Here is a 57,671-nt window from a genome sequence, read left to right as displayed (position 1 = left end):
GATAGTTGGAAAAGGGCTCAATATTGCTGGATGGACTATAATGGCTGCTGAAGCTGGCTATCATGGAGTCAGTGCCTATAACGATAAAGGAAGTCGTGCTTATAAGAGTGTTGGTAAATCCGTCATCCATGCGGGTATAGAAACCATGAAGGATGCAGGTCCATTGGAAGCAACCGCTATTGGAGCAAAATTTGGTCCTGTAGGAGCACTTGGTGGATTGGCATATGGGACAATAAATGGTTTAGCTGGAACATTTTTTCCAAAAGAAAGAGATAAATTCTTTAATTCAGTAGAAAATTTAGCATTTGATGCTTATGATGGTGCAGTTAAGACGGTGAAAAATGTTGGCAAAGCACTAACAAGTGGATGGAAGACCGTTACGTCGTGGTTTGGAGGCTAAATAATGAAGAGAGTAAGTCTATTTGGTGCTAATTTTGAAGACAGTAAGAAAATTGTAACCAGTGGGAAGTATTCATTAACAGCAGGGATGCCAAACCCTATCCATATGAGCCTTCTCAATCGTCTCTTTACAGTTGTTTTTTGTGTATTTTTCTTTTTTGGCATCCTGGTCTATTTTTTATTAATCTCTTTGCCTAGTAATTTAGGGAAAGGTACAGACATTCGTTATCTTTCTTATGATGCGGCTGTCTTAATTCGATCTATAGGAGGTTTTTTAAAGCCTGTTAGTATTCTAGTCTATGTTGGTTTTCTTCTTGCTTCTATTCCAGTTTTTTGGCCGAAAAAGCGCTTGAGTAGTCAACTCTGGACCTATTTTCCTTTTTATTTCCCGTGGTTATCTGGGGCGTTTATTTCAGGGCTCTACTTTGCAAGTGCTGTAGCCTATGATGCCTATACTCTGCTGGGCTTCTGGCTTCAGCTGATAGTAGGAATTGCTCTCTTTGTCTGGATAATTGTTAATAAAATCCAGAATTTGAAACGACGATTGAATGATGAAGGAGAAAAGGTGCTTCTGAAGAAAGTCTTATTGATTACGCTAGGTATAATGGTCTTTCTTTTTCCAGTATCTTTAATTTATCATCAGGTAAACAAGTTACCGGTTTTGTGGTATTTTTATCCTTTCGGTTTAGTATTAATTCTTTGGTTTGTTATCTATGCTTATTTAGTGGCCTTTCTCATTGATGTCCATATTGTTCAAGCCTACTATATCTATAAGTATCCGATGGAATACAAAGAATATTTGGGGATTAGTGACCGCGAATGGTATAGCAAACGCTATTATAAAAAGTTGGTTAAGAATAGTCAGCTAGAAGAAAATAAGTAATAAAAAAGGTGTAAAATTATGAGTGAAAAATTATTGCCATTAGGAAGTATTGTTTATTTGGAAGGTGGCACTGTTAAAGTGATGATCGTTGGACGGGGTGCCATTCTGGAACAAGAAGGAACCAATGTCTATTCAGACTACGTAGGAGTTGTATATCCTAGAGGAATTAACCCAGAAGATGCAGCTTTTTTTAACCATGAAAGTATTGAAAAGGTTGTCTTCAGAGGTTTTGAAGATGAAGAAGAAATTCGGTATATGGAAGTCTATGAAGACTGGGAAAAAGGTTTGGATATACCGAAAATGAAAGTTGAGGATTAAGTTAGTAATCTTAATTATGATTCGCTATAAAAGAAAAATCGCTTGAATAAAAGCGATTTTTAATTTACGATTTTAATGTTTCTGAGACTATAATAAAGTAATTGCTAAGGGATGGTAAAAATAAGGCTGTTTATTAACTCGTTTAAGATGGTGAAATTAGTGGTCTTTGGGAGATATACTTGTCAGACGGATAGTTTCAATTTATTAATAATGTTTATCAATTGATTTGTATCCAAACACGTCTAATCATACGTTTGAATATTACGATAATTCGTGATAAACTAAAATAGTTAGATTCTATAAATTTTTGATAGTATTTATTCACGTTTGGTGAGTAGTGATCACCTTTTTAAATCTGGAAATTTACTAGTTTTTTAATATAGAAAGCAGAGATGAAGTGTTGAAAAAAGTTAGTCAATTGTTTTTGCTACTGATGCTGTTATTTTATTCAGGAAGTACGGTTCATGCTAAAGATGGTGAGCTGGAATTAAAAACAGACTCAGTAACGCAAAAGAAGCAGCGTTCTCAAGGTAATGAGATTGAGCACATGTATGCGCCGAACTTGTTCATGGATCGAATAGAGCAAGAAGCGACAAAAAATAAGACAAACGCACAAGAAATCATTAAAATTGCCAATCAATCAAATTTCAGTAAAAAGGAAGTGTCGAGCGGAGATGGGGTAGATACGAAAGCCTATCGTCAGACTTTATTTCAAAATTACCAGGTTGCTGATAATATTAAGATAGATAGACAAGAATCGGGAACAACGATGATCTGGTCAATTCTTGGTATAGTCTTGTTTATTGTGGCAATGATATTAAGTGGCATTTATTTAGGAAGGATTTTTCATGGGGGAAGACTATTTAAACGCAACGATTAGATATAAGGACAAGGAAATCGATATTCGATTTTCTAAGACCTTATCTTTACAAGAAGTCAAGGAGTTAATGTGCTCAAATAATCTAGATAAGCTATTGTCTCTTCGTCAAAGCAATTGGTATTTAGATGTTCAAGGAAAGTTATTGCGGATAGAGCAACATAGAGCGTTGAAGGAGTATCCGTTAGGAAATGGAGACGTGCTGGAGGTAATCATAAATGACTGACAAAATTGATATTAAACATAGTAAGGAAAAGGTTAAGGTCGTTTTGGCACCAAGCCACTTTTCTAGACCAAAACTAGCAACTATTGAAAATTATTTGGATGCGACAGTGACATTAGAAGAGAATGGTTTCTTAACTCTACTGTATGATAAGCCAAACTTTTCCTATAGTCTGAAAGATCTTATCGCTGAAGAAATGACCGAGGTCAAACGTTTGGAATTGGCTCAAAAGATGGAGTCAATCACTTTTTCTGAGCATAGCTTTAAGGTTCCTTACATTCATCCAAAAAATATCTTTTTACAAGGAAGTGTCATCAAAATTCTTCATTATGGTTTAGAAGGAATTATGAATCCAATTCCCTATACTTCAGAGACTTTCTTAATGAACTACAAAGCTCTGGTTGTCTCTATTCTTCGACCAAAGCTTGATTTTGAGCTTTTGGTGAATGGTATCTCAGCTATTAGTGACTCACTAGTACAAGATATTATCGCCTGTAAGACATATGATGAAGTTGTAAAATATATCAATGAAGCGTATGACAAGGCCTATCAAGAAGAAAAGAAGACCAAGATCGTAGTCTCAAAAAGAAATTGGCGCATTTTTTCCATTGGGATGGGAATTTTTTCTGTGGCGACGATTACGTTAGGCGCTTTCGCAGCATATTTTTATTTTTGGTCTATTCCTGTTCAGAAAGCAACTGTCAGTGCACAAAGTCAGTTTATCTCTAAACACTATGATGATGTGGCTGATGAATTACAAGAATTCAAGGTGAATCGATTAGGTAAAGAAGCGAAATATGTTTTAGCATCTTCCTACGTTCACTTAGATGACTTATCTGAAGAGCAGAAATCAAGTGTTTTGAATACAATTACTCCATCTAGCGAAGAGAATTTGTTAGATTATTGGATCTATCTTGGAAGGGGAGACTATAAAAAATCTCTCGATCTAGCTCAGAATATTGGAGATGATCAGTTGACCCTCCATGCCTATACGAATTTGTATGAACAGACCCGTGAAGATAAAAACATGAAGGGTGCGGACAAACAAAAGAAATTGAGTGAATATCGTAAGGAAATTGAAGAGCTCTCTAAAAAACTAGGGGTAAAAGTGGGTAACGAAAAAGATGAGTAGGGAAAATAATAAATTATTTAACAATACAGAAAAGGATCCGACAGAAAGTGGTTTATTGGATCAAATCAAAGTAGTTATATTTGGTGATAGATTTTCTTTGCTCACTTTTACAGAGGGAGATAGTGCTGAAGACCAAGGACTTTCTTTCAAGGTAAGGAATGGTAAGATATACTCTAATGGACAGGAGTTGGCTACGGGAAAAAATATCATTGGAACGAAGACGGTCTATGTACTGGACGAAGGGCAGAATATTTTTGTCAGTTATATGTCGCCTCCGGTTGAAGATTTTGTTATCTCAAAAGAGAAAGAGTCAGATCTCAAAATTCAATCAAATACCTATGTCCTATTTTCCAACGATAAAGTGTACGTCTATCCAAATGGCAATGTTTTCTACCTAAATGACCAATTGGGTACCGCTGATGTGATTGCTGATTTTAAACAAGGCGATAGTCTTTTTGTTGAGAACTACCTTGTAGAGTTTTTAGAGGATCAGTGGAAAATTTCCTCATTTGTGGAAAAACCACATTTTAACAGCCAAACCGTATTATTAAAAGCTAAAAGCTCTATCTATCCTGCTAATTTTCCAGTTTATCGGCGGAGTCCGCGTGTGCTACCTACTATCTACGATAAGAAACAGAGAATTGAAAAGCCCAAGAATCCACCGACAAAACCCAAAAATGCGATTTGGCGAGCAATCGTTCCTCCCATTGGGATGGTAGCTCTTTCTGGATTAGTAGTCGTTTTAATGGGAAGAAATGCTATTATGATGCTGAGCATGGGGGGGATGAGTATCCTTACCGCGGCTTTCTCCATTACAAGCTATTTTTCTGATAAGAAAGAGTACAAACAAAAGAAGATTTCAAGGGTTGAAGATTATGAGTCGTACTTATTGAAGCAAGTATCTACTCTGCAAAAACACTATGCAGAAGAGAAGAAAATCCTTTTTTATCAGCAACCGAATATAGAAACGTTGATTGAAATGATCAAGCATTACGATGAACGTCTTTATGAACGCTTGCCTTTCAATGAAGATTTCATGACGGTTTCACTAGGATTGGGTGAGATGGATAGCCAGCTTCAAATTGATTATCAAACGGACTATTTAACCAAAGATAAATTAACTATCTTTTCTCAAGATTTGTTAAAGACCTATGAGAAACAAAAGGGAGTTCCTGTCACCACTACACTGGCTGAAAATATTGTCGGACTTGTGGCTAAACACGATATGGGGCAGTTGTTCATTCAGCAAATTTTGTTGCAAGTTGCTGCTTTTCACTCTTATCATGATGTGATCTTTGTTAATTTGAGCTCCCAAGAAGATTATGATCAAATTTGGAAGAAATGGAGATTTTTACCTCATTTTCTATTACCAATGATTAATGTTCGTGGATTTGTTCATGATGATCGGACAAAGGACGCTGTGCTGACAAGTCTGTATCAAGTACTGCAGTCTCGTTTTCAAGAAGCTGACCAAAAGAAGAGGACCTTTTTGCCTCAGATCGTAATTGTCATTTCAGATGATCGATTGTTATCTGGACATGCGATTAATGAGAGCCTTTCAAGACCGGACTTGGCTTCCTTTGGGGTGACAGTCATCTGGGTTAAAGAAAGTCGACGTCAATTACCGGAGACGGTTACCACACTGATTGATTTGAAAAATGGGGATACCGCTACATTAATCAATAACAGGGGGCTATATGTCAATCAAGATTTCACTCCCTACCCTATGAATAATGATTACGAGCCAGCTATTCGTCATCTAAGCAACCTTATTCATGAGGAAACGCAGAAGAATGCGCTCCCTGATGCAATTACTTTCTTAGAGCTTTATAATGTAGAACATGTTGATGATTTGAATATTGCCAGTCGATGGGTCAATGGTGATACGTCTAAGAGCTTGGCAGTTCCACTTGGAGTACGTGGTAAGGATGATATTGTCCAATTAAACTTGCATGAACGTGCTCATGGGCCCCATGGTCTTGTGGCGGGTACTACGGGGTCAGGTAAGTCTGAAATTCTGCAGTCTTATATGCTGTCGTTGGCATTGAATTTTAGTCCAGAAGATATTGGCTTCCTTCCAATTGACTTTAAAGGTGGGGGGATGGCAAACTTATTTAAAGACTTACCGCATCTATTGGGTGTCATCACGAACTTAGATGGAGCAGGAATTCAACGTGCCCTAGCTTCAATTAGAGCTGAGTTGCAAAAACGTCAACGTCTATTTGGAAGATATGGAGTTAACCATATTAATGGCTATACCAAATTATACAAAGAGGGACGTTCAGGAGCCGAGGGAGACTTCCCTACAGAGCCATTGCCTCATCTATTCCTGATCTCAGATGAATTTGCTGAGTTAAAGCAAAATGAACCGGAATTTATGACGGAGCTGGTATCAGCGGCACGTATTGGACGTTCTTTGGGAATTCACTTGATTCTTGCTACTCAAAAACCTTCTGGGGTTGTCAATGACCAAATCTGGTCTAACTCTCGGTTTAAATTAGCATTGAAAGTTGCGGAAAAAGCTGATTCAAATGAAATTATCAAAACTCCAGATGCTGCAAGTATTACTCAGCCAGGTCGTGCCTATTTGCAAGTCGGCAATAACGAAATTTATGAGCTCTTCCAATCAGCTTGGAGTGGTGCGCGCTATGCTCCTACAGTAAAATCACGAACAGAGGAAGTTGATAATCGAATTTGGTTGATCAATGAGCTGGGGCAATATGAACTTGCAACGACAGATCTCTCTTATTTAGAAGAAGAGACTGTAAGTATTGATCCTAATGCTGACGAAACGGAACTTGATGCAGTTGTTGAGTATATCGCACAATATGCAAAGAGTATCGACCTTCGTATGCCAACAAAACCGTGGTTACCTCCTCTTAAAGATGAGATTACCTCACCACTTTTAGTTCCAAAATGGACAGAACATAAACTCCGTAAGGCTCCTTTTGCTTTAATGGATGTACCTTCAGAGCAAGCGCAACATGTGTTAGAGTTTGATCTGGAAGAATTCAGTCATAGTATCATTTATGCTTCACCAGGATTTGGTAAATCTCAAGCACTTCAAACGCTAGTCATGAACTTCGCTCGATTGAATAGTCCAGCTCAGATGCATTTCAATTTATTTGATTTTGGAACCAATGGGCTATTCCCGTTGAAAGGATTGCCGCATGTAGCGGATATCGTCAATTTAGATGATTCAGAAAAATTATTGAAGTTCTTGAAGGCTTTACAGAAGGAAATTCAAAAACGTCGAGATCTATTGGCTGAATATGGCGTCACTTCCATTGAACAGTATGAGCAAAAAACTGGTCAGTCTTTACCATTTATTTTAAATATTGTAGATTCATATGACACCGTTCGTGATCATCCTTTGGAAAGCTCTATCGAGTCAGCTTTCCATCAGGTGCTTCGAGAAGGGGCAAGCTTAGGAATTTATTTGATTGTCACAGTCCTTCGGAATACGACTATGAAGTTAAGTATGCGAAGCAACTTTGCTACTCAATTTGTCTTGTACTTGGTAGATAAGGATTCCAAGAAAGATCTGATTGGCTTTGATGCTCTTGCTGATCAAGTAATCCCTGGTCGTGGTCAGATTCGATTTGATGAACCAATTCGATTCCAAGTTTATCTTGCAACTGAGGGTGGTTCAAATCTTGAACGATTGCAAAGTCTTGAGACTGCCATTGAATCAATGGATCGATCATGGGATGGACCTCGACCAGAAGCTGTTCCGATGCTTGCAAATGAAATCACGTTTGAAACATTTGAAGACGATCCTGCCGTTCACAATGAACGTCAATTATTCAATATTCCAATTGGTTATGATAAAGAAACAACATTGCTTCGCTCGATCGAACCAATGAATTATGACTTTATCCTGTTGATGGACGATACACCTTCTCAGACCTATAGTCTGGAACGGACGCTATTATCTGCTTTTTCAGCCTTTTCTGGGAAAGTCAATCGCGTAGTGGTAGACACCGACGGACGATTTACTGGAATGAATGACTACTTTGATACTATCATTGAGGAAGCTACGATGGGTCAATTCCTTAATGAGCTATTAGGAATTATTCAATCAGGTATGCGTAGAGAACAACCGATGTTTGTTTATCTGCCTGATATTAACTTAACCGGCGATAAGATTATGCTGACGGATAAAGATGTCAATACTTTATTTACAAAATCATCAGCGGTAAACATTCATTTGATTTTCCATGGTTACCAAAGCGGTATCGTTACTAAATTTACACCATTCTTCAAGAGATTACGACAAAATGTCCCAATGGGAACTTTTGGTACCACCTTCAATGAGCAAAAAGTGGTTCCTGGTCGTACTAAATACAATGAGCCATTGGTGGAACTCAATGAGACTCAGCTATTTATTGGTAGGGATGTGTACCGTCTGAGAATACCACAAGACAAGTAGATACAGAAAGTTTCCATAAGATTTTCTGAATGTGTTATAATAGAAGAAACTCTACAAGCGATTTTGTTTCTACTGCTTGTGGGGAATAGCATCATTTATATTTTTTGATGAAAAGGTAAAATCATTTTAGGAGAAAAAGCCATAATGAGTATAAATAAAATTAAAAAATACTTACTTGGAAAAGGGTTGATTATTTTATGTTTGGTGATGACGGTTGCTATTCTTGCCTATATGGCACAGTCAGATAAACTTTCATTTGTTCTTGGAAGTAAGGAAAAGACACACCTTCGTATTGGGATTGTAAACCAGGACGAAGGGGACCAACTAAACAATGTTTCCTACAATTTTGGTGAAGATTTTACAAAATTGTTAGCAAAAGATGAAAGTGGAAAAACTAGTTGGAAAGTCATGTCTAGGGACCAGGCGGAGAGTCAATATAAAGATAATTCGCTAGAGGCAATTATTTATATTCCAAAAGACTTTTCACATAATGTCTTACAGCTGTCTAGTTTTAATCCTGAAAAGGCTAAAATCACCTACAAAGTAAAAGAATCTGTCAAAAAAGAACAGTCGCTTGAAATGGCTCAGCAAGTAGGAGAATACGTTAACAGCTTAAACCAGGAAACCATTCGTTTGTACTTTACAAGTGTCGTTAATAATCTTGATGATGCTAAAATTCAGATGAATACCATTGTTGGCGATGAGTCAAATATATATAATTCTTTGACTACTTCAATCTTACAGCCGGCTGATCAAAGTATAAAATCCTTAGATACGATCCCTTCGATTGCGGAGAGTGTTCAATCTTCTAACAGATCTTTCGAACAGTCTGTATTAAATTTCAAAACCTCAACTACGGATCTATTAAAAGCTAATGCAGAATCTCTTTTTGGGCAGACTGATTCGATTTCAAAATATAAAGCAGTGCAATCACAAGTTGCTAATCATAATGCCCAAGTTGCAGGCAATTCTTCCAAGAATCAGTATGACAAAGATAACAATTTGTATCAAAACTTATACAATAGTACAAATGATTCTTTAAATATTTTTGGAAATACTGAGATACCGACGGATCCAAATATCCCACCATCTTATTTAGTACAATTATCTCAGCGTATTGATAACTACAATCAAAGAATTACTGGTTTCCAAACGCAAGTTACTCAAACTCAAACAGAATTAACAGCATTAAAGACGTCTCTAGAGGGTTCTCGTACGCAGGTTGCTCAGAACTACTTTGATGGAACTATTGTAGACACCTCTACTTTGGGAGATAATGAGTCTGATATTACGAAAGCTGTCAGTGCTGGTGTAGATACAAATAGTGTAAGAGAAGCATTAGCTAAACAGGTGGTTTCGACTTTATCAAGCTCAGATCGATTGCCTGGAGACTATGACAATCAAGTCAATAGCACCATTGCCTCCATTAGTGTAAACCCAGCTGACTACGCTAGTCTATTTACTAAACTTAAGGAACTGGGTGCTTTAACAGATGCACAAATTGCTTCATATAATTCTAAATTAAACTTACTGACACAGTACGCTAGCGTGAAAGGTTCGACTACAGGGTCAATGCCAGGTTATACATTTATAACAGTTGCTAATGATGTATTACCATCAACTGACTCAAAAACAGTGACATTGGATAATGTCTATCCAGAAGTAACAACTGAGAAAAGTGGAACAAATAAATACAACGCTACTCCAATTAGTGTTGCAAATGTTCAAGTTCATGGAGCTAAGTCAGCTACGGTAGTTCCAAGTACAGCAACCATTTCAGATCCAACCCCTATTCAACTGCAAATCCAGTATACTCCTGATTATGGTCTAAACACGATCTCGTTCGATCTTCAGGTTGGTAGTGAGAAGATACCTATGCAGTATAGTTTCTTCTATGACAAGAATAAGGGTAGTGAAGCTTTGATTCATAGTGATTTGTCTACTGTTTTTGAGCAACTTTCCCGAATCGATACGGCAGCAACGACCGTTAAAAATATCTATGGTAGTCCATCCTCGTCCTATGCTGTTGATGTTGCTAATCCAGCAGGTGACTCTATTGCTAAGATGTATGGGAATATTTCGGCAACTTCTGTGGCCGATAAATTACAACAAAAAGATGTTGATCAATATCGGAAATCAGGAATTGACCTATATGTTAAGTTGAGTATGCAGATAAACCAGCTTCAAGCACAGATAGATTCCCTTCCGCAACTTCAAGGTGCTGAACTTCCAAATAATTACTTTACAACCAGTATCGAAGATCTAACTAAATGGTATCAAGCAGCAAGTGCTAAGCTAAAACAAGAATATGAAGAATGGCAGAAAAATGGTCCAGAACTCATAGAAGTTTCTGCAACAAATTCAGGAGATGGCTTAGCAACTAATAAGATCTATACAACTGATGAAAGTAGTGACGGTTTGCTTGATATTGTTACCAGACTTGCATCAAGTACCAAAAACACTTCTGAAACGATTAACTCAAATGGAAGTGTAATCGGTTCTATGGAAACACAATTTAACTCTTTATCAGAACAGTCCAAAAAAGTTCAAGAAGAAGTGAAGCAAGTTCATCAACAAACCGAAACGCTCATTAAGAATCAGAGCAAGAATATTGAAGAGAGCACGGAATTTAATAATAACTTCCAAGGTGTACTTTCAAATGCTCGATCAAATGGAACAGATAACCAAGCAGTTCTTAACTTCTTGGCAAAACCAATTGTAACTGAAAAGACTAATCAATCGAGTGTCTTGTCAACTACGCCAATATGGGCCTATCTACTTGTTATTTTGCTTCTAACAAATATCGCTACTGGATTGATGATCAGAGAGTATTCTCGTCAAAAGAGAGAAGAAGCTGCTGAAAAAGAAGAAGAGGAACACTTTGAATAGGTGTCATTCTGCTGTCTAAGATTGCTTCTAGATCAATGGTAGTAGACGATAGAAACTAGATTTTGAGAGGCTGGGACAAAAGTCCTAGCCTCTCAATTATTTTTGGATTGTTGAGAAAGACGCAGTGGTTGAGTGGGCTCTACTACACTGATTTCATCAGCTTTTACAGCCCTACTCAACTGTGCGGAGGTGGGACGACGAAATTGAATTCTAACGAATTACCGATTTCTGTCCCACTCTCTCTTTATAATAGAAGGAGTATGGTATGGTTTTTGTTACCTTATTTATTATTTTAATGCTTGTCATTCTTGTTTTCGTTGTAGGGATTGTTTATTGGGCTATTAATCATGCTCAGAAAAGCAATAAGGAGTATCAGGCTTTTGCTTCCCTGCATGGTTACCAGTTCGATCGAGCACAGGGGAATGACTATTACAGAGATTATTCGAAGAAGAAGATGGATCAGGATCGGACCATCACTCCTTTCCAAAGTCCCTATGTTGAAAAATATGCCAACTTTACGCACTATCCCTTTGGCCGTGGTCATGAGCGAAAGGTAGCCTATGTGATCTCAGGTGCCTACAAGGACTGGCAATTCAGAGCCTTTACCTATCACTTTGTGGGCAATACCATGGAGCAAACTGGGCCTGGTGGAGTCTTCAGTGTAGTCATGATTGAGTGTCCTCAGCCACCGCAGGTCCAGCTACCCGAGCAAGTCTTTTATGAGAATGGTGTGTTGTGCGCCTACCAGCTTGAAAATCTCAATGTAGAAACCCTTCATGATCGAATCGAAAAATTAGGAGAGCTGGCAAAAGCCTTGTAGGATGAGCTGTCAGTAAGAAAAGTCACATCTTCAGTTCCTTTCCTTAGGTGAGTACGGAGGTTAGGTGAAATTATCCAGTGGATGATTTCAGCAATCCAGGAAGTTCCATGACTTAGTTTTGAACCCCTTCGCTTTTCAATTCTTAGGCTCAGGCTAAAACAGTTCCCCGAACTGTTTTACTCTCAAAACTCCCGAGTGGCTGAAACTTTAGCATTTCAGCCACTTTTCTCACAGCGGAAAGAATCAGTAGATGTTTGAATAAAGTTAACAAATAACTATATTTATTTTTCTGAGCTTTACATCCGCTTCATAAAAAAATGATCTATGTTTCATAGCCACCTTTTTGGTGGTTTTATTGTGTCCAGATGCATTCTGCCACCTAGCATTTATGGTATACTAGTTCTATGTAAATTTCCCCGATTCTATGAGTTTAGGGCTGTTTTTACCAGTGAGTGAAAGGGGGCCGAGTTTTTTGTAGGAGAGGGAAATAATAAAACTTTAGGAGTGTAAAATCATAATGGGTAAAATGAAAAAAATAATGGCTGCGGTTCTTCTGTCTCTTTCTTTGGTTCTGTTAGCGGCTTGTGGTACGTCTTCGGCTAAGCTTGAAGGGGAATGGAAAGTCCAAACAGGCGATAAGAAAAATGGTGTGCTCGTCTTTACTAAGGACACTGTGACAGTAGACGGAGAAGAATATCCCTATAAACAAAAGTCTATTGAGAAAAAAGGGAACCTTGTATACTACAAAATCGAGCAAAATGGTGAGTCTTATTCAGTGATTTTCCCAGATCAGGATAGAAATATTGCCATCATGATTCAACCGAGTTCAGAAAAGGATGATTTGAGCGGACTCTTGCTGTATGCGATGAATAAAAAAGAGCAACCAAGCTACGAAGACTATGCCAAGAAATACTTGAGATAGACTGGGGTGAGAAAGGGACAGATATGTTTTTTAGAAGACGTCGTATGTATTTGAATCAATATTACGACAAAGCTATTTATTATGATTGTAAGACCCATGAAGTTTTAGAAGCTCCAAAGAGTAAACTATTAGATACAGAGAAATCAAGTAAAATGAACAGGCATATTCCTTTATTAGTTGTTTTCTTTATGTTTAGCGGAGGTGGCCTTACATCCTTCTTTAGTATATTTGTGCAAGGAACATATAGCATGACAACTTTTTGGAGTGTTATTCTTATCTGGATAGCAGAATTTGCTTTTATCACGATCCTCGTAGAACGAGCCTTGTATAGAAATGTCAACAGGGCTCAAGTGACTACCCAAACGGTTTGTCTGGTGACTATGGAAAAGTCAGACGAAGCCAAGGACGAGGAGGCAGAGATGGAGATGAGTGAAAAAGATAGCCGCAATGCTACACGCTTGATAAAAGGATTAATTTTTCTAGTCCCCTTGGTTGGATTCTTCTATGCCTATGATTTTATTTTTAATTATAAAGACTTGTTAGGTAATCCTATTGGAGGAGAAATATTTAAAATTATTGCAACTGGACTTTTATTAGGTGTTTCTTTTGTATTATATAATCAAAATAATCTTACCAAGATTTTTGATATATTGGATTTATTCCGTGCTGGAAAACTTAATGTGATATGTAGAGACGATGACAATCCAGATGTTTATCTAAAAGTGAGGATGGGAGCAGATCAAGAACTTGTCATCACCGAGCTAGAGAAGGATAAAAACCAAGTTTTTAAGTAGAAGGTAGAAAGTGGACATGATGGAAAAAGAAATGAATGAGAAGATTATTGAAATCGTGCATCAAGCCAATGATATGATTCCAGTTGAGTGGGATGATTTGTATATTGTAATAGAGATGGACAAGACCTATAGTGGAAGTGCATATTTCTTCTTTAAATATAAAAATCACTATCATTACCATCTTGAAATGTCAGATGATTTTGGCCTATCAATGATGGAAGTTCTAAACGAGAATAAGATTTTATTTAAAAAATCTGAAGAACTGAAAAAAGTGTTCGTTGAGAATGATTTGGCAGATTGGTATATTTGTATCATTCACTTAGATGAAAATAACAAGTTATCAGTCGATTTCGATTACGCTCCATGGTTGGAAAGTCATTTTGGACCAGTAGCTCGTAAGAACTTTTTCAGATATCAGTTTCTTGGTTTTGAACCTCGAAATGAAAAAGAACTAGAACAGTTCAAGGCCATGGAAGCCTTCCAAAGAGAGCATAATGAGAACTAGTTTGCTTGGAATAGATTTATCAGTCCAGATAAGGAAAGGGAGTTCATGTCAAAAGCTTCAAAGAAAAAGAAAGTAGTGATGGAAGAACGCTACCACGGTCCTTTGATTACAAATGGGGTTAGTCTAGGTTATATCAAGCTTCTATCTTGGATTAGCTTAGCATTCTCTTTTATGGCATATTTTGGGACGACCTATGTCGATCATATTGGCATTTATAAAATCTTGTTCATTATTTTCATGTTCATTAGTGGTGTAGCAATCCCAATCTCTTTCTTCGATCGTTTTATTGTGAGATTTAAGAGTTTTATCTATCTTTTTATTTCCATACTTGTTTTGATTTTAAATGTTGGCATTACTTTTGCAGGCTTGGTTATGCTAGTTGGTAAAGATGAAATCTATTCAGGCTTGGCGCTGGTTTATAATCTGGTAGCTCTCTGTATCCTGCTTTTTTCTACTGGTCTCTATTCCTGGTATTATCTTCCTCAAAATCAGAGGAAAATCTGGGCTTTCAACCGGTGGGAGACTTATGCTGGTAAAGAAAAAGGCAAGAAGCAAGAGCGATTGTTTAATGTTGGAGTTGCTTTTGTAGCTGTATTGTTAGCGCCAGCTATTCTCACTGGCTACATTGAGAATATTGCTGGTGTTTTCTTGGGCATCTTGATGAACCTCTTTTTACCAGCTCTCATAGTGGATGGAGTTCAGGCGGCGCGCTATGTACGCAAATACCCAGAATATGAAGAGTAGATTTTTCATTTTGAAGCTTGTTCCTAATGGTTAGGAGATTTTAAGAACTTATTTTCATGATTAGAAAGAGGTATGTATGTTTTTTCTGAGACGACGTCGCGTCTTTATCGGCGAATGTGATGGACAAGCGGTCTACTATGACCAAAAGACGAGGGAGGCTTTGGCTGCTCCCAAGAGTGGCCTGCTCAATACGGAAGGGGCTCGAAAGACCAACGCCTAAATTCCTGAATTGGTGATTTTCTTCATGGCTGGTGGAACAGGTGGCTTTGGCTTCCTTGCGGCTATGAGTATAGGAGTCTACAACTGGACCAGTCTGACTTTTATCCTATTATTGTGGTTGGCAGAGTTTTTGTTCATGTTTGCGATTCTTGAACGAGGACTATATAAAAATGTTCGCAAGGCCCGGCCGACGACAGAGAAGGTCTTTTACTATGCGGCTTCTCATAACTTGATGGTGGGGGAAGATAACTTTGATCCAGCTAAGTTGTCAACGAAAATCTTCCGATTCGTTCGTTTTCTAATCATTGCCACTAATATCTACTTGTTATATGTTTTTTATAGCTGTACTCAAAAATTTGGTCAGGAGATTGAACTAGGTAATGAATTCTGGCTAGGTGGATTATTATTCTATGTACTCGTGTTAATGTATAATCAAAACAATCCAGTTCGTTTTGTGAAAATTATGAAATTATACAGCCAAGGAAAAGTACGATTTAAAGAAGATGCAGAGAGTTGAGCACCATTCAGGATTAGCTAAATGACTTGGAGGATAAGGATGATCGAAGAACGCTACCACGGCCCTTTAATCACGAATGAGGTTAGTCTAGGCTATATTAAATTTTTTCCTTGGATCATGCTACCGATTACGGCATTTTTATATTTTGCGGGTGGCTATGAAGATAGGATTGGTATTATCAAGATTTTATTTCTTTCCTGTATTCTGATTAATGGATTTAGTATTATCTTTGGCCTTTTTAACTCTTTAGTGAATCGCTTTAAATCTCTGACCTACATCTTAATCGGCTTGGTAGCTTGGACAATAGTTGTCAGCTTCACCTTTATTGGCCTATTGATGTTTACCTCGGGCGAGGATTCTATTAGTGCTCGAACAGTCAATGATTCCAGCTTCACCATGTTTTATCTCATTCCCATCTTGCTCTTATTCCTTGGGATGACCTTGATTTATGCCTGGTATTATCTCCCTCAAAATCAAGGAAAAATTTGGAAGATTAACCAATGGGAAACCTATAAGGTGAATAGTAAGAAAAAAGAATGGCTTTTCAACATTTTGGGAGTTATTGGGATCTTGTTGCTGTTCATAGCCGTGATGACAGGCTTTATAGAGAGAATCTTCGGTCTCTTCTTAGGGATGTTAATCACATTAACGTTTCCGGCGGTTATCGTGGATGCCGTTTACGCAGCCATCTATATCCGAAAGCATCCAGAATATGAAGAGTTGTGATTTTACAAAAAAGTGGCCGTTAAATGGCCGATCATTATAGAGCGATTGATCAAGAGTGTAATAAAATTGGATGGAGTCAATGAAGAAACAATCTATTTTTAAGGCAAGTTTTGAAGAGAGTCTAAATTTACAGGATGATCCCATTTCAGGAGAATTTTCTAATAAAAATTTAGCATCTGCTCAAGAAAAAGAGAAATACAGAGGTACTTTAAAATCCTATGTATGGTTGACTGTTTTAACAATTGTTTTCATAATCGGTCCTAATTGGCTTATAACAGCTTTAACTAATTATCTTTATCATCATTCTGAGGATTCTCCTCTATTGCCACCGGTTCATAATTTCTTGCCCAACTGGCTATTTATTATTTTCTTACTTATATGGCTTTTACTGATTCTTTTTGGGAAACGATTTTCTCAGCAGTTTATCCTTATATATAGAGGACAATTTCACTTATTTGTCACATTCCTAATTTGGTTGATTGTCGAAATGAATCTATTTTTATTGACATTTTTGTATAGTACGATGAAAGCGACAGGAACAATCCTTTTCTTTGTTTTGTTTGGGCTTATGTGTTACATTATCGTCCGAAGCAGGCGAACTTCGTTACTGTCATTACTATATGGCAAACAAGAAGATGCACAAGGTGCACAAGACTGGCTGGGGACACTGTTTCATAAAGTGGGTGCATTTATCTTCAAATATGGTTTTGGAGTTATTGTAGTTTTGCTTATTTTTAGGTTGATTTTCCTCAGATGATAGGTCTCAGTTTGGATATCCTAGGAGTTTTGCTTATTTGGTTTGTAGGTGATTTGTTATTTGTTATGTTAGAAATTTATCTAATATTTCCATTTATGCTTCAAGGATATTATAAATGGAAATACCCAGAGGACTACCGTGAGTGGGAGGGTAAGACTGTAGAGGAATGGTATGGGAAGGCCTACTTGAAGAAGCGTCCAGAGCTCCTAGAAAAAGATTCTGGAGAAAATTAAAAATCAAGCTAGTTTTAGATGAGGCTATTATTTCAGGAAGATCAGTTGGTTAGAGGAGAAAGGAAAGCATGTTTTTTAGGGAAGTGATTTATATAGGAGAGAGCCAAGGTCAGGCCATATATGTCCATGTCAATGAGCCACGAAATCCCCTAGCAGCTCCTAAGAGCAAACTCTTAAATACAGATGTGGCGCGTGGGAATCGAAAACACATCATCTTGTCAATTTGTACTCTTTTAGCGGTTAGTAGCATCCTGCAGTTTTTTCCAGCAACGCGCTTTTTTACAGGTGTCTATAACTATGGAACCCTGATTTATTTTCTGCTAACTTGGTTGTTGGAAGTCATTTTATTATTGGTGATTGTGGAGCGAGCACTCTACAAAAATGTTTCCCTAGCGGAGCCTACCAGCAAGGAAAACTTCAGAAGAGCCGTCAATAGCAATCTCTTTTGTAATAATTTTTCAGATAAGAATGTTACTCTTGGTAAGAAGCTATTTGCCTGGATTTTCACAGCCTTTATAGCTGTCATGGGCTTGGTGGGTCCGATTTCTGTCCTTTTCATGCTCGTTTTGAAGATGATGGGAACACCAATCGGCAGTGAGATATTTCCTTTAAGCCTGATGGGGATTTTGCCAGCTGTCGCAGCGTTATTACTGTGGCAAAATAATATGATCCGATGGTTGAAGGCAGTTGAGCGATATAGAAATCATCGCGTCAAAAAGGAAATAGAATAAAGAAAATAGAAAGAGGTCAATATGTTTTTTCTCGGAAGACGTCTGGAATACAAAGAATACCTAGAAATTAGTGACCGCGAATGGTACAGTAAACGCTATTACAAAAAGCTGGTCAAAAGTGGTCAGCTAGAAGAGGAGTAGTGGGATATGAACCGTCAGTCAGAAGCATTAAATAAGGAATATTTTCAAGCGCTGGGTTCCACGCGAGCTTCTGTTAGAATGTTGAGTTTGGCCTGGGCTAGTTTGTTTGTATTGAGCATCGACCTGACTCATGTATACTTTTTTATCAAGGAGCAATTCACAGTAGATCCTTTTTCGAATGTCCCTTTTCTCTTTTTATGTCTCCTTCTATTGCTCATGCTAGTCTGTCAAATCATGTCATTCAGCAAAGCATTCATCTATAAGCATCAACTTTTTAGTACTGTGATGCTCTTTGTACTGATCAATGGGCTCCATCTCTCATTAGTTTTAATGGATTATATTCTCACTATTTTAACAAATGAAGTTCTAAAAGATTCGCTGATCTACTCGCAGATTTATTGGTTGAGTTTCACTGTTTTATTTATCTGTTTGACGCTTTATAATGTCAGCTGGTTAAAAAAGCAATTAGGACGAGGCTTTTCAGAAAAACGAGCTGCTGGGAATTCTATCACCACCTCCAGTGTCTATAGCAAATCCTCCCTCTGGATTATTTTCGGAATCACTTTGTTAGGCGGAGGGCTGGCTAGTTTATCCGGTTATTATGTGCAAACATTTGGGATTGTCAGTAACATAGTATTTACTTCAGCTTTTTCGAGATTGATCGTCGAAGTTGGCTATCTCCTTTATCTAAGAAGTAAGGATAAGACCTATTGGGAAGAAGGACCGAAGGAAGACCAGAGTCAGTTCTTCTTGAAAACCATAGATCTCAAAAAGGCCAAACACCGCTTGACTACAGAAGTTGTCTTATTTTTGACTCTAGCAGTGTCTTTAAAACTATTGAATATAGATGCCGAAAATAGCCCGATTTGGCTAATATGGACAATAAGAATTTTTGGCTATTCAATTCTATTGGATGCTACGATCAGTTTTGTTTTTTATCAGATTAAAAAGAAGAGATAGAGAGAAAGAAGAATCAGAAAGCCTTCTTTGACTATTTAGAAAGAGGTGGTAAGAGTAATGTTAGATAAAATGAAACAGTTTAAGTGGTTGATAATAGTATCTTTTATCTTATTAGTCATTCCTTTGTATCTCACTTTTAAAAATTCTCAAGAATCCAGTACTCTAAAAATAGCTTTTGAAAAACAGGATAGAATCGCAGTTTTTCATTGTTTAATGACGTCGGAAAAGTACGCATCTCAAATACGTAAAGCGGGATACATCATTCCATCTGATGGTGCCATTCGTCTAGATGGAGTCATTTATCCGCTTGAAATAGAAGGAGACCTACATTTGAAAATCAGCCCTCCTCAGAAAGATGCAAAAGATTTTCAGTTATTTTTCACTACACAAGTTAATGATAAACAAACATACGTAGCTTTCGTGTTAGATAAAGACCTTAATTTAGTTTATTCTAACTATTCTCAGGATAACGACAGTGGAAAAAGAGAAGGAGTCTCTATCTCGCAATCCGACGAAGAGCGTCTGTTGAAAATTGTTCGAGGCGAGATTGACGGTTTCATGGAAAATATGTATCGGATCTTATATGTCTAAATATAGATATAGGTGCTGCTACATACATTCGTGATTGTTCGAGCCCGTTCTTTGCTTTTTGTTTTATTTAAAAATGAATCTTAAAGTGTGAGTACCCATTCAAGTTGCAAGAAAGGAAGATAAATGATAACACCCCTGATTTTTATTATTTCTCTTGTCCTACTTTTACGTCGTTTTACAAGCAAACGTTCACGAAAGATCATTGGCTTCTTATATGCTTCATTTGCGGTCTGGTTTATTTATTCGATTTTTACGTATGGAAGCTATACCCTCCAGCCTGGTCAAAGTGTTCAATTGAGAGTTCATCCCAATACGGACCAGTTGGAGTATAGTTCGGAACTCCATTTTAAAAAATTAGACGATGCTAAGTTAAAATTGTCCGGTCGAAAAGGTTGGGGGATGAAAGATAGTAATATAGTTTATAATGTTGAAAAGCAAACAATAACGGAGCTCATTTTTTTAAAAGACAAAACAGAGCGTAAAGATTTACCGAATGATAAAAGTAAGGGCATCTATTTAGAAAACGATGGGATAGTGGTTCAAGGAGAAGTAGAGGAAGTATTTGGGGTGACGGAACGAAAGCCCTACAAGATCACCATCACAAATGTAGACGACAAACCGGCCCATTTTAAAGCGCGAGTGGTGGATAGGTAAACTGGACCTTCATCTACTCTAGTCGCTTTAGCCCCAAAAATTGAGGTGATGTGACCGACAAGGATATTTGGAGAGAGGATCTTGGAGCAGACTAGTGATATGTCTCAATCTGAGTTGCTGAGGAGGAATGAGGTAGCAGTGCGTGTGAAAAATAAAAGAGAACAACTTAATAAATGGAATCTAGGATGTTCTGGAGTGGTTGCTATTGTAGCGATTGTGTTTTCCTATTATATTTATTTGTATTTCAAAAATGCGAGTTACACCTTGAAACCAGGAGATTCCATAGTTTTAAAAGTTCCAACCTCAAAACAAAAAGAATTTTCCCCAAAATTATATCTATCTAAGATTTCTGGTGGGAAATTAGAATTATCTGGGAAAACCTCATGGTGGCAGCGTGGAGAAGGGAACCTTGTAGGGACGAATTATGATGTTTTGAAGCAAGAAATTAGCGAAACCTACTCATCATCAAGTAATATCCCAACAAAAATAATAAAAAATGATCCAAATAATAGTATCAATTTATCAAAAGAAGGTGTCGTTCTTCAATCTAAAGAATCTTGGGAATTTGAGATTCCAAACTCAAAACAAATAAAAATAACGAATATTTCAGACAGGGATATTAGGTTTGAAGCACAGGTGACAGGTGAATAGAAGAACCGCCAAAATATAACTTGAATTTTTAGGGTTAAATTGATGAATGTGTCAGTTCTCCTAGAAAAGATTAGGTTTGTAGATAAGAAGTTGTAAATAATGGAATTGAATCATCAAATTTTTGGAAAAATAAACTATAACTATGGTTGGACTCAAGATATTACGGTAACTATTTTTGGTAAGAAGTCTGTCTTAGAAATGAATATTGACGCAGATGCTGATGGAGAATTTGAAGTCAATCAAGAAAGAGCATATATCTTTTTTAAAGAGCACTTAGATGAAATTATCAAAGAATCGAATACTGCCATCGTGTCATACTATAATAATGAAATAGCAGGCATTGTTTTGGGTTACACCAATATCGGCGAAAAACAATATTTTTTGGATAAAATTGGAGATGAGGAACAAATTTATTCTCTGTTGAAACCCAAACAAATTATGTTCCCTTTGACTTTTGATGAACATGTTGAAGAATTTGGTTTTATATGTGATTGTGATTGGGACAAGGAAAACGGAGTAGGGATAAAGTTTACCAATGGTATTCTGTCTGAGATTGGATCTCAAGACATCCTTCTATAGATATTTCTTTCTCCTATAACTGACTAGTTCAAGAAGAAAACGGATTACTCTAACCACCTTTGAGGTGGTTTTCTTTATGACTTGATCAAAGCTGGTACATATAGTTTATGGTATACTAGAGGCAGAGTGAAACGTGAATAGAAAATAAATTGGAGGAAAATATGCTAGAAAACTATGTAAAAGTGGCAGATATGCCCCAAGAAGTAATTGAAAAATACAAGGATCAAGTTCCAGCTGAGTTAGTTCAAATTTGGCAGGAGGATGGTCTAGGAACATTCTTAGATGGTTATCTAAAAGTCATTAATCCAGATGACTATCTTGAACTTCTCCGAGATAGCTATTTCAGAGGAGATGCCGCTTTTCCTATGTTCGTAACAGCATTTGGAGATATTATTACTTGGGAAGTGAATGCCTATGTGGGAATTGTCCAATATAATATTCAAGATTTGGATATTATTTGTAAGGGTATGGATTTATTTATTCGATTTTTAGATAACGAATATATTACAAAAAAATTTGAACTGGATTTATATAGACAGGCTGTGTCAAAACATGGTCCTTTGTCTTATAACCAGTGTTTCGGTTTTGTCCCGCTCCTAGCATTAGGAGGCTTTAAAGATGTGGATTACATGGATAAAGTCAAAGTTCTGGAGCACATTTATCTCATGTACCAACTCACAGGCGGAGTGTTTGACGATTGATAAAAAAGAACCATCCTCGAGGTGGTTTTTTCGATTCTTTGGATGAGACTCGCTAATTTGGTGAATATAAATTATTTGGTACAAATTTTGGCAAAAAAACGAAATGACAAGCAAAAAAGCCTTGTAAATTAAGGCTTTTTCCTGTTGATTTAGATGCCCCCTGCATGAATTTGTAAGAACTTTTCATATTGAAAATAAACAAAAGTGTTGAAATATAGCTGATTTTAGGGAAATACTTTTAGGTGTTTTCACTGTCAGGCTTTAAAAACGTGGCAAAAGTGGGGCAAAAACGAATGACTCACATTTGGTTTGAAAATCTATAATACCTAATGATTATGCCATACTAGATATATAGTGTTGTTATAAATAAATGTCAGTGCGAGTTCAAATCGGAGGATAAAATGGAAAAACAAATTAATGAAAAAAAAGCCTTGGTTCCCAAAGCTTTTTTATGTTATAAACTCATTAAAAGAACCCCCAGTTAGATTTGGAATATTTTTTATTCTGTGTCATATAAAAATAAATAAAATGAGTGGCTATAGCTAGAGCTAAAATGGTTGTTATACTCACTACTATTATAGGATTAGAAGCAAAGATTAAAGAGAGAATCAAGGCAGCCAGATAGAGTGTCGCTTGGACACAGTAGTAACTTTTCGAATAGCGAAGATAGTGTTTGTTATGGGGCCCATTTACTAGGACAGCAGCTTGAAAGAGGCCAAATCCGATATAAGAGAAGCTGGTTGCAAAGAGACGATTAGCTTCAGGATTCAGAAGAAAACTCATCGATACAGTCATCATCATAAGCCCAATGAAAATAGGATAGTGACTGTAAATTAGAAATAGTCCCTTTTGATTAGATTTTTGATCAATAGCATGGTCGAATTGACCAAAATAAAACAAGAACAGAGAAATCATAATTATGAAATAAAGAACCGAATAAATCGAGAAATTCTCGATTGTAAAGAAGTTAGCTAGCCCCATAATCATCTCTCCAAACGTAATAATGACAAGAAGGGAGATGCGCTCGATTAAATGGGGGAGATTTACCTGGTAATGCTTATCTTTACTAAGCAAGATAATTGGCATAATAAATGTTAGCAGAATACTAGCAAATAAGATAGAGACCCCAACGTAAATAGGAAGAAGAGCTGCTAGATAGACTCCTAAACTTCCTAGACCTGTTATCCATAGAAAACCTTTGATACTTTCCCGATTAGCATTATCGGTTGATTTTCTAAAAAATTCAACCAAATATTGTAAAAATAAGGTAAAGGTTAATGTACCAATAGCCCAACAGAGATAATGAAAATATTGTTGCCAATCAGGTCCCATCATATTGGCTATAAAGAGTAAAATTCCCATTTTGATAAACATGATTACCATGTTAAATAAAGAGTTCTTTCCATAGCGATTGGTATAAAGGGTTTGAATCATCCAGGAATCGGTGAGAACCAAGACAGCCATGAAAAAATCAAGGAAAGAATTCCAAGTCAAAATACCGTTATGAAGATGCTCAATTAAAGTAGTTACTTTTGAAATTGCAAAAACAAAAACTAGGTCATAAAAAAGTTCTGAAAATTCTACACGCTTATGTTTAATAATATTTGTCATCTTAATACCTTTCTACTTTAGAAATACAATTCATTATAACAGAAAATGGTAATGAGAGAAAAAGGATATGCTTAAATAATTTCATGTGGCGCGAATTGTAAAAACCTTGGACACATTTACCTCATGTACCAACTTACAGGCGGAGTGTTTGATGATTGGTAATAAAGAATGGGTGTTGAAACATTCAAGTTATTATCATACTGAGAAAGATGGAACAACAAAACGAGTTGAGTTCAATGCAACTAAGCAACCGGAAGAACTGAAGAATAAGATTATACAATAGAAAAAGCGAGCCTAAAACTCGCTTTTTTTATTTAATCTAATAGCTCCTTATTTTCAATTAAGAGTTCTAGTGGGGATTTATCTCTTGCTACAATAAAACCAGGTTCATATTGGTTATGAAATGTTCTTTTCGGAGAAGTTGGATCAATATACAACTCATCTCCATCTTCTGTGTATAGTTGGTTGCCTCTTGTTAGGTAAAGTAAATCCTCTAAGTACTCTCCATCAGTTTGTAGAAAATGTTCGATGTATTTGACAGCCTTTAAGATCTCACTTACTTTATCAGAGTATTCATTCGATTCAAGAACACTCTTTTCTAATTCAATCTCCTTACTCGTTCCAAAAAGTTGAGTTGGAGTTGCATTAAAATATTCTGCTATCTTATCCAAATTTGCAAAGGTAGGATAGCTTTTTTGTTTTTCATAATCAGAGATGTCTGGAAAGATTGATCATAAAAAAATGTGAGGCAAATGATGGGGTAAATCAGTTATAGATAAGCAAAAAAAGCCTTTTAAATCAAGGCTTTTTCCTGTTGATTTAGATGCCCCCTACATGGATTTGGAAAGGATTTTCATATTGAGAGTAATTAAAAATATTGAAATATAAGTGATTTTAGGGAAGTACTTTTAGGTATTTCCAATGTCATGATTTAAAAATGGGGCAAAAACGAATGACTCTCATTTGGTTTGAAAACCTATAATATCTGACGATTATGCTATACTAGATATATAGTGTTGTTATCAATAAATATCAGTGCGAGACTAATCGGAGGATAAAATGGAAAAACAAATTAATGAAAAAATTATCGAAATGGATAGGGAATATCCCTTTTTATTTTGATTTAAATCAGATTTTTGGATGGAATAGTATATGATAAGACAAAATATCTTTGAACATACAAAAAGACAAACGCCAAAAATGACGTTTGTCTACGTTCTGAGGTAGCCTTTAGGCTCCCTTTTTTCTTAGTAAATACCGATGAGTAATTGCATGCCAAGACTAGTCAGGATGATGGCAATCCAGCAAATGGCTCCGAGAAGAATGGCCTGTCCACTGGATTTGATTAATCCAATGAGATTGGTTTTGAGGCCGATAGCACTCATGGCCATGACAATAAGGAATTTAGAGAGTTCTTTGAGAGGTGAAAAGAAGCTATTGCTGACACCGAAAGATGTGAGAAGAGTAGTTAGCAGAGAAGCTAGGATAAAGTAGAGGATGAAAACGGGGAAGACTTTTTTAAGCTTTACCCCTTGGTTGTTGCCTTGTTGACGGCTTTGCCAATAGGAGAGGAAGAGAGTGATAGGGATAATAGCCAGGGTGCGTGTCAGTTTGACAATAGTGGCAGATTCAAGAGTGTTGCTATTGTAAAGACTATCCCAAGCGCTAGCTGTGGCTGTTACAGAGGAAGTATCGTTGACCGCAGTACCCGCAAAGAGAGCAAAACCTTCGTTGGAAAGATGGAGCCAAGAACCTAGAGTTGGAAAGATAAGAGCTGCCAAGACATTGAAGAAAAAGATAACAGAAATGGCTTGGGCTACTTCTTTTTCCTTGGCGTGAATAACAGGAGCAGTCGCTGCAATGGCAGAACCGCCACAGATAGAAGATCCAACTCCAATCAAGGTAGCTAGCTTTGTATCAAGGTTAAAAAAGCGTTGGAAAAAGAAAGCAATAATTAAAGCGATAGAAATGGTCGAAAGTATGACAGGAAGGGAAGATTTTCCAACTGCGAAAACTTGAGAGATATTGAGTCCAAATCCAAGCAAGATAACAGCATACTGAAGCAGTTTTTTTGAGCTATAAGTCAAGCCAGCATCCAGTTGTGTATAGGAAGTGAGAAAGGGATGGAGAATCATTCCGATAAAAATGGCGAAAACAGGTGCTCCCACAACAGGAAGAAATCCTCCTAAAACCCAAGAGATGATAGAAATGATCAGACAGACTAACAGTCCTGCCCAATTTTTTGATAGAAATGACATAAAAACCTCCGAAAAAAATACTCCTTATTATAATCTTATCTGTCAGAAAAGTAAAATAGAAAGTAGGAAGAAGGTTACAAATAAATGGAATTTTGCGGTCAGAAAGCTTTTGTAGCATAATAGATATATGTTCTTTGTTCAATAAGGATGCAAATGTGGCATATGTTATTGAAAAAAATGAATTTGATGAGCCTGGACATGTGAAGTAATTATGTGAGATAAGAAAATAAATAAGAGAGTTGAAAATGTACTGCACCCCAAAAGTTAGACAGAAAAAATCTAACTTTTGGGATCAGTACAAACAGTGCTTTTTTTGTTGAAATCGCAAAGAATCTAAGCTTTCTTTTTGCAGATAACATTCGCTCTTTTATTTTCGGTATGATTGAGTCGATGCCCCGTTCTCGACCGGTTATTATTGCAACTTATCGAATGCTAGAGCACTATGCCATCACTTTTTGGAAGAATACTTGGAGCAATTCTACGCAGAATGGAATGCGAAAAAGTGATAATTAAAGAGACGAAAAAGCTGAGAATATGATTTCCCAGCTTTTTTGAATGCGATAGAAATAGCAACTAGACTATTTACGAAAGGCCTCAATAATGTAGGTGAAGCCAGTAACTAAAACTGAAAAGGCAATGACATAAACGACAAAGACACCTGTAGCCACTGGATTGAACAGAATCACTAGACCTAGTAAAAATTCAAGCAAGGCTACCCACGTGATATTGCTACCAATAATAGGGAAAGTCAATCTTAGACGATTGCCTTTAAAGAAAGCAATAATGGCTTCTACAATTAACCAAATTCCTACAATGGTCGGAATGACGACCGGCAGGGTCACAAAGCCATAAGCAACGAGGTAAAGAGCTAAGAGAAGACTAACAAATCCTTGGAAAAGATAAACAGGTGAGCGAAGCTCTTTTGGTGCAGAGAAATAGCCTAAAATAGCTGCTATAGAAGAAACCAGTAAACCAAATGAAATCCACCAGCTGTAAGCAACAAGATTAGCTACTGGGTTTGTAAATAGGAAAAGTCCTAAAAGGACAAAAACAACTCCTGCAAGGAATAGCAGTAAACGATTAGAAAATTTCATTTCAATACCCCCTATATAGTATAGTTTTCTAATAAAACTATTATACTTATTTTTATAGAAAATGTCAATAAAATAAATAAACAATTTGGAAGTTTCAGTCTGACTTACAAAAAGAAAAGGAGTTTTCACTCCTTTTCACAGATTGAAGACAAAGTCCTTATAAAAGTGTCTTCTAAAGATTTTAACTTCAATCTGAAGCGAGGTTATCCTCGCTTTTTCTATTTATCAAACAATTCCTTATTTTCAATTAAGAGTTCTAGTGGAGATTTATCCCTTGCTACAATAAAACCAGGTTCATATTGGTTATGAAGTGTTCTTTTCTGAGAAGTTGGATCAATATACAACTCATCTCCATCTTCTGTGTATAGTTGGTTGCCTCTTGTTAGGTAAAGTAAATCCTCTAAGTACTGTCCATCAGTTTCTAGAAAATCTTCGATGTATTTGACAGCTTTTAAAATCTCACTTACTTTATCAGAGTATTCATTAGATTCAAGAACACTCTTTTCTAACTCAATCTCTTTACTAGTTCCAAAGAGTTGGGTTGGAGTTGCATTAAAATATTCTGCTATCTTATCCAAATTTGCAAAGGTAGGATAGCTTTTTTGTTTTTCGTAATCAGAGATGTCTGGAAAGATTGCTCATAAAAAAAATGTGGGGCAAATGATGGGGCAAATCAGTTATAGACAAGCAAAAAAGCCTTATAAATAAAGGCTTTTTCCTGTTGATTTAGATGCCCCCTACAGGGCTCGAACCTGTGACCCATAGATTAAGAGTCTACTGCTCTACCAACTGAGCTAAGGAGGCAAATAAAAAGCTGTATTGGTGCCGAAACTTCACGGTTTGTATTGAACCCGCGCAATTAAGCAGGTGGGCAACTCGCTCTAACTGAAGCTGTTTCCGTGTGAGACGGCCTACATGCTGTTAGAAGACTTTTGTTTCCCTAATAATACACAAAATAGTCGGTCAACACTTAAATGTAAAGTCGTACACCACAGCGTTTCTATGATTATATGATACCACTTTTTCAAAAAAAATCAAGGGAAAATTAAAAATTTTGAAAAGGATTTCATAAATTTCGTAATTTATCAATGGTTTCCTTGCGTTGAGCCAGGGCCCGTTCGTATTTTCCACTATCTTCTGGTGAGAAGTAGCTATGGTTGCGGATTTTTTCAGGCAAGTACTCTTGCTTGACCCAGTGGCCAGGATAATTATGTGGATAGAGATAATTTTGGGCGTTCCCTAGTTCCTTGCTACCGCTATAGTGACCATCTCGCAAGTGACGTGGAATTGGTAGGTGACCGGATGTTTTAAGGTCAGCCAGGGCCTTATCCATAGCCACGTAGGCTGAGTTAGACTTAGGTGAAAGTGCCAGATCAATGACGACATTGGCGATGAGGATGCGGGCTTCTGGGAAACCGATTCTTTGCGCAGCATCCAAAGCAGTTACGGTATGAATCTGAGCTTCGGGATTGGCTAAGCCAATATCTTCATAAGCAATCACAGTCAAACGACGAGCTAGGCTAGGAAGGTCACCAGCCTCTATCAAGCGAGCAGCATAGTGGAGACTAGCATCGACATCGGATCCACGGATGGATTTTTGCAGGGCAGATAGAACATCATAGTGTCCGTCTCCATCCTTGTCCATAGTGATGTAGCTTCTCTGAAGACTATTTTCCATGATGTCGAGCGTGATGTGACGGACACCGTCATCATTTTCTGGGGTGGAGAGAACTGCTAAATCAAGCGAATTAAAGGCAGAACGGAGATCTCCATTGGTAGATGTTGCGATAAAATCAAGGGCATCATCATCTAACTCAACTGGGAAATCAAAACCTCTTTCAGGGTCAATCAGGGCTATTTGAACGGCCTCTTTAACATCTTGGTTAGACAAGGGTTCCAACTCAAAAATCTGAGCACGGCTACGAATGGCTGGCGTGACAGAAAAGAAAGGATTTTCAGTCGTAGCGCCAATCATGATGACCAGACCACTTTCCAAGAGAGGTAAGAGGAAGTCTTGCTTGGTTTTATCTAGTCTATGAATCTCGTCTAGTAATAGGACGAGACCACCAGAGAATTTAGCCTCTTCCGCGATTTCTTGCAGTCGCTTTTTACTATCAACTGTCGCATTGAAAGTTCGAAAGGCATACTTAGTAGTCCCAGCGATGGCTGAAGCAATACTGGTCTTGCCGATTCCAGGAGGTCCATAAAGAATCATGGAGGACAGGCGGTTGGCTTCCACCATGCGACGGATGATTTTTCCTTGTCCGACCAGATGTTCCTGACCGATGACCTGATCGATGGTTTTAGGGCGCATGCGAAGTGCGAGATTGTCTGGCATAGCAGTCCTTTCTAACGTGGATTTTCTGATGTATATGTGGTAAGATGGTAGTATCTATTTTAGCATATTTCCGAGCAATCGGGGCGATTAAAGAGTCGCATAGAAAGAGGACAAAATGGCAACATACGGATTTTTAGATGTTTTAGAGGAAGAGTTGGAGAAGAATTTTCCTTTTGACTTTGAGATTAGTTGGGATAAGCGCAACCACGCGGTTGAAGTGAGTTTTTTGTTAGAAGCGCAAAATGCTGCAGGCGTGGAGATGGTGGATGAAGACGGAGAGGTTTCATCAGAAGATATCCTCTTTGAAGAAGCAGTGCTTTTTTACAATCCTGCTAAATCAACAGTCAATGAGGAAGACTATTTGACTGTCATCCCTTACTTGCCTAAAAAAGGATTTTCCCGCGAATTCTTAGCTTATTTTGCGCTATTCCTCAAAGATACTGCCGAGGTTGGACTAGATGCCCTCATGGACTTTTTGGAAGACCCAGAAGCAGAAGAATTCGTCATGGAATGGAACCAAGAAGTCTTTGAAGAAGGAAAAGTCGGCTTGGAAGAGGGAGAGTTTTATCCTTATCCGAGATACTAGGAGTTGGTTGGAGATTTTATGAAGAAAATTGGTATTTATTTGGTTTATGTGCTAGCTGTTGTCTTTATTATGCTGGCTTTTGCTTGTGGAACCATCGCATTTGCAGAGCTGGGGTATTCCGCAGTTTTAGTCTTTACTTTTGGTTATGCCTTCGCTCTTCTAAGCATGTATTTAATCTTTATTCTTCATGAGCTGGGACATGCTTTTTGTGGCTACTTGACAGGCTATCGGCTGGTGGCTTTTGGATTAGGACATTTTATTTTGACCAAAAAGTCAGGCAAGTTTCGTCTTAGTAGAACAGCCATTATGAAAAATGTTGGTGCTCAATACATTGGTTTAAAAGAGGATGAAAGCGATCAAAGCATCATCCTGATGCTTTCAGGAGGCTTGATGGTTCATCTCAGCTTGATATTATTGGCGATAGTGTTTGGGTTTTTGACAAGAAGCTGGTATTTTGCAGGGACTTGGATTTTTCTTAATTTGTCTTTCTTCCTAAATAACATTTTGCCAGTCGGCATCACCGATGGAGCAAAAATTTGGGAATTGCTACAACACCCTGAAAATACGAAATACGCCTACCTGATGTTGAGGCATTCTGCCCAGACCTTGCTAGCTCCTCAAGAATATGATTTAAAAGACTTTATCATGCCTGTTGATGAGGAGGTGAGAGGGAGTTTTGCAGAAAGTGTTCAGACTCTTCAGGGGTTGGTATTCATATTGGATGATAATATAGAACTTGCAAAGCAACAGTTTCAGTCTGTGTTAGATAAAACAGACAATCCAATGTCTAAAACTAGTTCTCAATTATACCTTCTTCAAGTTGCTCTGATGGAAGGAGATAATAAGAAGGCGGAAGAATATGCAAGTATTCGAGGAGTCAAATCCTTTTTATCTCTAAAAACAGCAGATATGCAGGTCATTCAAGCTTGGTATCAATTTAAGGTAAAGAAAGATGTAGTTCAAACTCACAAGGCTATGAAGATTGCTAGACAGAAAATGAATAGCAGTCGGATGTTACGGGATGAGAAAAGCTATTATCAAAACTGGTTAGCTGAGCTGGAAAAGGAATTAACCGAAGGAGTCTAATATGGAAATAGAACTTACTGATTTCCAAGGTTGCAAGATTGCCTTATTTTGTGGTGATAAGCTACTGGTCATCTTGCGTGATGATAAGGAAAATATCCCTTGGCCCAATATGTGGGAGTTGCCGGGTGGTGGACGCGAAGGTAATGAAAGTCCTTTTGAGTGCGCGGCGCGTGAAGTTTATGAAGAACTGGGAATTCATCTGACAGAGGATTGTCTGCTTTGGGCGAAGGTTTATCCAAGTATGCTTTTTGCAGAGAAGCAATCCGTATTTCTAGTTGGCAAGTTGACACAGGAGCAGTTTGATAGTATCATCTTTGGCAACGAAGGACAGGGCTATCAGCTGATGAATGTGGAGGAGTTTCTTGGCTCAGATAAGGTTGTACCTCAGTTACAAGAGAGATTAAAAGATTATTTAAAAGTAAGTGATTAGAAAGGATGGTTCAGTTAAATTTATAAACTGAACCTGCCCTAAACACAGTGCCAAAAAGATAAACTTCTCTTAGACACAAGCGTCTTCAGAGAATTTCCTATTTTGGCTTTGTGTTTTACGGGCTTGGTATCTTAATGATGGAAACATGGCAAGAGTTAAAAGTTACAGTGAAGCGTGAGGGCGAGGAGCTGGTCTCCAATCTCTTGATTGAGTTAGGTGCCCAAGGTGTTGCGATTGAAGATAGCATGGACTATGTGGGAAATGTGGATCGTTTTGGTGAAATTTTCCCAGAGGTGGAGCAGCAAGAAGAAATCGTAGTGACCGCCTATTACCCTGATACGGTTGATGTAGCAGTTGTTGAGGCGGATTTGCAGTCTCGCCTGGCAGAATTGACAGACTTTATGGATTTGGGTGAGGTCAAGATGGGGACGACTGCCTTGGCTGAGGAAGACTGGGCTGACAACTGGAAGAAATACTATGAACCAGCTCGCATCACTCATGATTTGACCATAGTTCCCTCTTGGACAGACTATGAGGCGACTGCTGGGGAAAAGATTATTAAGCTGGATCCTGGTATGGCTTTTGGGACTGGAACCCATCCAACCACTAAGATGAGCCTTTTTGCTTTGGAGCAGGTCCTTCGTGGTGGGGAAAGAGTGCTGGATGTGGGGACTGGATCAGGCGTCCTCTCTATTGCTAGCTCGCTTCTAGGTGCCAAGGAAATTTTCGCCTACGACCTGGATGATGTGGCAGTTCGTGTTGCTCAGGAAAATATTGAGCTCAACCCTGGTATGGAAAACATTCATGTAGCAGCAGGAGACTTGCTTAAGGGAGTTGAGATTGAGGCAGATGTGATTGTGGCTAATATCTTGGCGGATATCCTTATTCATTTGACGGATGATGCTTACCGCTTGGTCAAGGATGAAGGCTACCTCATCATGAGTGGCATTATCAAGGACAAGTGGGACATGGTGCGCGAGTCGGCTGAGTCAGCTGGATTTTTCCTCGAAACTCACATGGTTCAAGGGGAATGGAATGCCTGTGTCTTTAAGAAAACCAAGGATATTTCCGGTGTGATTGGAGGCTAGCATGCAGCAGTATTTTGTCAAGGGGAGTGCAGTCTCTCCTGTCACCATCGAGGACAAGGAAACCAGCAAGCATATGTTTCAGGTTATGCGCTTGAAAGAAGATGATGAGGTGACCTTAGTCTTTGATGATGGTATCAAGCGTTTGGCGCGCGTCTTGGATGTTGAAAATCGTCAGTTTGAGTTGGTTGAAAAGTTAGCTGACAACGTGGAATTACCAATCCAGGTGACCATCGCATCTGGCTTTCCCAAGGGCGACAAGCTCGAGTTTATCACTCAAAAAGTAACTGAACTGGGCGCCAGCCAGATTTGGTCCTTCCCTGCCGATTGGTCGGTCGCCAAATGGGATGGCAAGAAATTGGGTAAAAAGATTGAAAAACTAGAAAAAATTGCCCTTGGAGCAGCAGAACAAAGCAAGCGTAATCTAGTACCAAGTGTCACACTTTTCGAGAAAAAATCAGACTTTCTAGCTCAACTGGACCAATTTGACTCTATCGTAGTGGCTTATGAAGAGTCGGCCAAAGAAGGAGAAGCCGCTGCGCTTTTACAAGCAGTTAATGGACTCGAGAAGGGAGCCAAATTGCTCTTTATCTTTGGTCCAGAAGGTGGTCTGTCACCTGCAGAAATCGAAAGTTTTGAAGCTAAGGGAGCAGTCTTGGCAGGTCTTGGTCCTCGTATTTTGCGAGCAGAAACAGCCCCACTCTACGCTCTTAGCGCAGTGAGTGTTATCACAGAATTAATGAAAAACGCGTGAAGTTTATCTTCACGCGTTATTTTTTAGAGTAGGAAAGAATTAGTTTTCTTCTTTCTTACGAGATGGGAGAAGGAAACCAAGTCCTGTCATCACCAATCCGACAAGGGCCATGATAGAAGCTCGTTGGCCAGTTTCTGGCAGGCTTTCTGCTTTGACTACAGATTTAGTAGGTGCAGGCAGTGTGATGGTTTGTTGGTTATGGGCAAGGGTGATGATTTCATCTTGTGCTTGGTTTGTTTGGTTAGATACCAAGTTAGCTGGATTGTTTTGATCTGCTGGAGTCGTTTTAGGTTCCACATAAACAAAGCGGAATTCTCCGAATCCTTCTTGATTGGATGGTTCAAGATAGACGATATCTCCGTCTTTACCAACCAGATCCTTAGCTTTGTCAGCAGTTAAGAAGCGGACGTCTGCATCCTTGATACTGCTTGTAAAGCGCCAGTTACCGTCTGCACTTGGGTTGATGTTCTTTTCTTCCAAGATGTAGTTGATGATAGCTTGGCGGTTTTCCAATCCAAGAAGTTGATTCAAGCTAGCATCGCGAACGCCTGGGAATTTTCCGTTTGCCCGGTAGTTATTGGTCACAACGATAAATTCTTGATCTGCAGTGACTTCCTTACCTTGGTATTTCAAGTTGCGCACACGGCTAGCGTCTGGGTTAACCGTTTTTCCTTCGCGGTCGTATTTATTTGGTTGGGTTACGTCGAACTCATAGGTCACCCCGTCGATAACGTCAAAGTTGTAGGTCCGGTAGCTAGGGTTGACAAGCTGTTGAGGCTCTTTGCTGGTTGGGTCGATCGTGTTGAATTGTCCAGCAGACATTTCCAACCATTCCTTAAGTTGCGCACCAGTCACCTTGAGGATGGCAGTGACATTATCGTAGAGATAAAGGTCAGCAACGTTCTTGATGGCGATTGGGCCAGCTGGGATATCTGTGTAGGCAGTAGCATCTCCACGGGTACCTGCCTTAAATGGCGCTGCAGCAGAGAGGATCGGAAGGTTGGCTTCCGGAGTTCCTGCCAACTCTTTCTTAGCGTACCATGTTTGTGCGTTGTTCACGATTTGGACAGATGGATCGTCTTTCACAAGGGCAAAGTAGCTGGTGATTGGAGCAGAAGTAGTTCCGACTTGTTGGCGGACATATTTGACTGTACCTTCGTGGGCTTCTTTCGCGATAGCGGTGATGCGCTCGTCGGCTGTTTGTGATTTGGTGTCGATCTTGCGGATGGCAGCCTTGCTTCCGACTACTGACCATTTGCCATCTGTGTAGCGAAGGTTCAGGTCGATGACTCCGAGGTGGTCGCCGTATTTTCCAGCCATGGTAACCGGTGTTCCGTTGATTTTACCGTTTACGCCGTCAACGCCAGCATATTTTTCGTAGAAGCCAGTTCCATTTCCGCTTGGGAATTCTGCGTGTGAGTGACCTGTTACGACAGCGTCAACACCTGGGAGGCTAGCGATTTGGTAGCCTTCGTTTTCTTCACCTTTTTCGTACTTGTCATCTCCGATACCAGAGTGAGAAAGAACGAGGACGACGTCAGCTCCAGCTTTGCGCATTTCTGGGATGATAGCTTGGACGGCTTCGACGGAGTCATTGACTTTGACCTTGCCTTCGAGATTGGCCTTGTCCCAGCTCAGAATCTGTGGAGGAACGATTCCTGTTACCCCGATATTGACATCGACTGAACGACCGTTTTTGTCGGTATAGGTCTTTTTGATGATCTTGTAGGGATCATAGACAAAAGCGCCAGTTTTTGCATCTACGACGTTGGCATTGACGATTGGCATACCAGCGGTTGCGATGACCTTTTTGAGGTAGTCTAGTCCATAGTTGAATTCATGGTTTCCAAGGGTTCCTGCATCAAAGCCCAATTTTTGAAGAGCTGTATACATCGGGTGTTGTTCACCATCTTTAATAGGATTAACGATGGCCTTGTAGGTACCAAGAGGAGTTCCTTGGATAGTATCTCCGTTATCAACGAGGAGGACGTTGCTGTTTTCTTTTTTCGCATCTTCGATCAAGACAGCTGTTTTTGCCAGACCAACGTTTTGCGCTGGTTTGTCCTGGTAGTAGTCGTAGTTGACCAAGTTGGTATGAAGGTCCGTTGTCGCAAGGATGCGGACGTCGACTTCTTGCCCCTCAACTGGAGTGTTCGCTTTTGCGTCACTGGCACTATTTTGAGGTGCAGCTGGAGTCGCTTCGGTTACTGTAGTAGTGGCTTCTCCGCTAGCAGTCGGAGTGTTATTGCTAGTGGATGCTTCAGTGCTAGTCGCAGGAGATGCAGGAGTTGCGGCCTCTGTGACAGCAGCTGCTGACGAATCAGTTGCGCTTGAGCTTGTCGCTTCATCTGCTTGGGCAGTCGTCGTCGCCAAGAAAGCAGCAGCAAGGCTGAATAGGGCAGCCTGTTTACGGAATGGTGACATGGTTGTCCTCCTAAATAAAATGATGTCTTTCTATTATATCTTATTTTGTTCAGAATGTATTCGTTTTCGTAGGATTTCTATATGGTAAATGGATAAAATTTCCTCTAAATGCCGAAAGAAAGCCTAAAAACCGAAGAAAAATTTTTTTAAGTTCGGGAATTGTACTTCTTATTTTTGGGAATCGAGCCCTTTCTCGGAAAGTCAATCGGACTAGTTTTCATATAGGGCTAAAAGTGATAGAATAGAAGGCAAGAAAGTGGAGAAAACTAGATGCCGAAAGAAGAACCTTTAACAGGGGGCCAGGTTATTGCCCTTACAAAAAAATACTTGTCGGGAGAGGATGTTGCATTTGTAGAAAAAGCTCTCCTTTATGCGGTCGACTGTCATAGTGGGCAATTCCGTAAATCAGGTGAACCTTATATCATCCACCCTATTCAAGTTGCCGGCATTTTGGCAAAATTGAAGTTGGATGCTGTGACGGTTGCCTGTGGTTTTTTGCACGACGTTGTCGAGGATACAGATGCGACCTTAGATGATTTAGAACGCGAATTTGGACATGATGTTCGAGTGATTGTTGACGGAGTGACCAAGCTCGGGAAGGTCAAATACAAGTCCCATGAAGAGCAGTTGGCAGAGAACCATCGCAAGATGCTCATGGCCATGTCTCAAGACATCCGTGTCATCTTGGTCAAGTTAGCAGACCGTTTGCACAACATGCGGACTTTGAAACATTTACGCAAGGATAAGCAAGAGCGGATTTCTCAGGAAACCATGGAAATTTATGCACCACTGGCTCACCGTCTCGGGATTTCCAGTGTCAAGTGGGAGTTGGAAGATCTATCCTTCCGTTATCTGAACGAAGTCGAGTTTTACAAGATTTCCCATATGATGAAGGAGAAGCGTCGCGAGCGGGAAGCCTTGGTAGAAGAAGTTGTCCAAAAGATCGAGTCCTATGCGGCAGAACGCCACCTCTATGGGAAAATCTATGGTCGTCCTAAGCATATCTACTCCATCTACCGCAAGATGCAGGATAAGAAGAAGCGCTTTGATGAAATCTATGATTTGATTGCCATTCGCTGTATCCTAGAATCACCAAGTGACGTCTATGCCATGCTGGGCTATATCCACGAGTTGTGGAAGCCTATGCCAGGCCGTTTCAAGGACTACATCGCCAATCGCAAGGCCAATGGTTACCAGTCCATCCATACCACTGTTTACGGACCAAAAGGTCCCATCGAGTTCCAGATCCGTACCAAGGAAATGCACGAGGTTGCTGAGTACGGGGTTGCGGCACACTGGGCTTATAAGAAAGGAATCAAGGGCCAAGTCAATAGCAAAGAATCGGCTATTGGGATGAACTGGATCAAGGAGATGATGGAACTCCAAGATCAGGCGGATGATGCCAAAGAATTTGTAGATACGGTCAAAGAAAACTATCTAGCCGAAGAGATTTATGTCTTTACCCCAGATGGAGCGGTTCGTTCTCTTCCAAAGGATTCTGGACCGATTGACTTTGCCTATGAGATTCATACCAAGATCGGGGAAAAAGCGACTGGTGCCAAGGTTAATGGCCGTATGGTTCCTTTGACTACCAAGCTGAAAACGGGTGACCAGGTTGAAATCACCACCAATCCAAATTCATTTGGACCAAGTCGTGACTGGCTCAATATCGTCAAGACCAGCAAGGCCCGCAATAAGATCCGCCAATTCTTTAAGAACCAAGACAAGGAACTCTCGATCAACCGTGGACGAGAGTTGCTCATGGCCCAATTCCATGAGCATGATATGATTGCCAACAAGTTCATGGATAAGAAGCACATGGACAAGGTCTTGCAAAAGACCAGCTACAAGACCGAAGAGGCCTTGTTTGCGGCCATCGGTTTTGGAGAAATCGGAGCCATCTCTGTCTTTAATCGTTTGACGGAGGAAGAGCGTCGAGAAGAGGAAAAGGCCAAGGCGCGTGCAGAAGCTGAAGAACTGGTCAAAGGTGGCGAAGTCAAGGTTGAAAACAAAAAAGACACCCTCAAGGTCCGCCATGAAGGTGGCGTGGTCATCCAAGGGGCTTCTGGTCTCTTGATCCGGATTGCTAAGTGTTGCAATCCCGTCCCAGGAGATACAATTGTCGGTTACATTACCAAAGGACGTGGGGTTGCCATTCACCGTCAAGACTGTATGAACCTGCGGGCCCAAGACAACTACGAGCAACGCTTGATCGACGTCGAGTGGGAAGACAATAACACGACCAAGGATTACATCGCCCATATCGATATCTACGGCCTCAACCGTGCAGGCTTTCTCAATGATGTCCTTCAAGTCCTCTCCAACACGGCTAAGATGATCTCAACTGTCAATGCCCAACCAACCAAAGATATGAAATTTGCCAATATCCACATTTCCTTCGGGATTCCAAACCTGTCTATGTTGACAACGGTTGTGGATAAGATTAAGAGTGTGCCGGAGGTGTACTCTGTTAAGCGTACCAACGGCTAGTCGGCTGCTCAGTTATCTTTTATTGCTTCGTTAGCTCGCCTCGCCGTACTCCAGTACTGTCTTCGTCTCGCTGCCTTGCCCTAAAAGCAACTGAACAGCCTTTGGTTTTCGGATAGTCTGCCTGCTTTTCATCGCCTTGTTTGAAGTCGATGTTCTTTGAAGCTTAGTGGTGAGCCCAATAGATTGTATAATAGGATAATAAGATGAAATTAGTAATTCAACGGGTCAAAAGGGCCTCGGTTTCTATTGATGGTCAAGTTTATAGTCAGATTCAAGAAGGACTTCTTCTCTTGGTGGGAGTGGGTCCGGATGATGACCAAAAGGACCTGGAATACGCAGTACGAAAGGTCACGCAAATGCGAATTTTCTCGGATGAAGAAGGGAAGATGAACTTATCTGTTAAGGATATTCAAGGAGAAATCCTCTCGATTTCTCAATTTACCCTCTTTGCCCAGACAAAAAAAGGCAATCGTCCAGCCTTTATTGGGGCAGCCAATCCAGAGATGGCTAGCCAGCTCTATGATGATTTTAATGATTTGTTAGAAAAGGAAGTCCCTGTCAAACGAGGGGTCTTCGCTGCAGATATGGCAATTGAACTCATCAATGATGGCCCAGTGACCATCATCCTCGATACGAAAAATCCATAAAAAAACAAGCCCTTGATTAAAAGGCATGTTTGAATGTAGACAAATTACTTTTTACTTAGGATAGCTGGATAATTTTTCAAAAAAATTCTTATATTACTCTGGATTGTCAAAGTAAATCCGAAACTTTCCGCTGTGAGAAAAATGCTTGAAACATTGTTGTTTCAAGCATTCGGGAGTTTTGAAACCTTAGGTTCAAAACTAAGTCATGGAACTTCGTAGAAGTTCGCTGACGTCCGTACTCACCTAAGGAAAGTTTCTAGGAATACTATTTCTTCAATCTGACATGCCCTTTATCAAAGGGCATGTTTTTCTATGTAAAGTTGTTGGGCAATCAGATGATTGATTTGGATGTCTTGGTCTTTGATCTGGAGATGATAGAGGCCGGTGTAATCATCATAGCCTTTGAAGAGAATGACATCTCCAATGGTCAGCTGGATCTGGTCTAAAAAATTCAGCAATTCAAAGCTATCCTGGACTCTTCGCAAACGATAGGTTCCCGGTTCGCTGACATCACTCAAACGGTCCTGGTAAGCCTCGATGAGAAGTTTTCCTTTGGGTGGAATGGTTCCTCCATGGGGGCAGGTTTTAGGAGTGTCTAACATCTGGTCAAGTTTATCGATAAAGCGGTCGGAGACAGTATGTTCGAGCACTTCAGCCTCTTCATGGACTTCTTCAGTCGTATAGCCCAGTTTTTTGAGCAAGAACACTTCAATCAAGCGGTGCTTGCGAAAGAGATCGGAAACCGTTTGGAGGCCGAGCTTGGTTAGCAGATAGCCGTGGGTCTTGTCCTTGATGAGGAGATTCTCCGAGATCATTCGCTTGACCATCTCAGTCACGGCTGGAGGCGAAACCTGCATCCGGGCCGCAATCTCTTTGTTACTAATTTTTTCATGTTGCGTGCCGATTTCATAGATGCACTTGAGGTAATCTTCTTTATTTGGTGTCATAGGGTCCTCTTTTCTTCGCTCCTTCTAGTATATCAAAAAAAGCGCAAAATGGCTTGGCCAGTGGATAGGAATTGTCTGGGAGGGCGAAAGATGATAGTATAGAAGCATAAACCGAAAACAATATGGAAAGGAGGGGGCAGATGAAGCGACGGGAATTAGAAAAACTGGGCTGGACGACCAGAGGTCTCAGCTACTTAGAAAAACGACTGCAGTCTTGCGAAGATGAAGCAAGAAGGCAAGACTGTTACCGCTCTGTCTTTGTCTTTGCCAGCCCTCTTTTCCAAGAGATGTGGCAGAGAGAACTGCAAGGATTGACGGCAGGTCGTGCCCAGGCCCTCTTAAAAGGGGTTATGCATCTCTGTCTCATGCCACGGGATTTATCGGGAACCTGTGAGGAGACCGCCTTCTTACTGAAGCGGTTCTGGCCAGATTGTCCCCCTCATTCACCTTTTTGGTCTTCTTTTTCAAGAGTGGTCCAAGTAGCTTTTGCTCTGGATTCATTAGCCAGCAAAGCAGGAGATCAGCTCTTAAAACGCCAGATCCACCAGTTCCGCTATCTGCTCTCTGCCTACCAGACCCAGTGGATTCGGGAGCATTATGCCAAAACTGGACAGACTGATGAAGAGGCGCTACAAGCTTACTTACAGGAGACAAAAGGAATTAAGATTGATGCCTATGAGGCGGCTCGTCTTCACAATAAGGTCTATGTGGATCAAAACGGCCAGCTCGCCTTCCCATCGCGTGCTCAGGCCCAGTTGAATTTTAAGGTCTTGCTCAACTTTCATACTGAGTATATCCTGGATCAGGGTGGCCAGTTTCTCAACGAAGTGGACCCGAATCAGATTTCTGAAAATGGCATTGTCAATGGAGCCAGTTTCAACTATGGTTTAGCCAGAGGCCGGACTCATAAGGACTTGGATATCGATCCCGTCAAATCGTGGGATCCACCTTTTCGTAAGAAGGTCCTCTATCAGCAAGGTGTTCGCTATCTAGCTCCGAAGAATGATCGTGGAGAGCAGGGCTATTGGAGCCGGAAGGGAACCTTTGCACAAGGAGGCAAGAGCTACAAGCAACAGGTAGCAAAGCGTGTGCGGAGTTTCCTCAGAGGCATCCCACGCTTACGCTGGCGAGTCCTCCTTCAGAATGGACTCCATCGGTTTTTATAGTAGTCCTCTTTCGGATTGAAGAAAAAGGACTCTTAGAAATTCTCTTAAGGAAAGTCTCTGAACGAATTTTGTAGATATAAAAAAGAGGTCGTAGACCTCTTTTTTATTTAATCAAGTGCTTTGACGGCTTCGATTGCCGCGTCGTAATTGGGTTCGCTGTTGATGTTGTCTAGGTATTCGACGTAAGTGACCTTGTTGTCCGCATCTAGGACCAAGACAGCGCGTGCGAGCAAATGCCATTCATTGATCAAGAGGCCATAGGCTTTTCCGAAGGAATGGTCGAAGTAGTCTGAGAGCATGATGGCATTTTCGATCCCTTCAGCAGCACACCATTTACCTTGAGCGAAAGGAAGGTCGACGGAAACCGTCAAGACCACAGTGTCCTCCATGTCAGAGAGGGCCTGGTTGAAGTGACGTGTTTGGGTGGAACAGATACCTGTGTCAATAGATGGGATCACGCTGAGGACTTTTTTCTTCCCAGCAAAATCAGCCAAAGATTTTTTCTCTAAGTTTGGTGTAGTCAGTGAAAAGTCATGAGCAGTATCGCCAACTTGAAGTTGAGATCCGGTAAAGGTAACAGGGTTTCCTAAAAATGTTGTCATAGCAAAGACTCCTTTTTTCTTTTCATTGTACATTAATGAAGGGGGAAGAGCCACTGATTTGTTTGAGAATCTAATCAGTTTGGAATCTTATTTGTTCAAACCTTCTGCGATTTTCTCCAAATTCCATTTCATCATGCTGTAGTAGCTGTCGCCTTCTTCGCCTTCTTTGGCGATCGAGTCAGTAAAGATCTTTGCAAAGATAGGGATATTGCTATCCTTAGACACAGTTTTCATAGGACGCTCATCGACACTGGATTCGACAAAGAGGGACGGTACTTTGGTTTGACGCAATTTCTCTAGCAGCGTTTTGATTTGTTCAGGTGTCCCTTCTTCTTCAGTGTTGATTTCCCAGATATAGGCAGATGGGACGCCGTAGGCTTTGGAGAAGTACTTGAAGCAACCCTCACTGGTTACGATCATCTTCTTCTCTGCTGGGATGTTATTGAATGCTTGCTTGGCTTCTTGATCCAGCTTGCTCAGTTTTTCAGTATAGGCTGCTAGATTTTTTTCGTAGAAGTCCTTATTTTTTGGATCTTTGGCGATCAATTGTTTAGCAATGTTTTTAGCATAGATGATCCCGTTTTCGAGATTGAGCCAAGCGTGAGGGTCTTCTTTTCCAGCTTGGTTTTGGCCTTCTAGGTAGATGACCTCTACGCCATCGCTGGCAGCGAAATAGTCCTTGTTTTCTACTTTATTAGCATTTTTGACCAACTTGGTAAACCAAGCATTGCCACCCGTTTCGAGGTTGATGCCGTTGTAGAAGATGAGGTCTGCTTGTGAAGTTTTTTTGACATCTTCTGGGAGTGGTTCGTATTCATGGGGATCTTGGCCGACAGGGACAATACTGTGTAGCTCGATTTTATCTCCAGCGATATTTTTTGTCATATCTGCGAGGATGGAGTTGGTGGTGACCACTTTCAATTTATCGGATGAGGACTTGGAAGAAGAGTCTTTGCTACAAGCCAGTAAACCAAATAAGAGAGCCACAAAGAGGGCTAAGACGGAAGTTAGTTTTTTCATTTTTTTCTCCTTTATGAGATTAATCTTAGTACGAAGGGGAATGTCTGTTCTTTCTCTGCTTGGGAGCGATAAAGAAGCTAATGAGAAAGAAGACGGCAGAAGTGATGACAATACAAGATCCGACAGCGATGTTGAAGCTATAACCAATAAAAAGTCCTAGGATGGATGCAAGAGCACCTAATCCGGATGAAAGGAGCATCATGGACCAGAGGCTATTGGCATAGAGATAGGCCGTCGCAGCAGGTGTGATGAGCATGGCGACGATGAGAATGGTCCCGACACTCTGCATAGCAGTGACAGAAACCAAGGTCAAGAGCACCATGAGAAGGTAGTGATAGACCTTGACCCGAACGCCCATGGATTGAGCGAGGACAGGGTCGAAGGAAGTAAGTAGCAAGGGTCGAAAGAGCAGGCAAATCGCCAGTAAGACAGCCACACCAATACCAATGGTCATCCACATATCCTGGTCTTGCACGGCCAAGATATTCCCAAAGAGGATGTGGAAGAGGTCAGTGGAACTTTTAGCGACTCCAATCAAGATGACCCCTAAGGCGAGGAAAGAAGAAAAGGTAATCCCAATCGCAGTGTCGCTCTTGATGATGGAGTTGCTCTTGATATAGGTGATCAGGATGGAAGCTAAGAGGCCAAAGATGATGGCGCCAATAAAAAAGTTGATACCTAAGATAAAGGACAAAGCCACCCCTGGAAGGACTGCGTGCGAAATAGCGTCCCCCATGAGAGACAAGCCTCGCAGAATGATGAAACATCCGACCGCACCGGCGACGATCCCGATGGCAATAGCTGTAATGAGAGCGTTTTGGAGGAAATGAAATTGTTGTAATCCATCGATAAATTCTGCAATCATCTGATTTCACCTCCTATAAAGAGTTCATGCCCGTAGGCTGCATGCAGATTCTCTTTGGTAAAGGTTTCCTCTGTTTTCCCAAAAGCAATCAGTTTGCGATGAAGGAGGAGGACTTGGTCAAAGTAAGCTGGAACCTTGCTGAGATCGTGATGGACGATCAGGATGGTCTTGCCTTCCTTTTTCAGGGTTTGGAGTGTCTGCATGATGATGTCCTCGCTAACAGAGTCAATTCCAGCGAAGGGCTCATCCAAAAAGATGACATCTGCTTCTTGGACCAAGCAGCGGGCGATTAGGACCCGTTGGAATTGCCCTCCCGAGAGTTGGCCAATCTGGCGATCCGCGAGATCAAGGAGATTGACAAGTTTTAAGGCATCTTCCACCTTTTGGAGATCCTCTTTGCTTTTTCGCTTGAAGATAGAAAGATGGGGGTAGAGGCCCAGTGAGACACACTCTCGCACTGTGATGGGGAAGTGGAAATCAATAGCTGTCTTTTGTTCGACGTAGGCCACTCGTTGAAGAACTTGGTCGAGATCTTTTTGATCGAGTAGGACTTTTCCCGAATGAGGGAGAAGTCCTAGCATAGCCTTGATCAAGGTTGATTTTCCAGCTCCGTTGGGTCCAAGAATTCCTAGGATGGTTGGACCCTGGATGGTGAGAGAAAGATTCTCCAAGGCCAGTGTTTGCTGGTAAGCAACACTTAGATGTTCAATTTGAATCATGATTTTTCTCCTTTACCATTAATATACATAAATTAAAAAATTAAGTCAAGTTAATTTTTTTAAATAATTTAGATTAACTCACTTGTAATCATTGAAAAATAGACCTATTTTTGATAAGGTTATTACAAAAGATTGAAAGTGAGAAGATCATGGTACGTTTACAAGATGATTTTTATGATTACGTCAACGGGAAATGGGCTGAGACAGCTGTGATTCCAGATGACAAACCGTCAACCGGTGGTTTTATGGACTTGATCCAAGAGATCGAAAACTTGATGTTGGATATTACCGGAAAATGGCAACGAGGAGAAGAGCTGCCAGAAGACAGTATTCTCCAAAACTTTGTCAAATACCACAAGATGGTGGCAGATTTTGATGCGCGAGAAGCAGCTGGTGTGGCTCCAGCTATGCCCTTGATCAATGAAATCAAGGCCTTGTCTTCTTTTGAAGACTATACCAGTAAGTTGGGGACCTATGAGCTAGCTGGCAAACCAAATCTCATGCCATTTAGCGTGTCACCAGACTTTATGAATGCCCAAATGAATGTCTTGTGGGGAGAAGCACTCGGTTTGATCTTGCCTGATACGACCTACTATGAAGAAGGCAATGAAAAAGGCCCAGAGTTATTGGCTGTTTGGCGTCAAATGGTTGAAAAGCTCTTGGCAAAATTTGATTTCTCAGAGGAAGAAATCAAAGATATCCTGGATAAGGTGATTGCGGCCGATGCAGAATTGGCCAAATATGTCTTGTCAAACGAAGAAAAATCCGAGTACAACAAACTCTACCATCCTTATGAGTGGGCAGATTTCAAGGCCTTGGTTCCAGAATTGCCACTCGATACCTTCTTTACAGAAGTGATCGGGCAAACGCCAGATACTATCATTGTTCCAGAAGAGCGCTTCTGGAAGGAATTTGCGCCAAAATTCTACTCAGCAGCCAACTGGGAAACCCTTCATGCCAAGTTGAAACTCAGTGCAGCTCTTTCTTGGACGTCTTTCTTGACTGAAGAAATCCGTGTCTTATCTGGTGAGTATAGCCGTACGATTACAGGGACACCAGAAGCACGTCCGAAAGAAAAAGCCGCTCTGGCCTTGGCGGAAGGGCCTTATAGCCAAGCGCTTGGACTCTGGTATGCGGGCGAAAAATTCTCACCAGAAGCGAAAGCAGACGTAGAGCATAAAGTAGCGACCATGATTGAGGTTTACAAGGATCGCTTAGAAAAAGCGGATTGGCTCGCTCCTGAAACTCGTGAAAAAGCCATTGTCAAGCTCAATGTCATCACACCACATATCGGCTACCCTGAAAAATTACCAGAAACGTATGCCAAAAAGATCATCGACGAGAGCAAGACCTTGGTGGAAAATGCTCAAAAATTGGCTCAAATTTCCATTGCCCATACTTGGAGCAAGTGGAACCAACCAGTCGATCGGAGTGAGTGGCACATGCCAGCTAATATGGTCAATGCTTACTATGATCCGCAACAAAACCAAATCGTTTTCCCAGCAGCGATCTTACAGGCGCCTTTCTATGACCTTCACCAATCGTCATCAGCTAACTACGGCGGAATCGGTGCGGTCATTGCCCATGAAATCTCCCACGCCTTTGACACCAATGGAGCATCCTTTGACGAGCACGGTAGTTTGAAAGATTGGTGGAAGCCAGAAGATTACGAAGCCTTTACTGCTCGCACGCAAAAGGTCATCGATCAGTTCGAAGGCCAAGACTCTTACGGTGCTAAGATCAACGGGAAATTGACCGTTTCTGAAAATGTGGCAGACCTCGGAGGAATTGCCGCAGCCCTTGAAGCCGCTAAGAAAGAAGCAGACTTCTCCGCAGAAGAATTCTTTACCAACTTTGCTCGCATCTGGCGCATGAAAGCTCGACCAGAGTACATGCAACTCCTCGCAAGTGTTGACGTGCACGCACCAGGAAAACTCCGTACCAATGTCCAATTGCCAAACTTTGATGAATTCTTTGAAACCTTTGATGTCAAAGAAGGCGATGGCATGTGGCGAAAACCAGAAGACCGCGTGATCATTTGGTAATGTAAGATAGGAGAGACGATTCGGTTTACCGAAACTTCCTGCAGAAAAATAGGAAATCAATGCCGCATTCCATGAATGCCAATTGATTTATCTTTTTTCCAAAGGAAGTAGTCTTGACTTCAGTTAAGCAATTTATTGATTTTTCTTGACGATGTGGGCCATGCCCACAAGTCAATCTCTCTTTTTCTCGACGCTCGTGAAAGAATAAAAAATCCCCAAAGTCAAGTTTCAAGCGACTGAAACTAGCTTTGGGGATTTTTGAATAGATTAGAAATAGCAGTGGATGTCATGATCTAAAAAAATTTGCTGGTAGTCATATAAATCTTCTGGATGCAGAGCTTTTATTCCTTCCAGTTCATAGCGACGTCCTAAAAGTTTGTATTTGTTTTCTCCAAACTGGTGAAATGGGAGAAGTTGTACTTCATCGATGTTAAGCGAATTAAAAAGAGAAGCAAATTCTTCAGCATCGTTTAGCGAGTCATTGAAATTAGGAATGACTGGAATACGTAAAACGATTGTTTTGTTTTGAGCAAAGGCGTAATGGATATTTTTAATAATCAGATGATTGTTAACACCAACGACTTTCTTATGTTTAAGTGTATTATAATGTTTAAGATCTGTATAAATAAAATCAACATACTGAATGAGATCGACAAATTTCTCATGTTCAACAAAAGCTGTCGTTTCGATTGCAGTATGAAGTCCAACTTCTTTCGCAGCTTTTAAGATAGCTTTGGCAAATTCAAATTGAGCGAAGATTTCTCCACCGGATAGGGTGAGGCCACCGCCAGATTCTTCATAGAAGTCAATGTCTTTTAATACATCATCTATGATTTCTGTAACTGTTTTTTCTTCTCCTGTGATGGTTTCCTTTTTAGTAACAGCATCCAACATTTTTTCAGGATTTGCACGTTGGGATTCGGGATTGGAGCACCATGGACAACGCAAGGGACATCCTTTTAGAAATACAGTAGTTCGGATGCCAGGGCCATCATGGATACTAAAGTGTTGGATATTAAAGATAATGCCGCTTTTTTGTTCCATATTCTGCTCTCCTATCAATCTAGTAAGTCTATTATATATTATTTAAGAAACTATTTCAATTACGAACGAAAGTTTATTTTGTTTTGTTTTCCCTAGAAAATTTGCTAAAATAGAGAAGAGGTAAAAACAATGCAACGTTTAGATGAAATATTGAAATTAGTATCGGAGTTTGAAAAGATTGATGTTAATAGCTTGTCGGAGAAATTACAAGTCTCTAAAGTGACCATTCGAAAGGATTTGGACAAGCTAGAGTCAAAAGGATTATTGCATAGAGAGCATGGTTATGCTGTATTAAATAGTGGAGATGATATCAATGTTCGATTGTCCTTTCAATATGATACGAAGAAAAGAATAGCTAGGGAGGCTGCTAAATTAATTAAGGATAACGACACGGTTTTGATTGAATCGGGTTCTACTTGTGCCTTGCTAGCGGAAGAAATTTGCCAAACAAAAAAGAATGTTAAGATTGTGACAAATTCTTATTTTATTGCGGATTATATTCAGGGATATGATTCCTGTAAAATCATCCTACTTGGTGGTGAATTTCAAAAAGAATCTAGAGTGACTGTAGGTCCTCTTCTGAAAGAGTTGATTCGCTCGTTTAGAGTTCCCTTTGCTTTTGTGGGGGTTGACGGATATGATGATGAACTTGGCTTTACTGGGAAAGATATGATGCGGAGTGAAGTTGTTCAAGCTATGTCTGATGTTTCTAAAGAAGTGGTTGTCTTGACAGATTCAAGTAAATTTGAGAAATGTGGGACTGTCAGACGATTTGCACTTTCGCAAGTTTCTAGAGTGATAACAGATAAGAGTATATCTCAAGAAGCAAAGGAAAAACTTGAGGATTCACAAACGATTTTAACCTTAGTATAAGAAGGAGAAGCCAATTGAAAGATGAACGGAAAAAGTTACTTGCGAAATTAGCCTATCTATACTATGTTGAAGACAAAAGTCAATCACAAATCGCAGCAGAAACTGGAATCTACCGTACAACTGTTAGCAGAATGCTAGCGGAGGCTAAAAAAGAGGGAGTTGTAAAAATTGAAATTGAAAATTTTGATACTCGCCTCTTCAATTTAGAAAATTATATCAAACAAAAATATAGCCTAAAAGCTATTGAGATTATACCAAATTTAGTAGATGAGCCTCGAGAAAGTCTTGAAAAACGACTGGCACAGGCAAGTGCAGTTATGCTTCGTAATTTGATTGAAGATGGAATGACAGTTGGATTTTCATGGGGGAAGTCTCTCAGATTAATGGTAGAACAAGTTGGAACTAAACGCTTGGATGGTGTTCAATTTTATCCTTTAGCTGGAGGTCCCAGTCATATTCATGCTCGCTACCATGTCAATACACTAATCTACAGTATGGCAAGTAAATTTCATGGAGAATGTCATTTTATTAACGCAAGTGTGATTCAAGAAAATTGTGACTTAACGGAAGGAATCCTGTCCTCAAAGTATTTCGAGGACTTAAAAGATAGTTGGCGTTGCTTAGATGTTGCAGCTGTAGGGATTGGAGGGTATGCAGATAGTAAGAATCCTCAGTGGTTTGATATGCTAACAACAAATGATTTTAAGAAATTGGAGTCAGAACATGCTGTAGGAGAAGTATGCTGTCGTTTCTTTGATCAAGAAGGAACTCCAGTTTATCCTGAATTACAGGAAAGAACAATCTCTATCACATTGGAGGAATTGAGAAAGGTTCCAAACACTGTATCTTTGGCGTATGGAGATCAAAAAGCAAAAGCAATTTTATCTGTTTTGAAAGCCAACTACATCAATCATTTAGTCACAGATGAAGCGACTATCCTAAAGGTTTTAGAATTAGATGGTGATCAGCAATTTACAAAAAAATAGGACGGCAAGGATGCAGTCCTTATTTTTTTGAGGCAAATAGCACAAATGTGCAAAACTTAAAAACAATAAACAAATGTTGCGATTTTTATTGACCGGCAAAAATATAAATGGTATATTGACTGTAGAAAAAGCGCTTTCATTAGATTGACAAAGGAGTGTAGTGCACATGGAAATAATTGTTGCAGACCAAATTATTATGGGATTGATTTTAAATGCAGGTGATGCCAAACAGCATATTTACCAAGCTTTATCATATGCTAAAGAGGGAGATTTCACCTCTTCTGAAGATGAAATTGCAAAAGCAGATGTAGCATTGCTAGAAGCGCATAACTTGCAAACAAAATTTTTAGCCCAGGAAGCAGGTGGGACAAAGACAGAGATTACAGCTTTGTTTGTGCACTCACAAGATCACTTAATGACTTCAATCACAGAGATTAACTTGATCAAAGAAATGATTGACTTACGTAAAGAACTTTCAGCGAAACAATAAGGAGGAAAAAGAAGATGAAAATTGGATTGTTTTGTGCGGCAGGATTTTCAACAGGAATGTTGGTAAATAATATGAAGGTGGCGGCTCAGGAATTAGGTATTGATGCTGAAATTGATGCCTATTCTCAAGCGAAATTGGCAGATTTTGCCCCTGAAATCGATGTCGCTTTGTTGGGCCCTCAAGTAGCTTATACTTTGGATAAATCAAAAGCGATTTGTGAGGCAAACCACATCCCTATTGCTGTCATTCCTATGGCAGATTATGGAATGCTAGATGGTAAGAAAGTATTAAACCTAGCCCTAGAATTGCTAGGAGAAAAGTAAGGAGGCTTCCCATGTCTAATTTTAATTCTCAGAAAATTATCGCTCCAATCATGCGTTTTGTAAACATGAAAGGTATTATTGCTCTTAAAGATGGGATGTTAGCGATCCTTCCATTAACGGTAGTTGGTAGTTTGTTTCTGATTATTGGGCAATTACCATTTGAAGGCCTTAACCAGGCTATTGCTAGTGTATTTGGCGATACATGGACAGAGCCATTTATGCAAGTTTATTCAGGAACATTCGCCATTATGGGCTTAATTTCTTGCTTCTCCATTGGGTATTCTTATGCTAAAAACAGTGGAGTAGAACCCTTGCCAGCGGGAGTTTTGTCCCTGTCTTCATTCTTTATCTTGTTAAAATCTTCTTATGTACCAGCTAAGGGAGAACCGATTGGCGATGCCATTGCAAAAGTATGGTTTGGTGGTCAAGGGATTATCGGTGCCATTATTATTGGTCTGGTAGTTGGTGCAATTTATACAGTGTTTATCCAAAAACATATTGTTATAAAAATGCCAGAACAAGTACCTCAAGCTATTGCCAAACAATTTGAAGCGATGATTCCTGCTTTCGTGATTTTCTTACTATCAATGATTGTGTACATCGTATCAAAAGTAGTGACAAACGGCGGTACCTTCATTGAAATGATTTATGATGTCATTCAGGTTCCTTTACAAGGTTTAACAGGATCACTTTACGGAGCGATTGGGATTGCCTTCTTTATTTCATTCCTATGGTGGTTTGGTGTGCATGGACAATCAGTTGTCAACGGTGTAGTAACAGCTTTATTACTTTCCAACCTAGATGCCAATAAATCCATGTTGGCAGCTGGAAAGCTATCTGTTGAAAATGGTGCACACATTGTCACCCAACAATTTTTAGATAGTTTCCTTATTTTGTCTGGATCAGGTATAACCTTTGGGTTGGTTGTTGCCATGTTATTTGCTGCTAAATCAAAACAGTATAAGGCACTCGGAAAAGTTGCAGCTTTTCCTGCAATCTTCAATGTTAATGAGCCGGTCGTATTCGGTTTCCCAATAGTAATGAACCCAGTGATGTTCCTTCCATTCATTATCGTTCCAATTTTAGCAGCGATAATTGTTTATACTTCAATTGTTATTGGATTTATGCACCCATTCTCAGGTGTGACCCTTCCTTGGAGTACACCAGCCATTATTTCTGGATTTATGGTTGGAGGTTGGCAAGGTGCTTTCGTTCAAGTGCTTGTTCTTGTGACCTCGACCGTCGTATATTTCCCATTCTTCAAATTCCAAGATAATCTTGCCTATAACAATGAATTACAAGCTGAAAAATAGTGCCTTTATCAGGAATGCACAGATGTGCGACTAGAATAGAATTTATATGTATAATTCATAATTCATTGAAATTCGTAAAATTTAATGCTACTATAGTTACGAAAGAAAATAAAATAATTTCAAAAGAAAGGTTTTGAAAAAAATGAAACAAGTAGAAGTAGCAAGTACAAGCATTAAAACAGAATATTTTGGAAGCCTCACTGAACGCATGAATAAGTATCGTGAAGATGTCTTAAACAAGAAGCCTTACATCGATGCTGAACGTGCTGTTCTTGCAACTAAAGCATATGATCGTTATAAGGAACAACCAAATGTTCTTAAACGTGCCTATATGTTGAAAGAGATTCTTGAAAATATGACAATCTATATTGAGGATGAATCCATGATCGCTGGGAACCAAGCGTCCTCTAATAAAGATGCTCCAATTTTCCCAGAATATACTTTAGAGTTCGTTCTTAAGGAATTGGATCTTTTTGAAAAGCGGGATGGTGATGTCTTCTATATTACGGAAGAAACGAAAGAACAACTCCGTAGTATCGCACCATTCTGGGAAAATAATAACTTACGTGCAAGAGCTGGAGCTCTTCTACCTGAAGAAGTTTCTGTCTATATGGAAACAGGATTCTTCGGTATGGAAGGGAAGATGAATTCAGGAGATGCCCACTTAGCAGTAAATTATCAAAAATTATTGCAATATGGTTTGAAAGGTTTTGAAGAAAGAGCCCGTCAAGCTAAGGCAGCTCTTGATCTAACGGATCCAGCTAGTATTGACAAATACCATTTTTATGATTCTATCTTTATCGTAATTGATGCTGTTAAGGCTTATGCTCAACGATTTGTGGAACTTGCTAAACAACTTGCTGAGACAGCAACTCCTGAACGAAAGAAGGAATTGCTTGAAATTGCAGAGATTTGCTCAAAAGTTCCATATGAGCCTGCAAGTACATTTGCAGAGGCTGTTCAGTCTGTTTGGTTTATTCAATGTATTCTTCAGATTGAATCAAATGGACACTCCCTTTCATATGGCCGTTTTGATCAATATATGTATCCATATGTTAAAGCTGATTTGGAAAGTGGACGGGAAACTGAAGAGAGTATTGTTGAACGCTTGACCAATCTTTGGATTAAAACTATTACAATTAACAAAGTGCGTAGTCAAGCACATACCTTCTCATCTGCGGGTAGTCCGCTTTACCAAAACGTTACAATTGGTGGACAAACGCGAGATAAGAAAGATGCCGTCAACCCACTGTCTTATTTAGTGTTGAAGTCTGTTGCTCAAACTCACCTTCCGCAACCAAACTTAACTGTTCGTTACCATGCTGGTTTGGATGCCCGCTTCATGAACGAATGTATTGAGGTTATGAAGCTCGGATTCGGTATGCCTGCTTTCAATAATGATGAGATCATTATTCCATCCTTTATTTCAAAAGGTGTTCTTGAAGAAGATGCTTATGATTACAGTGCAATTGGTTGTGTAGAAACAGCTGTTCCAGGTAAATGGGGATATCGCTGTACAGGTATGAGTTATATGAACTTCCCTAAAGTTTTGCTCATTACGATGAATGATGGAATCGATCCTGCTTCTGGCAAGCGCTTTGCACCAAGCTTTGGTCATTTTAAAGACATGAAGAGCTTCGATGAATTGCAAACGGCTTGGGACAAGACCTTACGCCACTTAACACGTATGAGTGTGATCGTAGAAAACTCTATCGACCTATCTCTTGAAAGAGAAGTACCAGATATCCTCTGTTCAGCTTTGACAGATGACTGTATTGGACGTGGAAAACACCTAAAAGAAGGTGGAGCTGTCTACGATTATATTTCTGGTTTACAAGTGGGTATTGCAAACTTATCCGATTCACTTGCAGCAATCAAGAAACTCGTATTCGAAGAAGGGCGCTTAACGCCACAAGAGCTATGGCATGCTCTGGAAACAGATTATGCTGGCGAACGTGGAAAAGAAATCCAAGAGATGCTTATCCATGATGCACCGAAGTATGGAAACGATGATGATTATGCGGACAGTTTAGTTCGAGAAGCATACGATATTTATGTGGATGAAATTGCTAAATATCCAAATACTCGATATGGACGAGGACCTATTGGAGGAATTCGTTACTCCGGTACATCCTCTATTTCAGCCAATGTAGGACAAGGTCGTGGAACATTAGCTACTCCGGATGGTCGTAATGCCGGAACTCCGCTAGCAGAAGGATGTTCTCCATCCCACAATATGGACCAACATGGCCCAACATCTGTTCTAAAATCTGTTTCTAAATTACCAACAGATGAAATTGTTGGTGGTGTTCTACTGAACCAAAAAGTAAACCCACAAACTTTAGCCAAAGAAGAAGATAAATTAAAACTTATTGCTTTACTCCGTACGTTCTTTAATCGTCTACATGGATACCATATTCAATACAATGTGGTTTCTAGAGAAACATTATTAGATGCTCAAAAACATCCGGAAAAACACCGTGACTTAATTGTACGTGTTGCAGGCTACTCAGCTTTCTTCAATGTACTATCAAGAGCTACACAAGATGATATTATTGGACGGACAGAGCATACTCTATAGTAAAGAGGTATGTATATGGAATTTATGCTTGATACTTTAAATTTAGATGAGATAAAAAAATGGGCGCGAGTGTTACCCCTTGCAGGGGTAACTTCGAACCCAACAATTGCCAAAAAAGAAGGGGACATTGATTTTTTTGATCGTATCCATAAGGTGCGGGAAATCATCGGAGGGTCTCCTTCCATCCATGTTCAAGTTGTCGCAAAAGATTATGAAGGAATTTTAAAAGATGCGGCTAAAATTCGCGAACAATGCGATGAAAATACCTATATTAAAGTCCCGGTTACACCTGAAGGACTTGTTGCAATTAAAGTGTTAAAAGCAGAGGGTTACAAAATTACTGCAACAGCAATCTATACTGTTTTTCAAGGACTGTTAGCGATTGAAGCAGGAGCCGACTATTTAGCACCGTATTACAATCGTATGGAAAACTTAAACATTGATTCAGCTCAGGTTATTTCTCAGTTAGCGAGTGCCATAGAGCGTAATCATTCATCAAGCAAAATTCTAGCAGCTTCCTTTAAAAATGTGGCTCAAGTTAATAGAGCATTTAAAGAAGGAACACAAGCAATTACGGCAGGGGCAGATGTCTTTGAAGCAGCTTTTGGAATGCCTTCTATTGCAAAAGCAGTAGATGACTTCGAGGCAGATTGGTCAGCCGTTCATCAAAAGACTACAATTTGATAAAGGAGAAGTGTATGAGAAATTTTGCAAGTCCATCTCGTTACATACAAGGTGAGAATGCTTTATTTGAAAATGCAAAACCTATTTTAGAGCTGGGAAGTCATCCCGTTTTACTCTGTGATTCAGTGGTCTATGATATTGTAGGAGAACGTTTTGAAAAGTATCTCCTCCGGTATGGCTTTACAGTCTTGCCAGTGTTCTTCAATGGTGAAGCTTCTGATAATGAAATCAATCGTGTGGTCAGTCTGGCAGAAGAAAATGGCTGTGACTTAGTCATCGGACTTGGTGGCGGAAAGACCATCGACAGTGCAAAAGCCATTGCCGATCTTTTACAATCACCAGTTGTCATTGCTCCTACCATTGCCTCAACAGATGCTCCAGTCTCAGCCTTGTCAGTGATCTACACGGATGAGGGAGCCTTTGCTCGCTATATCTTCTATTCTAAAAATCCAGAATTGGTCTTGGTAGATAGTAAAGTGATCTCTCAAGCACCAAAACGTTTGCTTGCTTCTGGTATCGCAGATGGGTTAGCGACTTGGGTCGAAGCGCGTGCGGTGATGCAAGCCAACGGAAAAAACATGCTAGGCAAACACCAAACTCTAGCGGGTGTCGCGATTGCGCAACGTTGTGAAGAAATCTTATTTGCTGATGGTCTCCAAGCCATGGCGGCTTGTGAAGCCAAAGTTGTAACACCTGCTCTTGAAAACATCATTGAAGCCAATACCCTTCTCAGTGGGATTGGGTTTGAAAGTGGTGGATTAGCTGCTGCTCACGCCATCCATAATGGCTTTACGGCCCTCACTGGGGACATCCACCATTTGACTCACGGTGAAAAAGTAGCCTATGGTACCTTGGTTCAATTGTTCTTGGAAAACCGTACAAAAGAAGAATTGAACAAATACATTCGTTTCTATCAACAAATTGGCATGCCAACGACTCTGAAAGAAATGCATCTTGAAAATGCAAGCTACGAAGATCTTCTCAAGGTTGGCCAACAAGCAACCATTGAAGGAGAAACCATCCATCAAATGCCATTCAAGGTACAAGCTTCTGATATTGCACAAGCCATTGTAGCAGTTGATGCTTATGTCAAGTCCTTAGGCTAATCAAAGAAATATAGAAACCATCGTCTGATGACGATGGTTTTTTATGTTGTTCGTTTTCCTTTGATTTGGAGATGTATCCTTCGGAATTAGGAGATTCTCCACCCACATAGCTGAAAAATGCAACCGTATAGAAGAATCAAAGGCAAACCCTCCAATCTTTGATAGACTCAGGAGGTAGCGTTACAAATACAAATTGGAGGAAATGAAATGACAGAATGTAGTCAAAAAGAATTGGAACGGATTGTAGGAGGTGGGGTTTCTCACCCAAATGTGGTTCAAGGTCAGTCAGATAAGATTGAGATCGGTCGTCCTGGCTTTGTGAAGAGACCACCGCTCGCTCGTATGTAAGACATGATAGAGTTCTAGGATGAAGTGTTCTGAGAATGAGATCTAAAGGAAGATTGGAACTCAGTGGAAAGAATTAAATCAAAAGGTGAATGCAATGAGAAAGACAGACAGACCGTTTCAACTGGCGACAATTGGGATTCTCTGTATCAATTTTGCGCTTTTTAACGTGGGGCTTCCAACGGATTTAGTGAGCCACCTATCGGATGACTCTTATTATGGCTTGCTCCTCTTGTTGATTGGATTGATTGGGGGGTTAGCCGTTACACTCTTGGTAAAGAGTCGTCGTTGGGACTTGTACGGGAAATTTACTTTTAAAGCTTCTTATTTTGCGGTTTTTGTACTTGTTTTTCTTGCTCACTTTTTATGGGATCTGTTTTCTGCAGCGGTATTTCCGCCCACTAAGAATTCCATAGCCCTTGAAGAAATATCTAGGGACTTGTCGGGTTGGGCTTTGATATTGATACGCTATGTCTATGCCTGCTTGCTGGCTCCCATTGTAGAGGAACTCGTCTTCCGTGACTTAGTCATGACGGCTTTGGCATCTTATCAGAAGTATAAGCTAGATATATTGGTTTCGGCCTCCTTGTTCAGCCTCTCGCATGTCTGGCAGCATGGCTGGGATTTGCCAAGCTTTATCGTCTACCTGGTACCGGGCCTGCTATTTTGTGCGGTCTTACGTTATACCAAATCGATTTACTGGTCCATTCTTCAGCATGCCTCTTGGAATAGCTTCCTTACCCTCTTATCCCTCCTGGTCAGTGGGATTTAAGTAAGGGGAAGGAGTGGCAGGGGCCTTTATCCATCATCAAAGAGAGTGGGACAGAAATCGGTAATTCGTTAGAATTCGATTTCGTCGTCCCACCTCCGCACAGTTGAGTAGGGCTGTAAAAGCTGATGAAATCAGCGTAGTAGAGCCCACTCAACCACTGCGTCTTGCTCGACAATCCAAAGACAATTGAGAGACCAGGACTTTTGTCCCAGCTTTTTTATATGCAGTCAAAACAACTATTTTTTCTAACTTTTGAAATATTATACAGTTAAGCGTTTACATTTTTCCGTAAAGTGCTATAATTTAATATGAAGAATAACATTTTATACAGAGGTGATCCATATGAAAAAAGGGAAGCTACTCTTAGCCACCGGCGCTCTGCTTTTGTCTGTAAGCGCACTGGTAGCCTGCTCACAAGGAGGGAAATCTTCAAGTTCGGACAACCAGGTCTTTAGTTATGTATATACGCAAGATCCGGATACTTTGGATTATTCACTCTCTAATAAACGGTCAACTTCAGAATTTACAGGTAATGCTGTGGATGGTTTGTTAGAAGTTGACAAATACGGCAACTTAATCCCATCTCTTG

The 57,671-nt window shown here is 39.9% G+C and carries 55 protein-coding genes, 1 tRNA gene and 2 pseudogenes (2 of these 58 cut by a window edge); 44 read left to right on the top strand and 14 right to left on the bottom strand.

What is annotated here, in order from left to right:
- The 24 genes and pseudogenes from LXO72_RS07065 to LXO72_RS06950 form a co-directional block, all read left to right on the top strand.
- Positions 1-400, top strand: partial view of a T7SS effector LXG polymorphic toxin gene (locus tag LXO72_RS07065; protein WP_233331934.1) — the 3' end only. 1,064 nt of this gene lie to the left of the window's left edge; the window shows 400 of its 1,464 coding nt (coding positions 1,065-1,464); the start codon falls outside the window, past its left edge; its stop codon occupies positions 398-400.
- A gap of 3 nt (positions 401-403) precedes the next feature.
- The gene (locus LXO72_RS07060; RefSeq protein WP_233331933.1) at positions 404-1,282 is read left to right on the top strand and encodes a beta-carotene 15,15'-monooxygenase; all 879 of its coding nucleotides are present in this window, start codon (positions 404-406) and stop codon (positions 1,280-1,282) included.
- Between the two features lie 18 nt (positions 1,283-1,300).
- Positions 1,301-1,600 carry a DUF4176 domain-containing protein gene (locus LXO72_RS07055; protein ID WP_233331932.1) on the top strand — a complete coding sequence of 100 codons (300 nt, stop codon included), beginning with the start codon at positions 1,301-1,303 and terminating at the stop codon, positions 1,598-1,600.
- Between the two features lie 397 nt (positions 1,601-1,997).
- On the top strand, positions 1,998-2,480 hold the full coding sequence (gene essA, locus LXO72_RS07050) for a type VII secretion protein EssA (protein WP_233331931.1): 483 nt from the start codon (positions 1,998-2,000) through the stop codon (positions 2,478-2,480).
- 215 nt (positions 2,481-2,695) lie between these two features.
- Entirely contained in the window at positions 2,696-3,832 is a 1,137-nt protein-coding gene (gene essB, locus LXO72_RS07045) for a type VII secretion protein EssB (RefSeq protein WP_154859018.1), read from the top strand.
- Positions 3,825-8,264, top strand: a complete 4,440-nt coding sequence (gene essC / locus LXO72_RS07040; RefSeq protein WP_233331930.1) for a type VII secretion protein EssC — start codon at positions 3,825-3,827, stop codon at positions 8,262-8,264. Before essB ends, essC begins: the two co-directional genes overlap by 8 nt.
- Positions 8,265-8,408: 144 nt before the next feature.
- Positions 8,409-11,153: a type VII secretion protein EsaA gene (gene esaA, locus LXO72_RS07035; protein ID WP_233331929.1), complete on the top strand. Its 2,745-nt coding sequence runs from the start codon at positions 8,409-8,411 to the stop codon at positions 11,151-11,153.
- Positions 11,154-11,418: 265 nt separating this feature from the next.
- Entirely contained in the window at positions 11,419-11,973 is a 555-nt protein-coding gene (locus tag LXO72_RS07030; RefSeq protein WP_233331928.1) for a hypothetical protein, read from the top strand.
- Between the two features lie 517 nt (positions 11,974-12,490).
- Positions 12,491-12,895: a glycosyltransferase gene (locus tag LXO72_RS07025; protein ID WP_233331927.1), complete on the top strand. Its 405-nt coding sequence runs from the start codon at positions 12,491-12,493 to the stop codon at positions 12,893-12,895.
- A gap of 44 nt (positions 12,896-12,939) precedes the next feature.
- Positions 12,940-13,689, top strand: coding sequence for a hypothetical protein (locus tag LXO72_RS07020; protein ID WP_233331926.1), 750 nt, complete (start codon positions 12,940-12,942; stop codon positions 13,687-13,689).
- A gap of 19 nt (positions 13,690-13,708) precedes the next feature.
- Positions 13,709-14,194, top strand: a complete 486-nt coding sequence (locus LXO72_RS07015) for an immunity protein YezG family protein (protein WP_233331988.1) — start codon at positions 13,709-13,711, stop codon at positions 14,192-14,194.
- Between the two features lie 45 nt (positions 14,195-14,239).
- A complete protein-coding gene (locus LXO72_RS07010) occupies positions 14,240-14,938 on the top strand; it encodes a hypothetical protein (RefSeq protein ID WP_233331925.1) in 699 nt (232 codons plus the stop codon).
- A 76-nt stretch (positions 14,939-15,014) separates the two neighbouring features.
- Positions 15,015-15,674 (top strand): annotated as a pseudogene (locus LXO72_RS07005) (hypothetical protein).
- 39 nt (positions 15,675-15,713) lie between these two features.
- The gene (locus LXO72_RS07000; protein WP_233331924.1) at positions 15,714-16,400 is read left to right on the top strand and encodes a hypothetical protein; all 687 of its coding nucleotides are present in this window, start codon (positions 15,714-15,716) and stop codon (positions 16,398-16,400) included.
- Positions 16,401-16,479: 79 nt separating this feature from the next.
- Complete coding sequence (locus LXO72_RS06995; RefSeq protein WP_233331923.1) at positions 16,480-17,157, top strand: hypothetical protein; 678 nt, start codon at positions 16,480-16,482, stop codon at positions 17,155-17,157.
- 65 nt (positions 17,158-17,222) lie between these two features.
- Complete coding sequence (locus LXO72_RS06990) at positions 17,223-17,390, top strand: hypothetical protein (protein WP_233331922.1); 168 nt, start codon at positions 17,223-17,225, stop codon at positions 17,388-17,390.
- A gap of 68 nt (positions 17,391-17,458) precedes the next feature.
- Complete coding sequence (locus LXO72_RS06985; protein WP_233331921.1) at positions 17,459-18,121, top strand: hypothetical protein; 663 nt, start codon at positions 17,459-17,461, stop codon at positions 18,119-18,121.
- Positions 18,122-18,166: 45 nt separating this feature from the next.
- Positions 18,167-18,262 (top strand): annotated as a pseudogene (locus tag LXO72_RS06980) (beta-carotene 15,15'-monooxygenase); the annotation flags it as partial.
- 6 nt (positions 18,263-18,268) lie between these two features.
- The gene (locus LXO72_RS06975; RefSeq protein WP_233331920.1) at positions 18,269-19,222 is read left to right on the top strand and encodes a hypothetical protein; all 954 of its coding nucleotides are present in this window, start codon (positions 18,269-18,271) and stop codon (positions 19,220-19,222) included.
- Positions 19,223-19,279: 57 nt separating this feature from the next.
- Entirely contained in the window at positions 19,280-19,813 is a 534-nt protein-coding gene (locus tag LXO72_RS06970; protein WP_233331919.1) for a thiol-disulfide isomerase, read from the top strand.
- 123 nt (positions 19,814-19,936) lie between these two features.
- Positions 19,937-20,467 carry a hypothetical protein gene (locus LXO72_RS06965; protein WP_233331918.1) on the top strand — a complete coding sequence of 177 codons (531 nt, stop codon included), beginning with the start codon at positions 19,937-19,939 and terminating at the stop codon, positions 20,465-20,467.
- Positions 20,468-20,548: 81 nt separating this feature from the next.
- Positions 20,549-21,118, top strand: coding sequence for a hypothetical protein (locus LXO72_RS06960; RefSeq protein ID WP_233331917.1), 570 nt, complete (start codon positions 20,549-20,551; stop codon positions 21,116-21,118).
- Between the two features lie 99 nt (positions 21,119-21,217).
- Positions 21,218-21,697 carry a DUF6985 domain-containing protein gene (locus LXO72_RS06955; protein WP_233331916.1) on the top strand — a complete coding sequence of 160 codons (480 nt, stop codon included), beginning with the start codon at positions 21,218-21,220 and terminating at the stop codon, positions 21,695-21,697.
- A 161-nt stretch (positions 21,698-21,858) separates the two neighbouring features.
- Positions 21,859-22,398, top strand: a complete 540-nt coding sequence (locus LXO72_RS06950) for a T6SS immunity protein Tdi1 domain-containing protein (protein WP_233331915.1) — start codon at positions 21,859-21,861, stop codon at positions 22,396-22,398.
- 465 nt (positions 22,399-22,863) lie between these two features.
- On the opposite strand, the gene LXO72_RS06945 is transcribed toward LXO72_RS06950, so the two are convergent.
- The 7 genes from LXO72_RS06945 to LXO72_RS06915 all read right to left on the bottom strand — a co-directional run bounded on the left by LXO72_RS06945 (position 22,864) and on the right by LXO72_RS06915 (position 29,699).
- Complete coding sequence (locus tag LXO72_RS06945; RefSeq protein WP_233331914.1) at positions 22,864-24,009, bottom strand: low temperature requirement protein A; 1,146 nt, start codon at positions 24,007-24,009, stop codon at positions 22,864-22,866.
- Between the two features lie 314 nt (positions 24,010-24,323).
- A complete protein-coding gene (locus LXO72_RS06940) occupies positions 24,324-24,737 on the bottom strand; it encodes a helix-turn-helix domain-containing protein (RefSeq protein ID WP_233331987.1) in 414 nt (137 codons plus the stop codon).
- 519 nt (positions 24,738-25,256) lie between these two features.
- On the bottom strand, positions 25,257-26,267 hold the full coding sequence (locus LXO72_RS06935) for a YeiH family protein (RefSeq protein ID WP_154854022.1): 1,011 nt from the start codon (positions 26,265-26,267) through the stop codon (positions 25,257-25,259).
- A gap of 578 nt (positions 26,268-26,845) precedes the next feature.
- Positions 26,846-27,361 (bottom strand): HdeD family acid-resistance protein, encoded by a 516-nt coding sequence (locus LXO72_RS06930; RefSeq protein WP_023022109.1) that lies wholly within the window; start codon positions 27,359-27,361, stop codon positions 26,846-26,848.
- Positions 27,362-27,579: 218 nt separating this feature from the next.
- Complete coding sequence (locus tag LXO72_RS06925) at positions 27,580-27,996, bottom strand: helix-turn-helix domain-containing protein (protein WP_233331986.1); 417 nt, start codon at positions 27,994-27,996, stop codon at positions 27,580-27,582.
- Positions 27,997-28,092: 96 nt separating this feature from the next.
- Positions 28,093-28,165, bottom strand: a tRNA-Lys gene (locus LXO72_RS06920).
- A gap of 262 nt (positions 28,166-28,427) precedes the next feature.
- The gene (locus LXO72_RS06915; protein ID WP_233331913.1) at positions 28,428-29,699 is read right to left on the bottom strand and encodes a replication-associated recombination protein A; all 1,272 of its coding nucleotides are present in this window, start codon (positions 29,697-29,699) and stop codon (positions 28,428-28,430) included.
- 115 nt (positions 29,700-29,814) lie between these two features.
- Here LXO72_RS06915 and LXO72_RS06910 point away from each other — a divergent pair, with 115 nt between their 5' ends.
- From LXO72_RS06910 to LXO72_RS06890, 5 genes are all read left to right on the top strand, one after another.
- Positions 29,815-30,285 (top strand): DUF3013 family protein, encoded by a 471-nt coding sequence (locus tag LXO72_RS06910; protein ID WP_000257127.1) that lies wholly within the window; start codon positions 29,815-29,817, stop codon positions 30,283-30,285.
- Between the two features lie 18 nt (positions 30,286-30,303).
- Positions 30,304-31,371, top strand: a complete 1,068-nt coding sequence (locus LXO72_RS06905) for a M50 family metallopeptidase (protein WP_233331912.1) — start codon at positions 30,304-30,306, stop codon at positions 31,369-31,371.
- 1 nt (position 31,372) lies between these two features.
- Positions 31,373-31,801 carry an NUDIX hydrolase gene (locus LXO72_RS06900; protein WP_233331911.1) on the top strand — a complete coding sequence of 143 codons (429 nt, stop codon included), beginning with the start codon at positions 31,373-31,375 and terminating at the stop codon, positions 31,799-31,801.
- 137 nt (positions 31,802-31,938) lie between these two features.
- Positions 31,939-32,889, top strand: coding sequence for a 50S ribosomal protein L11 methyltransferase (gene prmA / locus LXO72_RS06895; protein ID WP_233331985.1), 951 nt, complete (start codon positions 31,939-31,941; stop codon positions 32,887-32,889).
- A 1-nt stretch (position 32,890) separates the two neighbouring features.
- Entirely contained in the window at positions 32,891-33,640 is a 750-nt protein-coding gene (locus LXO72_RS06890) for a 16S rRNA (uracil(1498)-N(3))-methyltransferase (protein ID WP_233331910.1), read from the top strand.
- Between the two features lie 39 nt (positions 33,641-33,679).
- Here the strand turns inward: LXO72_RS06890 and LXO72_RS06885 are convergent, their stop codons facing one another.
- Positions 33,680-36,064 carry a bifunctional 2',3'-cyclic-nucleotide 2'-phosphodiesterase/3'-nucleotidase gene (locus tag LXO72_RS06885; protein WP_233331909.1) on the bottom strand — a complete coding sequence of 795 codons (2,385 nt, stop codon included), beginning with the start codon at positions 36,062-36,064 and terminating at the stop codon, positions 33,680-33,682.
- 270 nt (positions 36,065-36,334) lie between these two features.
- On the opposite strand from LXO72_RS06885, the gene LXO72_RS06880 reads away from it, so the two are divergent.
- A complete protein-coding gene (locus LXO72_RS06880; RefSeq protein WP_233331908.1) occupies positions 36,335-38,554 on the top strand; it encodes a RelA/SpoT family protein in 2,220 nt (739 codons plus the stop codon).
- Positions 38,555-38,757: 203 nt separating this feature from the next.
- A complete protein-coding gene (gene dtd / locus LXO72_RS06875; RefSeq protein WP_023027608.1) occupies positions 38,758-39,201 on the top strand; it encodes a D-aminoacyl-tRNA deacylase in 444 nt (147 codons plus the stop codon).
- 293 nt (positions 39,202-39,494) lie between these two features.
- On the opposite strand, the gene LXO72_RS06870 is transcribed toward dtd, so the two are convergent.
- Positions 39,495-40,148, bottom strand: a complete 654-nt coding sequence (locus tag LXO72_RS06870) for a metal-dependent transcriptional regulator (RefSeq protein WP_023027609.1) — start codon at positions 40,146-40,148, stop codon at positions 39,495-39,497.
- A 140-nt stretch (positions 40,149-40,288) separates the two neighbouring features.
- Between LXO72_RS06870 and LXO72_RS06865 the strand changes: the two genes are divergently transcribed.
- A complete protein-coding gene (locus tag LXO72_RS06865; RefSeq protein ID WP_048788739.1) occupies positions 40,289-41,314 on the top strand; it encodes a DUF3114 domain-containing protein in 1,026 nt (341 codons plus the stop codon).
- A 107-nt stretch (positions 41,315-41,421) separates the two neighbouring features.
- Here LXO72_RS06865 and tpx read toward each other — a convergent pair whose 3' ends face one another.
- The 4 genes from tpx to LXO72_RS06845 form a co-directional block, all read right to left on the bottom strand.
- Complete coding sequence (gene tpx, locus LXO72_RS06860; protein ID WP_040802778.1) at positions 41,422-41,916, bottom strand: thiol peroxidase; 495 nt, start codon at positions 41,914-41,916, stop codon at positions 41,422-41,424.
- 87 nt (positions 41,917-42,003) lie between these two features.
- Positions 42,004-42,936, bottom strand: a complete 933-nt coding sequence (locus tag LXO72_RS06855; RefSeq protein ID WP_048788740.1) for a metal ABC transporter substrate-binding protein — start codon at positions 42,934-42,936, stop codon at positions 42,004-42,006.
- Positions 42,937-42,961: 25 nt separating this feature from the next.
- Positions 42,962-43,801, bottom strand: coding sequence for a metal ABC transporter permease (locus LXO72_RS06850; protein ID WP_009732123.1), 840 nt, complete (start codon positions 43,799-43,801; stop codon positions 42,962-42,964).
- Complete coding sequence (locus LXO72_RS06845) at positions 43,798-44,520, bottom strand: metal ABC transporter ATP-binding protein (protein WP_048788741.1); 723 nt, start codon at positions 44,518-44,520, stop codon at positions 43,798-43,800. Before LXO72_RS06845 ends, LXO72_RS06850 begins: the two co-directional genes overlap by 4 nt.
- 149 nt (positions 44,521-44,669) lie before the next feature.
- Between LXO72_RS06845 and LXO72_RS06840 the strand changes: the two genes are divergently transcribed.
- Complete coding sequence (locus LXO72_RS06840) at positions 44,670-46,565, top strand: M13 family metallopeptidase (protein ID WP_195324310.1); 1,896 nt, start codon at positions 44,670-44,672, stop codon at positions 46,563-46,565.
- Positions 46,566-46,832: 267 nt separating this feature from the next.
- Here LXO72_RS06840 and LXO72_RS06835 read toward each other — a convergent pair whose 3' ends face one another.
- Complete coding sequence (locus LXO72_RS06835) at positions 46,833-47,609, bottom strand: glycyl-radical enzyme activating protein (RefSeq protein WP_123159804.1); 777 nt, start codon at positions 47,607-47,609, stop codon at positions 46,833-46,835.
- A 129-nt stretch (positions 47,610-47,738) separates the two neighbouring features.
- Between LXO72_RS06835 and LXO72_RS06830 the strand changes: the two genes are divergently transcribed.
- The 11 genes from LXO72_RS06830 to LXO72_RS06780 form a co-directional block, all read left to right on the top strand.
- Positions 47,739-48,482 (top strand): DeoR/GlpR family DNA-binding transcription regulator, encoded by a 744-nt coding sequence (locus tag LXO72_RS06830; protein WP_233331907.1) that lies wholly within the window; start codon positions 47,739-47,741, stop codon positions 48,480-48,482.
- A gap of 14 nt (positions 48,483-48,496) precedes the next feature.
- On the top strand, positions 48,497-49,468 hold the full coding sequence (locus LXO72_RS06825) for a sugar-binding transcriptional regulator (protein ID WP_233331906.1): 972 nt from the start codon (positions 48,497-48,499) through the stop codon (positions 49,466-49,468).
- Positions 49,469-49,634: 166 nt separating this feature from the next.
- Positions 49,635-49,958: a PTS lactose/cellobiose transporter subunit IIA gene (locus LXO72_RS06820; protein WP_123159801.1), complete on the top strand. Its 324-nt coding sequence runs from the start codon at positions 49,635-49,637 to the stop codon at positions 49,956-49,958.
- Between the two features lie 14 nt (positions 49,959-49,972).
- Positions 49,973-50,281 (top strand): PTS sugar transporter subunit IIB, encoded by a 309-nt coding sequence (locus LXO72_RS06815; RefSeq protein ID WP_233331905.1) that lies wholly within the window; start codon positions 49,973-49,975, stop codon positions 50,279-50,281.
- 11 nt (positions 50,282-50,292) lie between these two features.
- On the top strand, positions 50,293-51,594 hold the full coding sequence (locus LXO72_RS06810) for a PTS sugar transporter subunit IIC (protein WP_123159799.1): 1,302 nt from the start codon (positions 50,293-50,295) through the stop codon (positions 51,592-51,594).
- A 142-nt stretch (positions 51,595-51,736) separates the two neighbouring features.
- Positions 51,737-54,175 carry a glycyl radical protein gene (locus tag LXO72_RS06805; protein ID WP_123159798.1) on the top strand — a complete coding sequence of 813 codons (2,439 nt, stop codon included), beginning with the start codon at positions 51,737-51,739 and terminating at the stop codon, positions 54,173-54,175.
- A 15-nt stretch (positions 54,176-54,190) separates the two neighbouring features.
- Positions 54,191-54,859 carry a fructose-6-phosphate aldolase gene (locus tag LXO72_RS06800; RefSeq protein WP_233331904.1) on the top strand — a complete coding sequence of 223 codons (669 nt, stop codon included), beginning with the start codon at positions 54,191-54,193 and terminating at the stop codon, positions 54,857-54,859.
- A gap of 14 nt (positions 54,860-54,873) precedes the next feature.
- Positions 54,874-55,965 (top strand): glycerol dehydrogenase, encoded by a 1,092-nt coding sequence (locus LXO72_RS06795; RefSeq protein WP_233331903.1) that lies wholly within the window; start codon positions 54,874-54,876, stop codon positions 55,963-55,965.
- Between the two features lie 207 nt (positions 55,966-56,172).
- Complete coding sequence (locus LXO72_RS06790) at positions 56,173-56,313, top strand: hypothetical protein (protein WP_233331902.1); 141 nt, start codon at positions 56,173-56,175, stop codon at positions 56,311-56,313.
- A 94-nt stretch (positions 56,314-56,407) separates the two neighbouring features.
- A complete protein-coding gene (locus tag LXO72_RS06785) occupies positions 56,408-57,082 on the top strand; it encodes a CPBP family intramembrane glutamic endopeptidase (protein WP_233331901.1) in 675 nt (224 codons plus the stop codon).
- Between the two features lie 342 nt (positions 57,083-57,424).
- Positions 57,425-57,671, top strand: partial view of a peptide ABC transporter substrate-binding protein gene (locus tag LXO72_RS06780; RefSeq protein WP_233331900.1) — the start only. Its footprint extends 1,736 nt past the window's final position; only the first 247 of its 1,983 coding nucleotides appear in the window; it begins with the start codon at positions 57,425-57,427; its stop codon lies off the right edge, out of view.

The sequence above is a fragment of the Streptococcus sp. XMC genome (genome assembly GCF_021341835.1).
In the GTDB taxonomy this organism is placed as follows: domain Bacteria; phylum Bacillota; class Bacilli; order Lactobacillales; family Streptococcaceae; genus Streptococcus.
The sequence above is the reverse complement of the archived record's forward strand: the minus strand, read 5'-3'. Positions and strand labels throughout refer to the sequence as shown.

Bases quoted from the DNA above. Each gene is read 5' to 3' on its own strand.
- LXO72_RS07060 (WP_233331933.1), top strand. From the start codon at position 404: ATGAAGAGAGTAAGTCTATTTGGTGCTAATTTTGAAGACAGTAAGAAA.
- LXO72_RS07055 (WP_233331932.1), top strand. From the start codon at position 1,301: ATGAGTGAAAAATTATTGCCATTAGGAAGTATTGTTTATTTGGAAGGT.
- essB (WP_154859018.1), top strand. From the start codon at position 2,696: ATGACTGACAAAATTGATATTAAACATAGTAAGGAAAAGGTTAAGGTC.
- essC (WP_233331930.1), top strand. From the start codon at position 3,825: ATGAGTAGGGAAAATAATAAATTATTTAACAATACAGAAAAGGATCCG.
- esaA (WP_233331929.1), top strand. From the start codon at position 8,409: ATGAGTATAAATAAAATTAAAAAATACTTACTTGGAAAAGGGTTGATT.
- LXO72_RS07030 (WP_233331928.1), top strand. From the start codon at position 11,419: ATGGTTTTTGTTACCTTATTTATTATTTTAATGCTTGTCATTCTTGTT.
- LXO72_RS07025 (WP_233331927.1), top strand. From the start codon at position 12,491: ATGGGTAAAATGAAAAAAATAATGGCTGCGGTTCTTCTGTCTCTTTCT.
- LXO72_RS07020 (WP_233331926.1), top strand. From the start codon at position 12,940: ATGTATTTGAATCAATATTACGACAAAGCTATTTATTATGATTGTAAG.
- LXO72_RS07015 (WP_233331988.1), top strand. From the start codon at position 13,709: ATGGAAAAAGAAATGAATGAGAAGATTATTGAAATCGTGCATCAAGCC.
- LXO72_RS07010 (WP_233331925.1), top strand. From the start codon at position 14,240: ATGTCAAAAGCTTCAAAGAAAAAGAAAGTAGTGATGGAAGAACGCTAC.
- LXO72_RS07000 (WP_233331924.1), top strand. From the start codon at position 15,714: ATGATCGAAGAACGCTACCACGGCCCTTTAATCACGAATGAGGTTAGT.
- LXO72_RS06995 (WP_233331923.1), top strand. From the start codon at position 16,480: ATGAAGAAACAATCTATTTTTAAGGCAAGTTTTGAAGAGAGTCTAAAT.
- LXO72_RS06990 (WP_233331922.1), top strand. From the start codon at position 17,223: ATGTTAGAAATTTATCTAATATTTCCATTTATGCTTCAAGGATATTAT.
- LXO72_RS06985 (WP_233331921.1), top strand. From the start codon at position 17,459: ATGTTTTTTAGGGAAGTGATTTATATAGGAGAGAGCCAAGGTCAGGCC.
- LXO72_RS06975 (WP_233331920.1), top strand. From the start codon at position 18,269: ATGAACCGTCAGTCAGAAGCATTAAATAAGGAATATTTTCAAGCGCTG.
- LXO72_RS06970 (WP_233331919.1), top strand. From the start codon at position 19,280: ATGTTAGATAAAATGAAACAGTTTAAGTGGTTGATAATAGTATCTTTT.
- LXO72_RS06965 (WP_233331918.1), top strand. From the start codon at position 19,937: ATGATAACACCCCTGATTTTTATTATTTCTCTTGTCCTACTTTTACGT.
- LXO72_RS06955 (WP_233331916.1), top strand. From the start codon at position 21,218: ATGGAATTGAATCATCAAATTTTTGGAAAAATAAACTATAACTATGGT.
- LXO72_RS06950 (WP_233331915.1), top strand. From the start codon at position 21,859: ATGCTAGAAAACTATGTAAAAGTGGCAGATATGCCCCAAGAAGTAATT.
- LXO72_RS06945 (WP_233331914.1), bottom strand. From the start codon at position 24,009: ATGACAAATATTATTAAACATAAGCGTGTAGAATTTTCAGAACTTTTT.
- LXO72_RS06935 (WP_154854022.1), bottom strand. From the start codon at position 26,267: ATGTCATTTCTATCAAAAAATTGGGCAGGACTGTTAGTCTGTCTGATC.
- LXO72_RS06930 (WP_023022109.1), bottom strand. From the start codon at position 27,361: ATGAAATTTTCTAATCGTTTACTGCTATTCCTTGCAGGAGTTGTTTTT.
- LXO72_RS06915 (WP_233331913.1), bottom strand. From the start codon at position 29,699: ATGCCAGACAATCTCGCACTTCGCATGCGCCCTAAAACCATCGATCAG.
- LXO72_RS06910 (WP_000257127.1), top strand. From the start codon at position 29,815: ATGGCAACATACGGATTTTTAGATGTTTTAGAGGAAGAGTTGGAGAAG.
- LXO72_RS06905 (WP_233331912.1), top strand. From the start codon at position 30,304: ATGAAGAAAATTGGTATTTATTTGGTTTATGTGCTAGCTGTTGTCTTT.
- LXO72_RS06900 (WP_233331911.1), top strand. From the start codon at position 31,373: ATGGAAATAGAACTTACTGATTTCCAAGGTTGCAAGATTGCCTTATTT.
- prmA (WP_233331985.1), top strand. From the start codon at position 31,939: ATGGAAACATGGCAAGAGTTAAAAGTTACAGTGAAGCGTGAGGGCGAG.
- LXO72_RS06890 (WP_233331910.1), top strand. From the start codon at position 32,891: ATGCAGCAGTATTTTGTCAAGGGGAGTGCAGTCTCTCCTGTCACCATC.
- LXO72_RS06885 (WP_233331909.1), bottom strand. From the start codon at position 36,064: ATGTCACCATTCCGTAAACAGGCTGCCCTATTCAGCCTTGCTGCTGCT.
- LXO72_RS06880 (WP_233331908.1), top strand. From the start codon at position 36,335: ATGCCGAAAGAAGAACCTTTAACAGGGGGCCAGGTTATTGCCCTTACA.
- dtd (WP_023027608.1), top strand. From the start codon at position 38,758: ATGAAATTAGTAATTCAACGGGTCAAAAGGGCCTCGGTTTCTATTGAT.
- LXO72_RS06870 (WP_023027609.1), bottom strand. From the start codon at position 40,148: ATGACACCAAATAAAGAAGATTACCTCAAGTGCATCTATGAAATCGGC.
- LXO72_RS06865 (WP_048788739.1), top strand. From the start codon at position 40,289: ATGAAGCGACGGGAATTAGAAAAACTGGGCTGGACGACCAGAGGTCTC.
- tpx (WP_040802778.1), bottom strand. From the start codon at position 41,916: ATGACAACATTTTTAGGAAACCCTGTTACCTTTACCGGATCTCAACTT.
- LXO72_RS06855 (WP_048788740.1), bottom strand. From the start codon at position 42,936: ATGAAAAAACTAACTTCCGTCTTAGCCCTCTTTGTGGCTCTCTTATTT.
- LXO72_RS06850 (WP_009732123.1), bottom strand. From the start codon at position 43,801: ATGATTGCAGAATTTATCGATGGATTACAACAATTTCATTTCCTCCAA.
- LXO72_RS06845 (WP_048788741.1), bottom strand. From the start codon at position 44,520: ATGATTCAAATTGAACATCTAAGTGTTGCTTACCAGCAAACACTGGCC.
- LXO72_RS06840 (WP_195324310.1), top strand. From the start codon at position 44,670: ATGGTACGTTTACAAGATGATTTTTATGATTACGTCAACGGGAAATGG.
- LXO72_RS06835 (WP_123159804.1), bottom strand. From the start codon at position 47,609: ATGGAACAAAAAAGCGGCATTATCTTTAATATCCAACACTTTAGTATC.
- LXO72_RS06830 (WP_233331907.1), top strand. From the start codon at position 47,739: ATGCAACGTTTAGATGAAATATTGAAATTAGTATCGGAGTTTGAAAAG.
- LXO72_RS06820 (WP_123159801.1), top strand. From the start codon at position 49,635: ATGGAAATAATTGTTGCAGACCAAATTATTATGGGATTGATTTTAAAT.
- LXO72_RS06815 (WP_233331905.1), top strand. From the start codon at position 49,973: ATGAAAATTGGATTGTTTTGTGCGGCAGGATTTTCAACAGGAATGTTG.
- LXO72_RS06810 (WP_123159799.1), top strand. From the start codon at position 50,293: ATGTCTAATTTTAATTCTCAGAAAATTATCGCTCCAATCATGCGTTTT.
- LXO72_RS06805 (WP_123159798.1), top strand. From the start codon at position 51,737: ATGAAACAAGTAGAAGTAGCAAGTACAAGCATTAAAACAGAATATTTT.
- LXO72_RS06800 (WP_233331904.1), top strand. From the start codon at position 54,191: ATGGAATTTATGCTTGATACTTTAAATTTAGATGAGATAAAAAAATGG.
- LXO72_RS06795 (WP_233331903.1), top strand. From the start codon at position 54,874: ATGAGAAATTTTGCAAGTCCATCTCGTTACATACAAGGTGAGAATGCT.
- LXO72_RS06790 (WP_233331902.1), top strand. From the start codon at position 56,173: ATGACAGAATGTAGTCAAAAAGAATTGGAACGGATTGTAGGAGGTGGG.
- LXO72_RS06785 (WP_233331901.1), top strand. From the start codon at position 56,408: ATGAGAAAGACAGACAGACCGTTTCAACTGGCGACAATTGGGATTCTC.